Here is a 55508-nt window from a genome sequence, read left to right as displayed (position 1 = left end):
GTCGCAGGCGACCTTTGCCTCCAAGCTCGAAGTCGACGGCTCCGATTTCAAGGTGACGCGCGAAGTCGACGGCGGCCTGCAGACCCTGAAGCTGAAGGGGCCGGCCATCGTCACCACCGATCTCCGCCTCAACGAGCCGCGCTACGCCTCGCTGCCCAACATCATGAAGGCGAAGAAGAAGCCGATCGCCGACAAGAGCGCGGCCGACTACAGCGTCGATCTCACGCCGCATCTCGAAGTGCTGAAAACCACCGAACCGCCGGGCCGCAAGGGAGGCGTCAAGGTCAAGGACGTCGCCGAACTGATTTCGAAGCTCAAGACCGAAGCCGGGGTTCTCTGATGACCACGCTGTTGATTGCTGAACACGACCACGAGGCCCTCAAGGACTCCACCAACAAGGCGCTGACCGCGGCCACCCAGCTGGGTGCCGAGGTTCACGTGCTGGTCGCCGGTGGCGGCCAGGGCACCAAGGCTGCGGCCGAGGCGGCGGCGAAGCTGGCCGGCGTCACCAAGGTGCTGGTTGCCGAGGGCGACGCCTATGCCCACGACCTTGCAGAGCCGCTGGCCGCGCTGATCGTGGCGCTGGCGCCGTCCTATGACGCCTTCGTCGCGCCCGCGACTTCGCGCTTCAAGAACGTGATGCCGCGCGTCGCCGCCTTGCTCGACGTGATGCAGGTGTCCGAAATCATCAAGGTGGTGTCATCAGACACGTTCGAGCGGCCGATCTATGCCGGCAACGCGATCCAGACCGTGAAGTCCAAGGACGCCAAGAAGGTCATCACGGTGCGGACCTCGACCTTCGCCGCGGCAGGCGACGGCGGCAGTGCTGCGATTGAGAACGCCGCCTCCGCGGCCGATCCGGGCCTCTCCACCTTCGTCGGTGAGGAAGTCGCGAAAAGCGACCGCCCCGAACTGACCTCGGCAAAGATCATCGTCTCCGGCGGCCGCGCCATGCAGAGCCGCGAGAACTTTGCCAAATACATCGAGCCGCTCGCCGACAAGCTAGGCGCGGGCGTCGGCGCCTCGCGCGCCGCCGTCGATGCCGGCTATGCGCCGAACGACTGGCAGGTCGGGCAGACCGGCAAGGTGGTGGCGCCGGAGCTCTATGTCGCGATCGGCATTTCCGGCGCGATCCAGCATCTCGCCGGCATGAAGGATTCCAAGGTGATCGTTGCGATCAACAAGGATGAGGACGCGCCGATTTTCCAGGTCGCCGATTACGGCCTGGTTGCGGATTTGTACCAGGCGGTTCCGGAATTGACCGAGGCGCTCGGCAAGCTCGGAAAATAACGGCAGTCAAACAGCGGCCGGACGCGTAAGCTCCGGCCGGTGTTAATCTAGGGACAGCGTTTTCAAGCGAAGTGGCTACCGGGTTCGCTTGAAGAAAACGCGTCGAAAACAGGTTTTAGCCTTGGTTCGGGCCGGGGCCTAACGGGATGAACTGGCGCGATATGCGTGCCGTTCGGGTGGATGACAAGATGGCGGTGACAATCAAGAAGGTCGGCGTGATCGGCTCGGGCCAGATGGGCAATGGCATCGCCCATGTGGCGGCGCTGGCCGGCCTGGACGTGGTGCTCAACGACGTGTCCGCCGACCGGCTGAAATCGGCGATGGCGACCATCAACGGCAACCTGTCGCGCCAGGTCGTGAAAAAGATGATCACCGAGGACGACCGCAAGCAGGCGCTCGACCGCATCACCTCGACCGAGACCATCGATGGGCTTTCGGACTGCGACCTCGTGATCGAAACCGCGGTCGAAAAGGAAGAGGTCAAGCGCAAGATCTTCCACGACGTCTGCGCGGTGCTGAAGCCGGAAGCGATCGTCGCCACCAATTCCTCGTCGATTTCGATCACGCGGCTCGCCGCCTCGACCGACCGTCCCGAGAAATTCATCGGCATTCATTTCATGAATCCGGTGCCGGCGATGGAACTGGTCGAACTGATCCGCGGCATTGCCACCGACGACGAGACCTTCGATACCGCCAAGGCTTTTGTCACCAAGGTCGGCAAGCAGATCGCGGTGTCCGAGGATTTCCCGGCCTTCATCGTCAACCGCATCCTGCTGCCGATGATCAATGAGGCGATCTACACGCTGTATGAAGGCGTCGGCAACGTCGAGGCGATCGACGCGGCGATGAAGCTCGGCGCGCACCATCCGATGGGGCCGCTGGAACTGGCCGATTTCATCGGTCTCGACACCTGCCTGTCGATCATGCAGGTGCTGCATGAGGGGCTGGCGGATTCGAAATACCGGCCGTGCCCGCTGTTGGTGAAATACGTCGAAGCCGGCTGGCTCGGTCGCAAGACCCAGCGCGGTTTCTACGACTACCGCGGCGACAAGCCGGTTCCGACGCGGTAATTCCTCTCGTAAGTCAGGTCGAGCGCTGCCGACGCGTCATCGCAACGCGTCGCATGTGCGCTTCAGTCGCCTTCCGGCTTCCTCGATGACAGGTAGCGGATTGGCAAAGCTGACGCGGATATAGGGCGACAAACCGAAATCCTCGCCGGCAACGACCACCAGATCGGCGTGGTCGAGCAGGTAGGCCGCAAAATCGCGGTCGGTGGCGATCAGCTTGCCGTCCGGGCTACGTTTGCTGATCACCCCGGCGCAGGCGACCAGCAGGTAGAACGTGCCTTCCGGCGGCTCGCACGACAGGTCCACGCAATCATTCACTATCTCGGCAAAACGGTCCCGCCTGGCGCGCAGGATGGAAGCGCGTTCGGACAACAGATCCTGCGGTCCGTCGAGGGCTGCCACCGCGGCGGCCTGGCTGATCGATGAAGCGCTGTTGGTGGTCTGCGACTGGATCCTGGTCATCGCGCCGATCAGCGCGGCAGGTCCGGCGGCATAGCCGACCCGCCACCCCATCATGGCGTAGCTCTTGGCAACGCCACTGATGGTCAGCGTCCGTGGCCTCAGGCGAGGCTCGATTGCGGAGAGCGTCGGCGCGGGGATGCCGCCAAACACCATGTGCTCGTAGAGGCCGTCGGCGAGGATCCAGATGTCCGGATGCTGCAACAGCACCGCGGCGATGGCGGACAATTCGCCCGCCGAGTAAACGGCGCCGGAGGGATTGACGGGATTGTTGATGATGAGCCAGCGCGTGCGCGCCGCGATCGCGGTGCGCAGATCGTCGGCGCGGAGCTTAAAACCGTTGTTCTGCGAACAGGGCACGGTCACCGGCGTGCCGCCGCTCAGGCGGACCTGATCGAGATAGGGCGCCCAGTAGGGCGCAGGGATGATCACCTCGTCACCCAGCGCCAGCGTCGCCTGCAGGGCATTGAACAGTGCCTGCGTCGAGCCGTTGCAGACGATGATTTCGTCCTGCGCATAGCTGAGACGATGGTCACGCAGCAATGCGGCACGGACCGCGCGCTTCATATCCGGGGTGCCGTCGACGTCGGTATAACGGGTTTCGCCGCGCAGTGCCGCGGCGTGCGCGGCGGCGATCACATGGTCCGGCGTTGCAAAGTCGAGATTGCCCGAAGACAACTCGATGATGTCGCGGCCGGCCGCGAGCAGCTCGCGGGCGCGGCGGCGCAGGATCGATGCGGGGGAAGCGTGAATGCCGTGCATGCGCGGCGAAAGTGCTGGCATGGCGGTCATCGGACGTATTGCGCCTCGCCATGGCCGAACGACCAGTTTTCGGGAAGCACCTCGACGAGGTTGATGAAGATGTCCTCAGGCCGCAGGCCGGGGCTTTCGGCGAGAAGCTCGACGATGCGTCGATACAGTTTCTGCTTTTGCGCCACCGGCCGCGTGTTGCTGACGGTGAGCTGAATGATGACCAGATCGTCGCTGCGCTTGATGCCGAGATAGTCTGCGCCGTAGACGAAATCGCCTTCGTCATGTTCTGAAATCGTCATGAAGCGATCGCCTTCGGGCACATCGAAGGTCTCGCGCATGGCGCGGTAGAGGCCTTCAAGGATGGCCTTGCGGTAGGCGGCGGGCTTGCCCCGCCGCAATGAAACCCGGGTCAGCGGCATGGTGGATCTCCTGGTGTCGATCGGTTGGCGTCGACCAAACCTAGGCGCCTCTTGATCATTGTAAAACGGTATGGAATACTATTTCAGTGATTGCATTTTTAAATGGATGGCCATGAAGGCGCTCGACGTCGAGGCGGTCCAGGCCTTTGTGCTGGTGGCCGACCTGAACAGCTTCACCCGCGCCGCTGAGGCGATGGACACCACGCAATCCGCGGTCAGCCTGAAGATCAAGCGGCTGGAAGACGGGCTCGGCCGGCGGCTGCTGGAGCGAACGCCGCGCCTGGTTCGTCTGTCCGCGGAGGGCTCGGCCTTCCTCGGCGCGGCGCGCAACCTCGTTGCCGCGCACCAGTCGGCGGTCGGGGCCTTCGTCGTCGAACACCGCCGGCTGGTGGTCGGCATCAGCCACCACATCGTCGGAACAGAACTGCCCTCGTTGTTGAAGCGGATGAACGCCACCGATCCGGGTCTGGTGATGCAATTGCACGTCGATACGTCCCGCGCCGTGCTGGCGGCCTTCGACGACGGCACGCTCGATGCCGCGATCGTGCTGCGCCACGATGCCAAGCGCCGCGACGGCGACGTGTTGTTCGAAGAGCCATTCGGCTGGATGGCCTCGCCGGATTTTTATCGCCAGCCCGGCGCGCCGCTGCGGCTGGCGACCCAGGCCGAGCCTTGCAGCGTTCGCGCCATGGCGGTCGATGTTCTCGACGCCGCCGGCGTAGAATGGACCGAGGCCTTCGTCGGCGGTGGGCTTGCAACCATTGGGGCTGCGATATCAGCGGGACTTGCAGTGGCAGCGCTGGCGCGCCGGGTGGCGCCGTCGGATACCGTCGATCTCGGGCTGCGGCTCGGTCTGCCGCCATTGCCCTCCCGTGACGTCATCCTTTACTCGAAACCTTCCGATCCCCGCACGCGACGGACGCTGCGCACCCTCGGCGCGGCCTTCGCGGCAAGTGCGGCCTGAAAACCGATCATTAACCACCGCCGGCTAGGGTCTCCCCGCGTTTCGGGAGTCTTGCGTATGGACATGATGGCTATGGTTTCGAGCATGCTTGCGATGCAGGCGGGCGGTCTGCAGCAGCAGATTCAGACCTCGATCATCAAACAGAACAACGACGCAGAGAAATCCGCGGTCCAGACCCTGCTTGGCATCCCCTCGACCGCCAACCTCGCTGCGGGCGTCGGCGGCAATCTGAACGCGATCGCTTAACCCCGCCCCCGGAAGACCTCATGGTGAGGAGCGCGTCTTCGCGCGTCTCGAACCATGCGGCCACAGACGGGCCTGCATCCTTCGAGACGCCCGCAAGTGCGGGCCCCTCAGGATGAGGTCTGACAGGGTCTAAAACCCCGCCGTCACCGGCTTCACCGCGGCCTTGATCAGCGCAATCGCGTCGTCGCTGGCCCATTCGGCGGGACCGGCCAGATTGGCGATTTCGCAGCCCTGGCCGTCCACCAGGATCGAGGTCGGCATGCCGAGCGCCTTGCCTATGCCCTTAAGATCCTGAAAAACCTTGGCTTTTGCGTCGGTGAAATAGGCCAGTCTGGTCAGGTTGGCCTCTTTCAGGAAGTTTTTGGGCTTGTCGGGATCGCGGGTGTCGATGTTGATCGCGACCACCTCGAAATCCTTGCCGCCGAGCTTGGTCTGCAGGCTGTCGAGCGCCGGCATCTCCTTCCGGCAGGGCACACACCAGGTGGCCCACAGATTGACCAGCACGGTCTTGCCGCGCCAGTCCGAGAGTTTTCGGGGCTTGCCCTCGGCATCTTCGAACGCGAGGTCAGGCAGCCTGAGCGGGCTGGTGGCCATGGTCAGCGCGGCGACCTCGCCATGCGCCAAAGGCCCGATCTTGCGTGCCAGTTCGACCGCGCCCGCACAGGCGGCATCGCCGCCCGAACCGCGCTTGAGGCCGCCGAATCCGTAGACCCCGGCAAAGCCGATCGCCGTCCCAATCAGGACCGCGCCGACGGCGATGGGGATCCGGCGCGTGGCGGCCGGGCGAGGGGCAGGCGTTTCGGGCATATCGTTTGTCATCCTGTATCAGATACGGCTATGCAGTGCTGATGTTACGGCCGAAACCGGCACGGCGTTTCGCCGGTTTCGACGATAAATGCCAGACCTGAATAGCCAGCACCTGAATAAGAAGTCGTGAGCGAGAAGTCATGAGCAACAAGATGTGGGGCGGCCGCTTCACCGAGCGTCCCGATGCGATCATGGAGGAAATCAACGTCTCCATCGACGTCGATCGTCACATGTATTCCCAGGACATCGCCGCGTCCAAAGCCCACGCCGCGATGCTCGCTGCGCAGGGCATTATCACCGCCGGTGATGCGAAAAATATCGGCAAAGGTCTAGACACGATTCTGTCAGAAATCGAAAAAGGCGCTTTCGATTTCAAGCGCGCGCTCGAAGACATCCATATGAACGTCGAGAGCCGGTTGACCGATCTGATCGGGCCCGCCGCCGGCCGGCTGCATACCGCGCGTTCGCGCAACGACCAGGTCGCGACCGATTTTCGTCTCTACGTGCGCGACACCATCGATGAGACCGACGCGGCGCTGGCCGCGTTCCAATATGTCCTGGTGCAGCGGGCGCTGGAACATGCCGGCACCGTGATGCCCGGCTTCACCCATCTGCAGACCGCCCAGCCCGTGACGCTCGGGCATCATCTCCTGGCCTATGTCGAGATGGCCGCGCGCGACCGCGGCCGCTTTGCGGATGCGCGCAAGCGTCTGAACGAATCGCCGCTGGGTGCGGCCGCGCTCGCCGGCACCTCGTTTCCGATCGACCGTCACGCCACCGCCAAGGCCCTCGGTTTCGACCGGCCAATGGCCAATTCGCTCGACGCGGTATCGGATCGCGACTTCGTGCTCGAGACGCTGTCGGCAGCGTCGATCGCGGCGGTGCATATGTCGCGCTTCGCCGAGGAGATCGTGATCTGGACCTCGCCGCTGGTCGGCCTCATCAGGCTGAGCGACAAGTTCACCACGGGGTCCTCGATCATGCCGCAAAAGCGCAACCCCGATGCGGCCGAACTGGTGCGCGCCAAGACCGGACGGGTGATCGGTGCGCTGACGGCGCTTTTGATCGTGATGAAGGGGCTGCCGCTCGCCTATCAGAAGGACATGCAGGAGGACAAGCAGGGCGCGATGGAAGCGTTCGCCGCCCTCTCGCTGGCGATCCGGGCGATGACCGGCATGGTTGCCGACCTCGTGCCCGACGAGAACAGGATGAAGGCGGCCGCGGGCGAGGGCTATGCCACCGCCACCGATCTTGCCGACTGGCTGGTGCGGACGCTGAAAATGCCGTTCCGCGACGCCCATCACGTCACCGGGCGCATCGTCGGCCTCGCCTCGAAACAGGGCGTGGCGCTGCACGAACTGCCGCTGCAGGCGATGCAGGAGGTCGAGCCGAAGATTACGGCCGAGGCGCTGCGCGTGCTGTCGGTGGAAGCGTCGGTCAAGAGCCGCACCAGCTATGGCGGCACCGCACCGAAAAACGTGGCGGCCCAAGCCAAGTCCTGGCTTAAGCGGCTGGAAAAAGAGCGAAAATTGGGCTGAGGCCAAAAATTTCGCTGTAGTTTCTTGGGTTTTTCTTGGGTTTCATGGGGGCGTCAGGCCTCGCCATCGCAAGGCAATCTTTGTATGGTGCAGCGCGCATTGGGGATTTCGTCGTGACACGTAACTACCGGCCGACATCGTCGGGATGGGCCATCATCCTGCTGAGCGTGAGCGCGCTTGCGCTCGGCGGCTGCGGCCGCAAGGGCGGCCTTGATCTGCCGCCGAACGCCTCGAATGCGTCGGCGCAATCCGCGGCCACCGATTCGGAGGCCGAGCGCGCGGCCCAGCCGGGCGTATACAATCCGGGCTTCGGGTCCGACGCCCAGCCGGAAGCGGCCAGGGGCAAAAAGAAACCATTCATACTCGACCCGCTGCTGGGTAACTGAGCGCGCGCACCATGAATCACTTCGACTATCGCAACGGCGTGCTCCACGCCGAGGCGGTCAATCTTTCCGACCTCGCGGATGCCGTGGGAACGCCGTTCTATTGCTATTCGACCGCGACGCTGGAGCGCCACTACCGGGTGTTCACCGAGGCCTTCGCCGGCGAGAAGACGCTGGTCTGCTACGCCATGAAGGCCAATTCCAACCAGTCGGTGCTCCGCACGCTGGCGAAACTCGGCGCCGGCGCCGACGTGGTTTCCGGCGGCGAGTTGAAGCGCGCGCTGGCGGCGGGGATACCCGCAGACAAGATCCTGTTTTCCGGCGTCGGCAAGACCGAAACGGAACTTCGCGCGGCACTGGCGGCGGATATCCTCTGCATCAACGTCGAATCCGAGCCTGAACTGGAATTGTTGTCGCGGCTCGCGGTCGAAATGGGCCGGACCGCGCGGATTTCGGTGCGCGTCAATCCTGACGTCGATGCCGGCACCCACGCCAAGATCGCCACCGGGAAATCCGAGAACAAGTTCGGCGTGCCGATTGCGCGCGCCCGCGAAGTCTACGCCCGTGCCGCAAGGCTGCCCGGGATCGAGGTCACCGGCACCGATATGCATATCGGCAGCCAGATCACGGATCTGAGCCGGATGGAGACCGCGTTCCGGATTCTCTCCGACTTCGTGCGGACCTTGCGCGCCGACGGCCACAACATCTCGCATATCGATTTCGGTGGCGGGCTCGGCATTCCCTATCACATGGACCGCGAAGCGCCGCCGCTGCCGTCAGCCTATGCCGCGATGGTCAAGCGGGTGACGCATAATCTCGGCTGCACGCTGATGTTCGAGCCGGGCCGGATGATCGTCGGCAATGCCGGCATCCTCGTTGCGCGCGTGATCTATGTGAAGCCGGGCGACGCCAAGAATTTCGTCGTCATCGACGCGGCCATGAACGATTTGATCCGCCCCACGCTGTATGAAGCCCATCACGACATCCTGCCGGTGCGCGAAGCTGCGCTGGGCACGCCGACGATTACCGCCGATGTGGTCGGGCCGGTCTGCGAAACCGGCGATTATTTGGCGCTCGACCGCCAAATCCCCGAGCCCAAGGCCGGCGATCTCCTGGCGATCATGACCGCCGGCGCCTACGGCGCGGTGCAATCAGGCTTTTACAACACCCGCGCGCTGGTGCCGGAAGTGCTGGTCAAGGACGATCAGTTCGCGGTGGTGCGTCCGCGCATCGAGGTCGACGAACTGATCGCGATGGACCGGCAGGCGCCGTGGCTGTGACCCCTAGCATATTTGTCAGCGCACGCTGACACTGTGCCGATTACAAAGGAGATTCCGATGCGCATTCTGGCTTTGGCTGTCTTGACGATGGCGGCGGTTTCGGCGACGTCGCCGGCGCGCGCCCAGACCTATAATCCGAGGTATCCAGTCTGCATCAAGCAGATCCAGACTTTCGGTGGTGAACGCATTGAGTGCGCCTACACTTCGCTGGAGCAGTGCAACGCGACGGCACTGGGCCTTCCCGCGCAGTGCATCGAGAATCCGTATTACGGCGGGCGGCCGGAAGGCAGCGGCCGGCGTTACCGCCAGGGTTATTGAGCGGATCGGGCGCGTAGGTGGTGGAGCGCTTCGCTCCACCTATCCTGCGCGATGCCTCACTTCGCGGCGTGGCTGCCGCCCTTGGCGCCGCCGACGATCACACCCGCGGCCTTTTCGATCGGCTTGATCGCCTCGGTGAAATCCGACTCCGCGCCCTGGTCGCGGATCACGACTTCCCACAGCCGCCCGACCGCTTCGGCGACTTCCATCGACAGCCCCAGCGACTTCATCTCGTCCAGCGCGAGCCGCACGTCTTTCACCATCAGTCCGGTGGCGAAGCCGAAGTCGAACGTCCGCGGCAGCACCGCGCGCGGAAACTTGTCGCGGCTGGCGGTATTCATTCCCGAGCCGGCGTTGATCACGTCGACCATCACGGCGGGATCGAGCCCTGATTTGACGCCCATCACCACCGCTTCCGACGTCGCCACCATTGCGGTGGCTGACAGGAAATTATTGGCGAGCTTCATGGTTTGAGCGGAACCCGGTTTCTCGCCAATGAAGAACACCTTGCCGATGACGCCGAGCGCGGGCTTCAACATGTCGCAATCGGCACGCGGGCCCGACACCATCACGGCGAGCGTGCCCTTTTCGGCGCCGCCGACGCCGCCGCTGACGGGAGAGTCTATCTGCACGATGTACTTCGCGGCCAGGAGGCCGTGGATCCGCGTTGCCATTTGCGAGCCGACGGTGGAGAGGTCGACGAAGCGTTTTACACGTTTGCCTTCGATCACGCCGCCGGCGCCGGTTGCGACGTCGAGCGAGGCCTGCAACGACGGCAGGCTCGCCAGCACCGTTTCACAGCGATCGGCGATATCCTTTGGCGATGACGCCACTTGCGCGCCGAGCGCCGCAAGCTTGTCGGTGGCTTCCTTCCGCGTATCGAACACGGTGAGCTGGTGGCCTGCCTCGATCAGCCGGCGCGCCATCGGGAAGCCCATCTTGCCGAGGCCGATGAATCCGATTTCCATGGTGTTGTTTTCCTGAGTTTCTGAGGACGGTCCTCATCCTGAGGAGGCCGCATCGCGGCCGTCTCGAAGGACGTGTTGTCGATCAATCTTTCCGGGCCTCATGGTTCGAGACGGCGCAAGCGCGCCTCCTCACCATGAGGGGTGAGACTTCAGCCCTTGTCCATTTCCGCGAACACTTCGCGCGCGATGCGAAAGCTGTCGACGCCGGCGGGCGCGCCGGCATAGATCGCGACCTGCATGAAGATTTCGCGGATCTCGTCTTTGGTCACGCCGTTGGTCAGCGCGCCCTTGATGTGGGTGCGCAATTCATGCGGCCGGTTCAGGATCGAGATCATGGCGAGGTTGAGCATGCTGCGGGTCTTGCGCGGCAGTTCCTCGCGGCCCCACACCGCGCCCCAGCAATATTCGGTGAGCAGTTCCTGGAACGGCCGGTTGAAATCGTCGACGTTCTTCAGGGCGTTGTCGACATAGGCCTCGCCGAGCACGGCTTTGCGCACTTCCAGGCCCTTGTCGTAGGTCTTCTTGTCCATGACGTTTCCTTCGGTATTTTTACTGGTTCTGGCCGACGTTAGGGGGTTGCCGGCCCGCAGTCACGCCTTCGTGTTATGCGTATTTCCGGGTGTGGGTTGGCCCTGGAAACGGGTGCCTCATTGCCGCCGCTGTGCTAGGCTGATTTGTCGGCAACCCGGAGAGTTTATTGAACGGCGCCAACCCTGACCCCACGGAGCCAGCGCGCGAGCCGGATGCGGTGGCGCGGCTTCAACTGACGCAGGCCCTGCAGCGGGCCCAGTATGCGATCGCGTGGGAGCGCGGATGGCCGATTCTGGCCCGGCTGTTGACCGTCGTCGGACTGTTTCTGGTGGCGTCCTGGGCCGGATTATGGCTGGCGCTGCCGTTTGTCGCCCGTGTCGTCGGCATTGCCTTGTTCGCGGGCCTGGCGCTCGGCGCGTTGTACCCGATCTTGCGCTATCGCTGGCCGACCCGTGAAGAGAGCCTGAGCCGGCTCGACCGCGGCACCGGCATTCGCCATCGCCCGGCGACCGCGCTCACCGACACGCTGGCCAGCAAGGATCCGATCGCGCTCGCGCTCTGGAAGGAGCAGCGCGAGCGGACGCTGGCTTCGATCAAGCGGATCCGCGCCGGTCTGCCGTCGCCGCGGCTGCCGATCCACGATCCCTGGGCGCTGCGTGCGCTGGTCATGGTGATGGCGGTGGCGGCCTATTTTGCCGCCGGTGACGAACGCGCGATGCGCATCGCTGCCGCCTTCGACTGGAACGGCGTGCTGGCGCCGGCCAATGTCCGGGTCGATGCCTGGGTGACGCCACCGGTCTACACCAGCAAGCCGCCGATCATTCTTTCCGCCGCGAGCAAGGACGCTGGACCCAATAGCGGGCCGCTGGCGGTTCCGGCCGGCAGCACGCTTCTGGTGCGCTCCAGCGGTGGCTCGATCGATGTCGTGGTGGGTGGCGGCGTCACTGAAGTCGCGCCCAGCGAACAGGCGCCGAAGGGCACCAACGAGCGGCATTTCAAGATCGCCGGCGATGGCACCGCCCATGTCCGCGCACCGGCCGGTCAGCCGCAATGGCGGTTCGCCGCGACGCCCGACCGTGCCCCGACCATTTCGCTGGCGAAGGATCCCGAGCGTCAGGCTCGCGGCTCGCTGCAGATGTCCTACAAGCTCGAGGATGATTACGGCGTTACCGAAGCCCGTGCCTCGTTCGCGGCCCGGCCGGCCGATCCCGGCAAGGAAGCAGTCAGGGAAATCGGCAAGGAACCGGCAAAGGGCGCCAAAGGCGGAGACAAGGCCGCCGAGAAGACGGCCGAAAAAACCACCGAGGCGCGCCCGCTGTTCCCGGCGCCGCAATTTCCGCTGGCCCTGCCGAACGCGCGCACCCGCAATGGTGTCGGCCAGACCGTCAAGGATCTCAGCGAGGATCCCTATGCCGGCGCCGACGTCACGCTGACGCTGACGGCCAAGGACGAGGCCGGCAATGAAGGCCGCAGCGAGCCGTTCAACATGCGGCTGCCGGAGCGGCTGTTCACCAAGCCCTTGGCGCGTGCCCTGATCGAGCAGCGCCGTATCCTGGCGCTGGACGCCAACCAGAATGGCCAGGTCTATGCCGCGCTGGCCGCGCTGATGATCGCGCCGGAATTGTTTACGCCGGAAGCCGGCCACTATCTCGGCCTCTACAGCGTCTCGCGCCAGCTCGAGGCGGCGCGCACCGACGATGCCATGCGCGAGGTGGTGGCGAGCCTGTGGTCGCTCGCGGTCACGATCGAGGACGGCAACATCACCGATGTCGACAAGGCGTTGCGCGCCGCGCAGGAGGCGCTGAAGCAGGCGCTCGAGCGCGGCGCCAGCGACGAGGAGATCAAGAAGCTCACCGACAATCTGCGCGCCGCACTGGACAATTTCCTGCGCCAGCTCGCCGAACAGCTCAAGAACAATCCGCAGCAACTGGCGCGGCCGCTCGATCCCAATACCAAGATGCTGAGCCAGCAGGATCTCAAGAGCATGCTCGACCGGATGGAGCGGCTGTCACGCTCCGGCGACAAGGATGCGGCCAAGCAATTGCTGGAGCAGCTGCAGCAGATGCTGGAAAACCTGCAGATGGCGCAGCCCGGGCAGGGCGGCGACAACGACATGGAGCAGGCGCTGAACGAGCTCGGCGACATGATCCGCAAGCAGCAGCAATTGCGCGACAAGACCTACAAGCAGGGCCAGGATTCGCGGCGCGATCGTCAGCGCGGCAAGCAGGGCGAGCAGAGCATGGGCGACCTGCAGCAGGACCAGCAGGGCCTGCGCGACCGCTTGAAGAAATTGCAGGAAGAACTCGCCAAGCGCGGCATGGGTCCGAGCCAGCGCGGCGAGAAGGGCCAGCGCGGCGAAAAGGGTCAACAGGGTCAGCAAGGCCAGCCCGGCGGCGACCAGGGCGACGGCGAGGACGGGCTGGAGCAAGCCGATGGCGCAATGGGTGACGCCTCCGGCCGGCTCGGCGAAGGCAATGCCGACGGCGCGGTGGATTCGCAAGGCCGCGCGCTGGATGCGCTGCGCAAGGGCGCGCGGAGCCTCGCCGAAGCGATGCAGCAGGGCGACGGCGACCAGCCGGGAGACGGTCCGGGTAATCCGAACGGCCGGCAGCAGGGCGCGCAAAGGAATACCGATCCGCTCGGGCGGCCGATGCGCAACAACGAGTTCAGCGACGACTATTCGGTGAAGATCCCCGGCGAGATCGACGTGCAACGCGTGCGCCGCATTCTGGAAGAACTGCGCCGGCGCCTCGCCGATCCGGCCCGCCCCCAGATCGAACTCGACTACATCGAGCGGCTGCTGAAGGATTATTGAAGGCTTTCTCACCTCCTACGAGCACGCGCTGCGTAGGGTGGGCAAAGGCGCGTCGCGCCGTGCCCACCATTCTTGCGCTTGTCGAAGATGGTGGGCACGCTTCGCTTTGCCCACCCTACGGATTCTCGCTTCCGCCGAGACCGTTCCGCGCTACCCCTTCCGCGCCGCCAGCGCATCGGCGACTGCGGTGCGGATATCGGCTACCGAAAACGGCTTTGTGACCACGTCGTGCACGATCGCATTGAGGCCGGAGGCGCGTTCGCGCTGATCGGCAAAGCCGGTCATCAGCAGAATCTTCAGGTCGGGGAAATCGCGCGCTGCCGCCAACGCCAGCGCGATCCCGTCCATCACCGGCATCTGGATGTCGGTGAGCAGCAGGTCGAACGCACCCTTTTCGCGCGCCAGGATATCAAGCGCCTCGGCGCCGTCCTCGGCGGTTACGGTGTCGTGGCCGTCCATGGCGATGGCGCGCGCCACCAGGGAGCGCATCGAGTCTTCGTCGTCGGCAATCAATACACGCGGCATGGCAACAGCTCGTTTGCGAGCGGGACGTCCGGCCAATTTTACGCGCGGCCGGCGGCCAGATCCCGCTTGTTGAAGAAGCGTACATCGATATTGCGGCCTTCGGGCGGCGGCGACGCCAGCCGCGACTTGAAATAGGCGCGTTCGCCCGGCTTCAGTACCGGCTGCTCGAGCACCGCGTTCCAGGCATAGATTTCCGCGCCCTGTTCGTCGCGAACGCTAAAGCGCAGCCGCGGCAATTCGACCGGCTTCCTGGTCTCGCCGACGATCACGCCTTCGATGACCAGCACCGGCTTGCCGTCGACGGTCTCGTTGGTGATCTTGATGTCCTTGAACGAGAGCCCGCGCAAATTCACATCCAGCCCGACCATCTTGTAGAACGTCGCGGTCTGCGGCAGCAGCCGCACCACGTCGGTGCGCCAGAACATCAGCGCCACGACCAGTGCGCCCATCGCGGCGCAGGCGACGGGAGCGCTGATGGACGGCATCCGGATGGACGGAAATTTGGGCAGCCGGAACAGCTTGGCCAGCCGCGAGCGGTGGGTGGAAACCGCCTCCTGATGCGCCTCGGCATCGTGCTGGGCGACCGACGGCCAGTCGGCTTCATTTCCCCGGAAACCTTCGCCCTCGGCGGGCCAATCGGCCGAAATCGACGGGCTGTCGACCACGGGGGGCTCCTGGGCCTCTTCCTGGCGGGCCATGGCCTCCCACTCGGCGGCCGCGTCGGCCTCGGCATTTCCGGTTCCATGGCTGGCTTCGGCCATCGCCGGCACGGCAGGCGCGATCTCGACCGCGTCCTCGGGGCGCGCCAGCCAGGTTTGCTTGCAGCGGGAACAACGGACGGTCCGGCCGGCGGCACCCAAGGTGGCCAGCTTGATCGCGTAGGATGTTGTACAATGGGGGCAGACGATGTGCATGGAGCCCGTTTCCACAGTGTCTTTGGGCTGATGCTAGCTGGCGACCGTTAACGAATCGGAAACCATAACGGTCGCACAACCGTTTTGTCCGGCTCGCGCCCAAAACCTGGGGCTGCGAGCCCAAGCGTATTGGTAGGTACGGGTTTCCGGTCGAGGCCCAGGCAAACGTCGAGGCCGAGGCAGAAGCCGAGGCCCATCTCGAGCGGAGCTGAGCTTGGTTCGGTTCGAAAATGTTGGATTGCGCTACGGGCTCGGCCCGGAGATTTTGCGCGACCTGTCGTTCCTTATCCCGGCCCATTCCTTCCAGTTCCTCACCGGCCCGTCGGGCGCCGGCAAGACCTCGCTGCTGCGGCTGTTATTTCTGTCGATGCGGCCGACGCGCGGTCTGGTCAATCTGTTCGGCCACGACGTCTCGCTGCTCGGCAAGGACCAGATTGCGGATTTGCGCAAACGCATCGGCATCGTGCTGCAGGATTTCCGCCTGCTCGATCACATGACGACCTATGAGAACGTGGCGCTGCCGTTCCGCGTCATGGGGCGGGATGAATCCAGCTACCGGCGCGAAGTGATCGATCTGTTGAAATGGGTCGGGCTCGGCGAGCGCATGGATGCGCTGCCGCCGATCCTGTCCGGCGGTGAAAAACAACGCGCGGCGATCGCGCGCGCGGTGATCTCGCGGCCGCAATTATTGCTCGCGGACGAGCCGACCGGCAGCGTCGATCCGACGCTGGGCCGGCGGCTGTTGCGACTGTTCATCGAGCTCAACAAGTCGGGCACCGCCGTGATCATCGCGACCCACGACATCACGCTGATGGATCAGTACGAGGCGCGGCGTCTGGTGCTGCATCAGGGACGGCTGCACATCTATGAGTAGATCCGGTGACGAGCATGGTCCGCTGGTCGATCTCGGGCACGAACGCCCGCAGGTCCCGGCGCGGGCGCGCAACATGTCGCCGATCGTGCCGCGCGCCTCGATCTCCGGCCGCGCGCTGGTCGCGGTGGTCGCGATCATGACGTTCCTCGCCTCGATCACCACGGGCACCGTGCTGCTGGTGAGCGCGTCGGCGGCGGAGTGGCAATCGGAAGTCGCCAGCGAAATCACCATCCAGGTGCGCCCCTCGGCAGGCCGCGATCTCGACCGCGATGCGATCGCGGCCGTCGAGGCGATGCGGGCGCAGGCCGGCATCGTCGAGGTCCGGCCCTTCACCAAGGACGAGTCGGCCAGATTGCTGGAGCCGTGGCTCGGCACCGGGCTGTCGATCGAGCAGCTGCCGGTGCCGCGCGTCATCGTCGCAAGGGTGCAGCCCGGCACCACGCCCGATCTCGCCGCCTTGCGTGCGCGGGTGCTGCAGGTAGCCCCCTCCGCCAGTGTCGACGATCACCGCGCCTGGATCGAACGCATGCGCTCGATGACCGGGGCGACGGTATTCGCCGGCATCGGCATCCTGGCGCTGGTGATCGTGGCGACGATCATTTCGGTGTCGTTTGCGACGCGTGGCGCGATGGCGGCGAACCGCCCGATCGTCGAGGTGCTGCATTTCGTCGGCGCCGGCGACAGCTACATCGCCAACCGCTTCCTGCGGCATTTCCTCAGGCTCGGCCTCGAGGGCGGGTTGATCGGCGGCGGCGCTGCAATGCTGGGTTTTGGTTTCTCGGAATCGATCGCGAGCTGGTTCTCGGGCACGCCGGTCGGCGATCAATTTGCCGCGCTGCTGGGCACCTTCTCGCTGCGTCCGTCCGGCTATCTGGCGCTGGCGGCGCAGGCGGTGCTGATCGCGGCGATCACGGCCTGGGCCTCGCGGCGGACGCTGTTTGCCACGCTGGACGACATTGATTGAAGCGTTTTCGAGCGAAGCAATGGCCGGGGACCTGATCCGGGGGAGGGCGCCGGACCAGACTCCACTTCGCCCAAAAAACTTCTAGAATTGCGAGCGGAGAGGACAGCAAGAACTGCATGCGTGTGCAACCCGACGATACGTCGCGACAAGCGCCGGCCGTGCGGCCGCGAGGGTGGCTGCGTGCGACCATCGTCGCCACGCTGGCGCTCGGCTTCGTCGGCGCGGCGGTGGGCTTCATCGGCTTCCTGTCGCAATTGCGCGGCGTCGAAATCAAGCCGGCCCGCAATGCCGACGGCATCGTGGTGCTGACCGGCGGCTCGTCGCGGGTGTCCGATGCGATGGAATTGCTGGCCGGCGGCTATGGCAAGCGGCTCTTGATTTCGGGCGTGCACCCGACCAACGCCGCCAGCGACATTTCCCGCACGCTGCCCGACAACCATTCGCTGCTGCGCTGCTGCGTCGATCTCGACCGCTCGGCCGTCAACACGCGAAGCAACGCGGCGGAGACGCGGCGCTGGGTGAAGGACCGCGGTTTCAAGTCGCTGATCGTGGTGACTTCGAACTACCACATGCCGCGGGCGATCGTCGAATTGTCGCATGCGATGCCTGACATCGCGCTGATCCCGTTTGCGGTGGTCGGCGAAAAATGGCGCGACGAGCCATGGTGGACCTCAGGTACGACCTTCCGTCTGCTGCTGTCGGAATATGCGAAATATGTCGCGGCGGAGGTGCGGGTGCGGCTCGCCGATATCGGCATCGAGGTGTTGCCCGACGATCAGCCGGCCGGTTCGATAGCGCCGCGCCGGCCGGCCACCGCGCAAGCCAATTGACCGCGGGCGCTGCTACCCGCTCTGCTTAAGCAGCGCAGATCAGTTTCAACTCGGCTTCGAACCGGATGCTTCGCTTGCCCGCCAGCGCAGTGCCCTCGAGGGTGCCGCCCTCCGCATCGCATGTCCCGGAAAACCCGATTCCGATTTCATGCCCGCCAAAGACCGGGTCTTCACCCCGCGCCGGCGTGTGTTCCTGATTGACCATCTGGCCTTTCCAGCGGCCGCCGGCTGATGAGTACGACCCGAGGTAATAGAAGAAGGCATCGCCGCCGAGGATGCGGCCGTTGTTGAGCAGCATGACGCCGGTCAAGCCGCCGGGCATCCCGTCGAGGATCTTGAGGTGAATCGAGTAGAGCCCGTTTGAAATGCCGCCTTCGCCGATCGGGCCGGGAGCGGCGAGTTCGCTCTCGTCGAGCGGCGTCATCACGGATCGAAACGTCGCGTTGGGCATCTGCGGCGAGCCGCCCTCGAAGCAAAACGCGTTTCCGACCGCCCGTCCGGTGACCGCAATGGTCGAAACGTCGGAGCCGAGCAGCGATTGGTGAGCGGCACCGAAATTGTGCCGGCGGCTGGTCACCGCGACGGCGATCTCCTCGCCGTCGAAACGATAGGTGCCGATATGGGCGAACCCCGAATTGCCACCCAATAGCTTGCCGTCCCGGACGTAGCTGACGCTGCGTCCGACGGCTTCGTTGACCCTGAATTCGCTTTTGAAGAAGCCGTCGAAACGGCGTGATGTCGTGCCCATGCGGGACACCTAGCCCAGAACGCCATTTGCGTCACCCCGTTTTCCACCCCGTCAATGCAGGGGGGCGAAAATGCCGCAAACGCCTATTCCGCAGGCGGTTTCCGCTGCAAGACCGGATGCGAATCGTGCAGCATCAGCGCCAGCTGGTGCAATTGCGTATCGCGAAAACCTTCGGCCTCGATCGCCTTCACGGTCGCCAGCACATAGTCGCGGTTGACGCCGGACTGGCCGTGACCCTGCAGCACGTGACGCAACTGGTCCGCCAGCGACAGCCTTCCGGCGTACTGCACATGGCCGCGATCGACCACATAGGCCAGCGCGCTGACGCGCTGCCGCGCCTCGTTCTCCAGCCACAACGAGCGCTTCACCTCGCGGTAGACCGAGGTGACCTGTTCGCGCTCACGCAAGTAGGCGACGGTGGCGGCGCGGTTCTGTTCCGCGACCCGGAATGCGATGCCGCGGCAGGCACCGCCGCGATCGAGCCCGAGCACCAGGCCGGGCTTTTCCGGGGTGCCACGATGGACAAAGGAATAGACGCAGAGCGCGCGATGCTCGCCGATCAGCCGGGCCGGCACCCGTTCGAGGAATTCGAAGCCCGGCCGCCACATCAGCGAGCCATAGCCGAACACCCAGAGGTCGCCGCTGGAGAATTCCGAATCTTGCAGGGTCATTGCGGACATCGGCACAAGCGTTTTCGAGCGAAGTGGGGACCGGTTCGCGTAAAGAAAACGCGTCCAAACGAGGAACGGCTACCAGAAGGGGAGAAGCGAAGCAAATTCAGCGGCTTTTGCCGGGGGCGGTACTCGCTTACATTTGACAAAATCATGAGCCAAAGGTCGCCGCATGCCCGACATCACCCCTGCGCCGCGCCGGCGCCCGCTTTGGCGCCTTTTCATCTTGCCCGCACTGCTGGTGGTCGCAGCCATCGCCTGGAGCGGCTTCTGGTTCTATGCGGCGTCCGAGGTCGGCGTGCGCGCCGATGCGTGGCGCGCGCAGGAAGCGAAAGCCGGCCGGATCTATGATTGCGGCAAGCGCTCGGTCGCGGGCTATCCGTTCCGCCTCGAAGTCCGCTGCGAGGACGCCAGCGTGACGCTGGTCTCGCAGACGGCGGGCGCGGGCGCGCCGTTCACGGCGCGGCTCGGCGAGATCATGGTGATCGCCTCGATCTACCAGCCGAAACTCCTGATCGCCGAATTCAAGGCGCCGGCGACGATTGCCGATCGCGGCCAGCCGCCGTCGCTGAAGGTGAGCTGGAGCGTTGGCCGCAGCAGCGTGGCGGGGCTGCCGGCCGTTCCGGAGCGCGCCTCGATCGTGTTCGACAATCCCTCGATCGAGCGCGTCAACGGGCCGGTGCAGACGCCGCTGGCGCGCGCCAACCGTGTTGAACTGCACGGCAGGCTCGCGGAGGGATCATCGATCGCCGATCCGGTGATCCAGACCGCGCTGCAGATATCAGGGGGCAGCATTCAGGAATTGCATCCGTTGCTGGCGACGCCATTCGAATCCGATGTGCAGACCAAGCTCAGCGGCCTGAAGGATTTCTCGCCAAAGCCGTGGCCAGAGCGCTTCCGCGAAATGCAGGCCGCGGGCGGCAAGGTCGAGATCGTGCGTTCGCGGATTCAGCAGGGCGAACTGGTCGCCGTGGCCGCGGGGACGCTGGGCCTCAACGTGCAGGGGCAGATCGAGGGCGAGCTGCAGATGACGGTGACGGGTCTGGAGCGCGTCATCCCGGCGCTGGGTATCGACAAGATGCTGGAGCAGGGCGTGCCGCAGGCGACGCTCGATCGCGTGGCGCCCGGCGTCAAGAGCCAGGACCTCACCAATCTGTTCGGCGCGCTCGACAAGGCGATTCCGGGCCTTGGCAAGGTCGTCAAGCAGAACACCAATGTCGGCGTCGCCGTCGGCATCAATTCGCTCGGCACCGCAGCCGAACTCGAAGGCAAGAAGGCGCGCAGCTTCCCGCTGCGCTTCGTCGACGGTGCGGTGTTGCTGGGGCCTCTGAAGGTGGGGCAGATCCCGCCGCTGTTTTGATCGCTTTGCCCAACTCCGTCGTCATCCTCGCGTGATCACCAGCGTCCATCCGAGGTGCGCGTTTTTGCGCGCCCGATTTTCGATCGAATAGTTCCTCCTCTGGAACAACCTTCAGTCATCGCGGTGAGGTTCACGATGCGTGATTTCTGTCACGGCCGACTCCGAACCGTTCGGACATCCTGACGATGGTTGCGGGATGATCCCGCACCTCAACAGATGGATGGAGACCTGGAATGACGAACGTTACGAAAAACGATGCAGCCAATCATGAGCTTTCGATCGATGAACTCGACGCCGCGGCCGGCGGCTTCTGGAAGGAACTGGCCGTCGCGGTGGGTGCCGGCGGCGTGACCGGCGGCATGGGCGGCGCGGCGGTCGGCGGCATCGGCGCCATACCGGGTGCCATTGGCGGCGCGCTCCTCGGCGGCATCGGATATTGCATCAGCGCAATCTTTTGAGCTGACCGCGCAAGGCGAGACTGCCGGATCGTTTCGATTCAGCAGTCTCGCTTTGGCGATTGCCTTCGCGACGTCATGAGAGGGCGTCGCTTTTTTTATGACGCAGCCCCGGGTTGCATCGGCGTGACACATCGGTGCGCTCAGCCGTCGAGCTGGCAAAAAATGACCTCGCGGCATTAATCGCCTTGGATATATATCGTTCAAGTGATCTGCCCGGCGCAAACGGAGTACTCCGTGAAGGGAGTGCTTTACCCCCGAGGGAATGTTGCGCTTGGAAGCACTTTGGTGCTCGGCTAGGGGAGCTTCCGCAATCGAGTCCATGGAGAGGTTAGGCCCGTGATCGGCCGCCAAGCGGTTCTAGCAGCATCGCAGACTGCTAGTTCGGAACTCACCACAAGAGAGTGTTGGCCGCAGGAGGAGCAGATGACGCAGCGCCCCTCAGGTGCAATGGGAGCGGTAATAGGAGTCTTGCGCAATCAACGCCCACTAACAGACAGCTCGGTGAGAGCGTACGAATGGGAGCTGTCGCAGCTGAAATTTCAGCACCAGGCAGAAGGCGACGCGCTCTCAATGCCTGATCCCGGTCCAGCGGGTTTCGATTTTGTCCTGCCGGATGAAGACCCCGCGGCGGAAGCGCTGTGGGCTCTGGCTAGAGATTTCATGTGGCGGCGAGCTTTGATGAAAGATGGCTAGTGAACGACTGCTGATGGCCCTGCGATTCCACCGTGCCGTCGATAGTTTGGAAATCTGGAGTGCGAGCAGCGACGGCTTTTCGTTCGTGATCACCCACGAGAGCCGCGCCGGCCCCGGCTTTCACGGGCGGCCCGGCTACGTGGCGTCATGGCGTCCGCTTTATCAAGGCAGCGGAGCGATCAAGATCGGCGGATCGCCTTTTGCGACGTTCGAGGAGACCGAGGAAGCGTGCAACCTGATGCTGAAACATCTGACGAGTGAAAGCTGATGGAAGGCTTGGACAAATTACGAAGAGGCCGGTCGCTAAACCCGTTCCGGATCTCATGAGGCTTCCAAACAGGCAGGATGGTCAGAATTGACCAACCTCCGGGACGCGAATGTCGTTTGGTAATGTACGGGCGTTGCGCCAGGGCCGCCCCTGCGCCGCGCTCAAGACGGCCCCAGTGCTCTCCAGCCCCCGCGCTGGGGCCGTTCTTTTCCAGGCCGCCAACCCGGGCGCAAGCGGGCTCAGTCCTGAGCAGCGGACGTTACCCCACCGCATTTTCGCCTAACAATGATGGGCATGTGAACGCAGGGCAGGTGTTAAACAGCCGGAGCCCTGTCATGTTGAGACTGGTATTTGTTGCGTCTGTACTCGTTGCCTTTTCTTCATCCGCATCCGAAGCACGCCCGCCCCGCATCGTTGGTCAAGCGCCGGGATGCAACGTAACCATGCCGTGCGACTTTTCGAATTCCCCGACGCAACGCGTTAGCGTGAACGCTTACGGCCGGGAATCGCGGAGCACAGAACGGCCGGCAATTCTGCCGCGCAATGCAAGGGCCGAAGCGAATAGCGGGCGTGGTCAAATCGTCGGCGGGCGCCCGGCCGGTTGTCCCCGCTCCTTCTGTGGCTGCGGCGCATCCATGCGGGTGTTCGGCCGTATCGTGCCCGGACTAAATCTTGCCTCAAACTGGCTGCGGTTTCCCCGGACGGCGCCGGCGCCGGGAATGGTTGCCGCGCGACGCGGGCACGTGTTCGTCCTGGAGCAGCACGTCGGAGGGGATACATGGATGGCGTACGATGCCAATTCGGGTGGCCACGCAACGAGAATCCACGCGCGCTCGTTGCGCGGGTACACAGTCGTTAATCCGCGGGCGTAATCCAAAGACTCTTATGCCGGCACAATGACGTTTCGCGGGCGGTTGCCCGCGATGCTTCATTCAGAGATCCGTTCTGTCAAAGGCGGCAAGCGCATTCCGGGAAATTGAACACTCTCCGCAAGGCGCTTGCAGGAATCTCAACGGGTGATCTTGTGAACCAGCGACTCGATCGCAACGCGGAAAGCAATGGCGACCACGATGAGCGGCTGGTAGGGAGCGCCGCCCGAAGCCGCATCGAGTTCGTCTATCGTCAGGTCACGCTGTTCGGTGTTCAGCTTTTCCACGTTGGTCTCTCCGATTGTCGGTGGAGGGACCATCCCCGCCATCCGTCATGGCAGGTGTAAGCGGGGGCATGACCCGGTGGCTGTGACAACAGTCACAGCCGGACGTCTCCCACCCGCTATCAGGCATTTCCCTTACGGTCCGGTTGGCGCAGGTGGGGTTCCTGTTCAGGCGCATGGATTACGACCTTGACGATGCCTGCAAACGATAGGTCATACTTTTTCAAGTATCGTTCCAAAATATCGCTCAGATAGGAACGATCGCCGAGTTGAATGCGCAGCGTCATGAAAGGAGCGGCTTGGTCCATATCGCAGAACGAGCGGCGTCCTAACTTTTCGTCAATGACGGCAATCGCATCCGCTGCTCTAAGCATGTCAGCGAGCAACGTATCTGCATGGATGCCGGTACGGTGATCGTGGGCTGCAATGGCTTGCTGAGCGTCAGGGGGAATGCGGTCGCCAAGCCATTTAACCGTCAGCGGGCCATGCTGGCTCCAATCGTGGGATGTCTGAAAGAAGTCGAGATCATGACATAACCCAACGACTTCCCATAGATCAGCGGGTGCTGAGAACATCCCGGAAAGCTGCCGCATTATATAACCGACAAGGCGCGAATGGTTCGCTCGCGGAGTATCACCTAGGTGCCGAGTGACCAGAAGGTCGGCGTCGGCAGTGGTCAGCATCTCATTTCTCCCATTGCGGTCTGCGACGCCCGATTTGCCGCATGACGATCAAATTTCGTCAAGAGGTACGATATCCGTTTTGATGAGCCCAACCGTCGTTGTCGGCGTACACCTCAGCGGCTAACTGACAAACACCACCCGCGTCTCCAGCGAAACCCGGCGGTACAAATCCTCGACGTCGTCATTGACGAGCCGGATGCATCCGGAGGCGACGAGATGGCCGATGGTCTTGGGTGAGTTGGTGCCGTGAATCAGCAGCCCGGGCTTGTCCAATAGCAGCGCGCGGGCGCCGAGTGGACTGCCGGGACGGCCGGCGGAGGCGGCCAAGGCGTCGGCATCCCGGGCGTTTTGCGCGGACGAGCGCCAGTCTGGCCATTCGAGCTTGTTGGTGACGCGAAAGAAGCTGCCGCCCTTGAGGCATTCCTGTGCAATGCCGATGCCGTAGCGGCGCGCGGAATTGTTGGAATCGATCAGATAGAGAAAGCGGTTTTCCCGGTCGATCACGATCGAGCCGGGAACCACGGTGGTGCGGTAGAACACCACTTGCCGCTGCAGCGCGTAGGGCAGGCCGTCGCCGGTGGAGCCGCCGTCCTCGCCTGGCTTCAGGTCCGCCATCACGACGTCTTCGCGGGCGCGTGCCGCTTTCGGCGGTGGCGGCGCAGTCACAGTGGTGGCGATGTTGGCCGGGCCTTTGGTCGCGACATATCCGTACATGAAGGCCGCCAACGCGATGGCGAGTGCGAGCGCACCGGCGCCGAAGGCCCATGGCTTCCAGTTCGCGCCCTCCGACAACACTTCGTTGATTTGAGCGGCGTCGCGGCCTTCCTCGATGGCGACCTCATCCTCGATCCGCCGGATCGCGGCTTCGAGGGCGGCGACATTTGAGGCGGCGGCCTCGCGGGTGAGGTGGGACGACCTCGTAATGAGGTCATAGGCGTCCTTGTAGATCTTGTCGCGGCCGAGGGTGTCCTTGCCGGCAACCGCTTTGGTCAGCAATGCATAATAATCCACGGTCATGGCCTGACCCCTGAAGAACTATCTGACGGGAGGCGCGTACTGGATGCCGCCCTGGGTCCAGAGCGCATTCAGCCCGCGCGGGATGCTGAGTTTCGACTGCGTGCCGACGTTTCTCTCATAGATCTCGCCGTAATTGCCGACGGCACGCACGGCGCGCGCGGCCCAGTCGTTGGCAACGCCCAACTGCGTGCCGAATTCGCCCTCGGTGCCAACGAGGCGCCTGATATTGGGATTGGCCGATTTCACCGCATCGTCGATGCCGGCCTGTTTGACGCCAAGCTCCTCGGCATTGATCAATGAATAGAGTGTCCACTTGACCAGGTTGAACCATTGGTCGTCGCCTTGCCGCACCGCGGGTCCCAGCGGCTCCTTTGAAATCACTTCCGGCAGGATGATGTGGCTGTCCGGCGCAGAGAGTTTTAGGCGCTCGGCGTAGAGCTGCGAGACGTCGCTGGTCAGCACGTCGCATTTGCGATCGTCATAGGCCTTGAGGCTTTCCTCGGCGGTGGCGAGCGCCAGCACCTTGAGCGGCATGTCGTTGGCGCGGAAATAATCCGCCAGATTCAGCTCGGTCGTGGTGCCGGTCTGGGTACACACGGTCTTGCCGCCGAGTTGCAGGGCGGTGTCGATTTTAGCATCGCGGCGCAGCAGAAAGCCCTGACCGTCGTAATAGGCGACGCCGGCAAACATCAGGCCGAGCGAACTTTCCCGCGACATCGTCCAGGTCGAGTTGCGCGACAGCACGTCGATCGTCTTCGACTGCAGCGCGGAAAAGCGCGTGGCCGCATCGAGCGGCGTGAACGTCACTTTTGCAGGGTCGCCGAAGATCGCAGCGGCCACGGCGCGGCAGATATCGACGTCGAAGCCGCTCCAGATGCTTTTGTCATCCATGCTGGAAAAGCCGAGCAGTCCCTGGCCGACGCCGCAATTCAGCGTGCCGCGTTCCTTGACGGCGTTCAGGGTCTGGGCCCGCGCCGGATCGTCGCTCCCGAACAGCAGGGCCAGCAACGCGATGACGGGAAAGATGATGGGTCGGTTCTTGGAGCCGGACATTTTTTCCCCGCGGTCGGTGGCTGCAGCTTCTTTAAGTGGCGGCAAGTTCTTTGGCGGAAGTGATGTTGGCAAGCTAACACAAGTGGAAGCGTTACCAATGTGTTTCCGGAATGGGGGAACTGCGCCGGCGACCGTCATCGTTCCGTGACGCGTTCCGGATCAGGCGGATGTCCGCACCACGGGAATAACGCTGGCGACGATGGCGGTGCCGAGCCGGTTTGCGACTGCAAAATCTTCTCCGGCATCGATGCGCATGGCGTGGCCGGCCGAGATCTCGCGGGCCTTGTCGTTGATCGACAGTTCGCAGGAATCTGTCGCGGCATAGACGATGTGAATGCCGGCCGGGCAGGTGTGGGTTGCGCCGTCCAAAAGGCAGCAGAGGTCAATCGCCACGCGCGACCGGTCGCCGATCAGATTGACGACTTCGACGGGTCCGGCTTCGAGCCGGCTGACAATACTGGTTTCGCCGGTAAACCGGACCGGCCTGAACGGCTGCCGGACGTCGATCTCTCCAACAGGTGTCCCGAGCACGAGTCCCTCGCCGGAAACCAGCACCAGCTGGCGGTCATAGCCGCTCAAATCCGAGAATGCGCCCGGCGTCACGATAGCGGTCCGGCTGAAACGCCAGATGATTCCTTCCCAACTGCCGGGCGCGAATCCAGGGAGCATGGATGCGGCGATATCGATCGTGACCCCGCCGCCGTTCTTCCAGGGCATATGCCGGAAGCTGGCGGGATCGAGCGCTGTTAGCTGAATCCTGCCGGCAGAAGATGTCATTGGATTCGCCCGAACGGTTGCTCAGCTATCGATCCGGATCTGATAGCGCTGGGCGATATCGGACAATTGGCCCCAGGTCGTGTCATCGATTTCGATGCCCTTGGCGATCCGCGCGGCTCGCGCCAGCCGCTCGGGCTCTCCTGCGACCAGCACCGGCAGGTCCGATTCCGCGGGCTTGGCGGACTTTACCCACGAAAGCATGTCGTCAATCTCGGCCATCATGCTGTCGCGCGTCGACAATCGCGCCGGGTCGATCACGATGCTCAGCATGCCGTTGATGATGCCGCGTTCGGGCGGCGTCGACGTGGTGACGCTGGGCGAGCCGACAATGGCGCCGGCCAATAGTTCGCACACCAGCGCCAGGCCGGAGCCCTTGTGCTCGCCGAACGGCAGCACCACGCCGCGCGGGTCGGTGTACATGACGGAAGGGTCGGTGGTGGGCTGGCCCGCATGGTCGAGCAAGGCACCGTCCAGCATCGGCTTGCCGGCATTGTGCGCCACCCGCACTTTTCCCAGCGCCACGCGGCTGGTGGCGAAATCGAGCAGGATCGGCTCGTTGTTGTCGGTGCCGGGGATCGCGATGCAGACCGGGTTGGTTAGGAATCTTCCTTCGCGGCCGCGGAACGGCGCGACGCCGGGTGAACCCGAAGCGACATTCACAAAATGCAGCGCCACCATGCCGGCGCGCGCGGCGATCTCGCCATAGGTGCCGACGCGGCCGATGTGGTGCGCGTTGCGCAAGCCGTTGACGGCCACGCCATGTTTCTTCGCCGCCTCGATCGCCCACTCCACCGCCTGGCGCGCGACCACCTGGCCGTAGCCGGCGCGGGCATCCCACACCGAGATGGTTCCGGTGTCCGAGACGATCTCGGGCGCCTGATTGATCTTCAGCGTGCCGGCGTCGAGGTCGCGCACATAGGCGACCAGCATCCCGACGCCATGGCTGTCATGGCCGCGCAGATTGGCCTCGACCAGATGCTCGGCAACGATGGCGGCTTCCGTCGGCGAACTGCCGCCGGCGGTGACGATGCGGTTTGTTAGCCCAAGCAGCTTCGAATGGTCGATGATCATGCTTCACTCCGTCGTGAGCCGGTCTACTCCGGCTTCTTGGTTAAATTCGCGTGCGGGCGGCCGAAGTCGGGCGCCGCCGAATCCTGGCCAATTTCGACGATGCCGCGGCGGATGGCGCGGGTGCGGGTAAAATGCTCGAACAGCGCCTCGCCGTCGTTGCGGCGGATCGCCCGTGTGAGTTTCGACAGGTCCTCGTTGAAGGTGCCGAGCATTTCCAGCACCGCTTCCTTGTTGGCCAGAAACACGTCGCGCCACATCGTGGGATCGGAGGCCGCGATGCGCGTGAAATCGCGAAAACCGCCGGCGGAGAATTTGATCACTTCCGACGACGTCACCTGCGCCAGTTCGTCGGCGGTGCCGACGATGGTGTAGGCGATCAGATGCGGCAGATGGCTGGTGATCGCGAGCACCAGGTCGTGATGATCCGGCGTCATGATCTCGACCTTGGCGCCGAGGCCGGCCCAGAACTCGCGCAGCTTTTCCACCGCGGCGGGATCGGTCCCTTCCGGCGGCGTGAGAATGCACCAGCGGTTGATGAAGAGTTCGGCGAAGCCGGAATCGGGACCGGAGTGCTCGGTGCCGGCGACGGGATGGGCGGGAACGAAGTGGACGCTAGGGGGAATATGCGGGCTCATGTCCCGCGCGATGGCGCCCTTGACCGAGCCGACGTCGGAGACGATGGCGCCCGCCTCGAGGAACGGCGCGATCTCCTCGGCGACCGGTCCGCAGGCGCCGACGGGGATGCAGAGGATCACGAGGTCGGCGCCCTTGACCGCTTCCGCGTTGGTTTCGAGCACGCGATCGACCACGCGCAATTCTTCCACCCGCGCGCGGGTCTTGGCCGAGCGCGCTGACGTGACGATCTCGCCGGCGAGACCCTGCGCGCGAGCGGCGCGGGCGATCGAGCCGCCGATCAGGCCGAAGCCGATCAGCGCGACGCGTTTGAAGAGAGGTTCAGTGCTCACTTGATGCTCACTTGCCCGCCATAAAGTCTTTGAGGCCATCGACGACGAGGCGGTTGGCCTCTTCGGTGCCGATGGTCATGCGCAGCGCATGCGGCAGGCCGTAATTGTTCAGCGCCCGCAGCACCAGGCCGCGTTTTGTTAAGTAAGCGTCGGCGTCCGCCGAGGTCCTGCCCTTTTCCTGCGGGAAATGGATCAGCACGAAATTCGCCACGCTCGGCGTCACTTTGAGGCCGAGCTTGCTGATCTCTTCCGTCAGCCAGTTGCGCCATTGCTCCGTGAATGTCTTCGACATCTGGACATGCGCGGTGTCCTCGATCGCCGCCACCGCCGCCAGCATCGCCGGCGTCGAGACGTTGAAGGGGCCGCGAATGCGGTTGACGGCATCGACGATGTTCGCCGGGCCGAACATCCAGCCGATCCGCAGGGATGCCAGCCCGTGAATCTTGGAGAACGTATGCGTCACCACGGTGTTTTCCGTGGTCGCCACCAGCTCGATGCCGAGCTCGTAATCGTTGCGCGACACATAGTCGGCATAGGCGGCGTCGAGCACCAGCAGCACATGATCAGGCAGTCCGGCGCGGAGCCGCTTGACCTCGTCGAACGGAATGTAGGTTCCGGTCGGGTTGTTCGGATTGGCGAGCCACACCATCTTGGTGCGCGGCGTGACCAGCTTCAGGATCGCATCGACATCGGCGGTGAAATTTGTTTCGGGCGCGACGACATTTTTGGCGCCGTTGGCCATGGTCGCGATCGGGTACACCAGGAAGCCGTGGCTGGTCGAGATCGCCTCGTCGCCATGCTTCAGATAGGTGTGTGCCAGCAAGTTGAGGATTTCGTCCGAGCCGGCGCCGCAGATGATGCGGTTCGGATCGAGCCCGAAGGCGCGGCCAATCGCCTCGCGCAGCACCCGCGAGGTGCCTTCCGGATAGTCCTCCAGATGACCAGCCGCTTCCTTGTAGACCGCCATCGCCTTCGGCGACGGGCCGAACGGCGTCTCGTTGGCGGAGAGCTTGAACACCTTGCGGCCCGGCTCGGCCACCGGGCTTTTGCCGGGGGTGTAGGGCGCAATATCGAGAATGCCGGGGTTCGGCACGGGGCGGGACATCTTCTGGCTCCGGATCGTAGGGCGTCTGTTCAGGATTTGGCCGCCCCGTTCGGGGGCACCGTATAGCGTGTTGCGTGGCTGCCGACGAGGGCTGCGGAGCGCACCGACGCGCCGGCCTCGATCAGGGCGGTCTTGATCTTCTCCAGCCCGGTGCCTGATATCGACACCAAGAGCGCGGCGCCGTCGAAGGCGGTATCGGGGACAGCGACGATCTCGGCGAGCGGCGCCAGCGCGCGGGCGGTCTCGGCGTTCCAGCCGGAGACACGCACGCTCCAGGTCTCGACCTCAATCACCATGGCGTTGTCGGCGACGCGCGAGACCAAGAACACCGGCAACGCCGCCGGATGGTCGGCGCGTTCGAGGAACGGCACCCGCGCGATGATCTTTGGCGCGCCATCGGCTTCGAGCTCGATCCACCAGGGCGTCCGGCTCGACGTCGCCGACACCAGCGCCAGATCGCCCTTCGATTTGGAGACCGCTTCGACCGCGGCCTGCGCGCTGAAATGCGCCACGTATGGCACCACGAATCCGAAATGAAACCGCGCCGAATCCCGCATCGCGGATTCGCCGACCGAGACGTCCGCATGCACCGAGAACGGCGCCTGGACGTAGGTGAAGGTCGAGATGATGACGCGCCAGATGCTCTCGATGGTGTCGATCGGCAGGATGCCGCGATGGCGCTCCACCAACCGCCGCATCATGTCGGCTTCGCGCGCCGGACGGAACGCGGAGCCGACCTCCTGGGTCTCTTTCACCTGGATCAGCCGATCGATGATGTCGCCGCGCGCCATCAACAAACGGTGAACCTGCTCGTCGATGCTGTCGATCTCTTTGCGCAGCACCGCGAGGGAGGGCGGGGCGGGGGGTGCCTTCGAGGGTCCCTTGGACATGTTCTAGCCTTTAGCGCCGGGGGCCGAAATCACCGGCAAATACAAGGGCATTGATTAGGAAAGACGGCCGCCGAAAGCAAAGAGAAACATCGGCAATGATGGCGCGCCGGGCCGGTTAACCATGGCCCGCCTTGACGAAAAGCTCCCTTCGGACTAGCTTTAGCCCATTCCGTGGTCATTTGAGCCGGCCGGCTTGCAGCCACGTTAAACAACTCGCTAAACAGGCCGGGGACAGAAGTGATCCCGGTCGAACCTTTGTTCAGGCCGGGTTTTTTTATGGCCTGATTTCTGTCCGGGAGGGCCTCCCTTTGGGAGGTCGGTGGCCGAAATGACAAACGTTCAGTCGATAGCCAGCCCCTCGGTGCATACCGAGGAGCGCGCGCACGAGGCGGACCATCCGAGTTCGCTGGTGGCGGCGTTCGGCGCCGATCAACCGTTGCGGCTTGATTGCGGCATCGATCTGGCGCCCTTCCAGATCGCCTACCAGACCTATGGCAAGCTCAATGCAGGGCGATCCAACGCCATCATGATCTGCCATGCGCTGACGCTTGATCAGCATGTCGCCAATGTGCATCCGCTGACCGGCAAGCCGGGCTGGTGGGAAATCATGGTCGGTCCTGGCCGTCCTCTCGACACTGACAAGTATTTCATCATCTGCTCCAACGTGATCGGCGGCTGCATGGGTTCGAGCGGTCCGGCCTCGACCAACCCCGCGACAGGCAAGGTGTGGGGACTGGATTTTCCGGTCGTCACGATACCGGACATGGTGCGGGCGCAGGCCATGCTGCTCGACCGCCTCGGCATCGACACGCTGCTCTGTGTTGTCGGGGGCTCGATGGGCGGCATGCAGGTGCTGCAATGGACCGCGGCCTATCCGAAGCGCGTGTTCTCCGCGCTCCCGACCGCGTGCAGCACGCGCCATTCGGCGCAGAATATCGCGTTCCACGAGCTCGGCCGGCAGGCGGTAATGGCCGATCCGGATTGGCATGGTGGACGCTATGTCGATCAGGGGACGCATCCGCATCGTGGCCTCGCGGTGGCGCGGATGGCCGGGCATATCACCTATTTGTCGGACGCCGCGCTGCATCGCAAGTTCGGACGGCGGATGCAGGACCGGGATCTGCCGACATTTTCGTTCGACGCCGATTTCCAGGTCGAAAGCTATCTGCGTTATCAGGGCTCGTCGTTCGTCGAGCGCTTCGATGCCAACTCCTATCTCTATCTGACGCGGGCGATGGATTATTTCGACATCGCCGCCGATCATGACGGCGTGCTGGCGAAGGCGTTCTCCGGCATTCAGACGCGGTTCTGCGTGGTGTCTTTCACGTCAGATTGGCTGTTCCCGACCTCGGAATCGCGGGCATTGGTGCATGCGCTCAACGCATCGAGCGCGCGGGTGTCGTTCGCCGAAATCGAAACCGATCGCGGTCACGACGCCTTCCTGCTCGACGTGCCCGAATTCTTCGACATCTCCCGTGCCTTCCTGGAGTCCGCTGGCAAGGCGCGTGGCCTCGAAAATGATGGCGCTGCGTCATGAGTATCCAACAGACGTTGCCACTCACGGGCGTCACACCCGGCCGCACCGGGAACTATCGCAGCGATCATTTGCTGGTCGCCGAAATGGTGCAGAGCGGCTCCAAAGTGCTCGACGTCGGCTGCGGCGACGGCGAATTGCTGCAGCTCTTGGAAAGCCGCGGCATCGACGGCCGCGGCATCGAACTGTCGCGCGAGGGCGTCAACCGCTGCGTCGCCAAGGGCCTTGCGGTGGTGCAGGGCGACGCGGACACCGACCTCGTCAATTATCCCGACGACGCTTTTGATTACGTGATCCTGTCGCAGACGCTGCAGGCGACCCGGCAGCCGAAAGTGGTGCTGGAAAACCTGCTGCGGATCGGCCATCGCGCCATCGTCTCGTTCCCGAATTTCGGGTTCTGGCGGATGCGGCTGCAATTACTGGTCGGCGGCCACATGCCGCGCACCGAAAACCTGCCGGCGACCTGGTACGACACGCCGAACATCCATTTCTGCACCATCAAGGATTTCGTGCAGCTCTGCGCCGAGATCAACGTCAAGATGGAGCGCGCGGTCGCGCTCGATCTCTACGGCCGCCCGCTGCGGCTGAATTTGCCGTGGTGGTTCTGGAACATGTTCGGCGAGCAGGGCGTGTTCCTGCTGACAAGGGGCTCAAAGTAACCCCGTCGTCATTCCCCGATGCGCAATTGCGCATCGGGGAGTCCGCAAAGGTCGAACTTTTGATCCGGCAGCCACTTCAATTCGTCGTGGTCTTGAAGCCGCGCATGGACACGAGCTTTTCCTCACGAAATCGGAGAATGAGCCAAGCGGTCTCATCGAAACCGTTTGCGAGCTTTCCCGCGTGAGAATACACGATCTGAGCAGCTTCCGACTTCGACGGCGGTCCCAGCGCCTTGATTACCTCCTGACGCGACATACCCAAATGCAGCTTGCCGTCGAAGACGACGGGCGAGAACTTTTCCGGGATGATGGCGCAATCGGTCGAGGTCTCGGTGTCTTTCTCGGTGAGCTCTTCAACGATCTCTGTGACGCGATGGTCCGGGCCGCCCATCTCTCCGTGGGACACGACCCATAATCGATGCTGCGCGCGCCTATAGCACAGCCAATAGATGCTACCTCCAGCGTGGCCCTGGTGTTTAATGGTCCCTTCGCCCACGGCTTTGCGGACCGCGCCGAGCGGCGTCTCCTCGAAGCGGCCGGCGAATGCGCCTAGCGAAAAGCGGGTCGCCAATCTCTTCACCACCGTCGGCGGCACGCGCTCGAACGCACGTTCGTCGACTGGCGGCGGCGGTGTCTGCGCGGAGCAATCGCCCGCGGGGATCGCGAAAAGGAGAAGCAGCAAGAAGAGCGTCTTTCGACCATCAACTCCGAATTGCCTTACATTGGAGATTGAGCACTTTCCTCGCCTCAGCAGGTCGCGCCCAGCCGTCGAGAGTGCGGGTGTGTGTTTCTGGGTATCGGACACGTCAGTCTATCTCCTGCGATGAACAAAGGCGCAATATTTCAGAGCTGGCGTGTGCCTTCGTTCAACTCGCGTCAATCAGGCTGTGGCTGCGCCTTAATGAGTCCGCGTCCTAGCCCATCGAACGCGGATCGCGCACCGGCCACCTTTCGGCCTCGACCAGCGCGATGAACCGCTCGACCATTTCGTTGAACAGCGCCGGCTCCTCCAGATTGAGCACGTGGCCTGATTTAGGGAAGAACGTCAGCCCCGCCGCAGGCATATGTCGCTTCAGGAACAGGCTAGGTTCGATGCAATTGTCATCCTCGTCGCCGCAGATGATCAGCGCCGGTGTCGGCACGTTGCGGATCGCGTCCGTCAGGGTGTAGATCGAGGGCCGCCCGCCCTGAAAACTGCGCATAGTGTTGGCCGAGCCTTTGGCGTCATGGCGCGACAATGCGGCATAGAAATCGGCGTGGCCGCGCGGGTCTTTCACCAGGAACGGAATCCGGCTCGGCGCCTCGCGCGTCACCTTGGCGACCTCCACCGAGCCGATTTTTTCGTACTGCTCGGCATTGGCCACGCATTGCTTGCGGAAGGCTTCGAGATTTTCGATTGCAGAGCCGGAGCCAACCCCGGCCATCGTCATCGACAGCGCGCGCTCGGGGGCGTTGAGGCCGACCTGCAGCGACGAATAGGCGCCCATCGACAGGCCGATCAAATGTGCCTTGGCGATCCCGAGATGATCGAGCACGGCGAGCGCGTCGGTGTAGAAATGCTTGTAGGTGTAGACGTCTGATGTCGGTGGCACGTCGGAAGGCGTATAGCCCCGCGCCGAATAGGCGATGCAGCGATGGCCGCGCGAGAAGTAGCGCATCTGCGGCTCCCAATTGGTGTGGTCGGCTGCGAATTCATGCAGGAAGATGATCGGCGTTCCCGTGCCCGCTTCTTCGAAATACAGGCGGACATTATCGCTGGTGGCGGCATAGGGCATTGAAGGTTCCTCTTGGTTTTGGCGCGTTCTCCGGCCCCGAAAATTGCAGTTAATGCTCTGGGCCGCAATGCGGCAGGCCGGTTTGTTTTGGCCACAAAATGTTCGCGGAATCACCCCGGAATCGTTGCCGCACCGCCGCATGAAATCTTCCTCTCGCCACAGCCAAAAATTCAAACCGGCCGCCGCGTTCGTTTGTCTACGAACGTTGCGGGATTTTGGGTCTGTCATCGAGGATCAAAGATGCTTCAGTTGTTTGCGTTCCGCCGGTCGCTTCGTGTCCTTGCGCTGGCGTTGTGTTCGGTCTCCATCGCCGTCATGGCCGCGCCGGCCTCCGCCCGGCCCCACCATGGCGCAGGGCGGCACGTCCGCGGCTACCACGCCGGTCACCATGCACGGCATTACGCCCGCCACCATCACCGGAAGATCGCGCGCCTGTCGCGCTGGGAACGCGGCGTCGCGAAAATGCAGGCCGGCGGCTTTGCCGATGCCAACGCCAACGCCGATACCAGCGCAACCTTCACCGACCACAATTCAACCCTGACGCCGCCCGGCGGCGTGATGGCGCCGGTGAGCTTTGGTTCCTCCAACGTCGTCACCGAGGCGCGCCGGTATCTTGGCGGTAACCCGACCGGGCGCGGCAGCCTGTGGTGCGCCCGCTTCATGAACATGGTGCTGCAGCATTCCGGCTATCGTGGCACCGGCTCGGACATGGCGAAATCGTTCGCCAGCTACGGCCAGCGCGTTTCCGGCCCGCAGGTCGGCGCCATCGCTGTGATGACGAGGGGCCGCGGCGGCGGCCATGTCGGAATCATCACCGGCATCGACGCCAAGGGCAACCCGATCATGATCTCCGGCAACAACGGCAACCGCGTCCGGGAAGCGCCGGTCTCGCGCGGCCGGATCTACGCCTACGTGATGCCGACGAGCTGAAATCGTCACTGCAAAGGAACCGCAAGGTGGGCTCAGGCGCGTCGGCGCCGTGCCCATCATGCAAGCCGGGGGCCGCCTCCGCCCTCGCTGAGCAGCCCGTCGGGCCTGGCCCGCTTGCCGCCGCCGGGCGCGCGGGTATATTGGCCCGATGGCTGTCAGCTCCCCAGATCTGAAAGCGTTCCTGCTCGCCACGCCTTTCTTCGGTGGCCTCTCGGACGCAAGCCTCGATCTGCTGATCTCAATGCTGGCCGAGCGCCGCTTCGACGCCGGCGCCACGGTCGTCGCGGAAGGCGAGGCGGGTCGCTCGATGTTCATCGTTCACGCCGGCCAGCTGGTGGTGAGCAAGCTGCTGGAGTCCGGGCGCGTCCTTCGCATGACGGGTCTCGAGCCCGGCGACTTTTTCGGCGAGATGACGCTGATCGAAATGCAGAACCGCTCAGCCACCGTCGTCGCGGAGAGCCCGACCGTGCTGTACGAACTCACGGCCCGGCAACTCTATGCGTGCTACAAGGCCGACATCCACGCCTATGTGATCGTGATGCAGAATATCAACCGCGAGCTTTGCCGGCGGCTCCGCCGCGCCGACAAACGCATTGCGGAGTTGCAGATGCTTCGCACCAGTGAATGACACGGCCGGGTGTGCATCATGTGGGCTGAGCCGGCTACAGGACGCAACATCTGGCTCCGCCGGGCAATCAGATCCTTCCACTTGATCCCGATGGCAAATCGGAACCTTTGGCCGCGCATTGCAGCCGCATTGGTTTCACTGAATGGCCACATCGGAATCAGATCCCAACCAAACTTTTTGGATAGGTGTCCTGCCAGTCAAACTGAAAAGGAGTGAGCATGCGCATCGTTACGGCATCCGTCATCATTGCCGCCCTCTCTCTGGGCGCGCCAGCTTTCGTGCAGGCACAGGGAACCCCCTCGCAATCTCAACCAGCCCCCTCGCAATCCGAGGCGCAGCCTTCGCAGTCCAGCACCGTCATCCGGAGCATCCAGGTCGTCGACGTCAAGGATTTGCAGCCGGCGGTGCGTTCGAAGGTCGATGAACTCGTGGCCCAAACCCGCGAGGAAGACATTCAGTCGCTTCGCAAGTCCATCGACGCGACGCCGGAAGCGGCATCCGTGCTCAAGGCCAAGGGCCTGACTTCGTCACAAGTCGTGGCCATCAACATCGCCGACGGCGTTCTCACGATGTTTGCGAAGACGGCCTGAACGGTTGCGAAAAAAACGGCCGGGACATCGGAACGATCCTTCTCCGGCCACGTTGATTGTTCGAGTGATACAACGAAGGAGAAATCCACCGGAAATATCATCTCAAAAGCCCCGTCAGCTACACCTGTAGCTGGCGGGGTTTTGGTTAGGAGGCCCCGATGTATGCGCTATTTGAAGGCGACAAGCAGATCGGAAGTGCCTTCCCTACCGAGAAAGAGGTCTGGGAAGCGGCCCTGATAGAGGGGCTAGTTATGGACGTTCCGGTTGCGGATGAGGAAGGCGGCCAGGTGATTCCCAGCGGTTATCACGTCGCCAGGGTCGAAGAGCCCTGCGACCCGCGGCCCGATTGGAAACTTCCGCGCGAGATTTCCTGACGCCGGCGCTATGCGAAATCCATTAGAGCGTTTTCCAGCGAAGTGGACACCGGTTCGCGTAAAGAAAACGCGTCAAAACAAGAATCTAGAGCCCGTTCCGATTCCATCGGAACGGAAAGGGCTCTAGGTTCTACGCAATCCAGTAGATTGCCATTCCGATAGCCACGAGCGCCATAACTCCAGCGGTCAGCATCCCGTAGTTCCGCTCGACCTCTGTCGGCAGCGCTTCTCTCGCCGCGTCCTCATGAATCAGGTCGTGTTTCATAACGCACCTCCAGGCATTCAAACCGAAGGGACGAGTTCGTTTCGGCCCTCGCAGCGGGCTGACCAGAAACTCCAACCCGCCCGATGGCCCAGGCGGTTCACGTCGTCAAGTCGACGAACAGTTTGAGGATCGCCACGATCAGCCCGGCTGAAGCAATCGCCGTGCTGAGGTCGACAACCTCGATGAGAGCCTGTCGCTGTTCGTCGTCCAACAGTGAGAAGACTTTGCGCATGGTGTCCTCCACCCCATGCAAACACTCGGAGCGGCCGCCGGTTCCATCTGGGAGGCCCTATGCCCGCGGACGGGCACAGCAGGCGCGACAAAACGACCCGACGGGCAAATCAATTCTGATTTGCGGAAATCGTGTCAAGTAGAAAATTTCTGTAAATCAAAAATATTTCTGTTGTCGGCCGACCCAAATCAGTGCGCATCTATCGCCATCCCGTCCTACTCAGAGGGCGTCGGCCGTCGTCACGGACGTTGGACGGGGTGCGGTGGACGCTGGTTTGCGCCTCGACGACGGCGTGGACTAGGCGTACGGCAAAACCGTGTGGTCCTGGCGCCCGTTGCAGGCGTCAAGCTGTCGGGTAGGCGAGAGCCGAACGGCAGCGACGGAGTCAACCAAGAACTCGTCTCCGGGGAGAGCACGGCATAAGCCGTAAAGCCATTGCGCCGGGAAGGCCGGGTGTTCACCGCTGCCCTGTATGCTCGTGTGCAGCCTTTTAGTGCAAACCGCACACGAGACCGCGGGTGCAGCGCGCACCCGGTCTTCCCTGCGCCCTCTTACGAGAGGGCGGGAAGTTTCTGGCAAAGCTCGGGCGCCATGCGCCGCGAGATCGTGGACACATATTCAGCTGTCATCGCCCGGCTTGACCGGGCGACCCAGTATTCCAGAGACGCCAATGATTGAACCGAGTGACCGCGGCGTACTGGGTCCCCCGCTTTCGCGGAGGACGACAGTCAAAATCGCCGCTTCATCCCGGGCTACCTCACAACAATTCCGGCTGTTCCGCCATGATCGCGTCGCCGACGGCGATGCTGCCGCCCGCCGTCACCTCGGCATAGATGCCGCAATCGCCGTGACCGAGCCTGCGCTGCAGCGCCTGCGGGATGGCGAGGTCGCGCTCCGCGGTATCAGGGTCGACGTTGACGGCGGCGCAGCGGACGATCCGCTTCACCACCTTGAGCCTGACGTCGCCGATCGCGAGCGTGCGGTCGAGCAGGTCGAACTCGTGCCAGGCCGGCCAGCCCTCGACATAGAGGTTGGCGCGGAAGCGCAGGGGATGGACGGGGTGGTCGACCATGTTCTCGATGGCGCGCAGGCTCGCCAGGTTGATGATCGAGACCACCTTGCGGGCGACGTCGGAGAAACTGTGGCCCGGGCTGGTCAGGATTTTGGGCGGCCCCTTGATCTGGCCGGCATAGCTGGTGGCGAAGAACTGCTCGATGGCGGCTCGGCCCTCGGCGGTTTCGAGGTTACCCTGAGCCGCAATCGCACCGTTGTGGCGGATGGTCAGCACGTGGCTGGCATCGTCGAAATGGGTCTGCAGCGCCGCCAGCCAGCCGTCCCGCTGCAGCATAAGGAAATGCGGTTTTGGCAGCCATTTCGGCTCGGCCGGATCGAAGCCGGAGGGGCCGTTTTCGATGGCGTAACGGCGGTCGGCCAGAAGGGTCTCGCCAGGGGTCAGGACCGCACGCGGCAGCGGCTCCGGAGTCAGGCCCTTGACGGGATAGCGGTAGATACCGGTGATCTCAGGGGGTTCTGACGAGGTCATCCGGCCTTTTAAGAGATTCTTTTGCAGCCTGCCACTACGCTGAAATTGCAAAATCGGCCTCTTCCGTTTTTGGCCTGACATGCCCACATTTGCGTCAAGCCTGAAATAACGGCGACGACCACCGGCTGGTTGAGGAAAGTCAGCGCGGCCGCGTGGAAACCCAATGAAGATGCCGCGCTTATGCCTTCGGGGTAGGGGTGGCAGGCCGAGGGAAGTGAAGAATGAATATTGAGAAATACACCGAGCGTGCGCGCGGTTTCATCCAGTCTGCGCAGTCGCTGGCCGTGCGCGACGGCCATCAGCAATTCTCCCCGCTGCACGTGCTCAAGGTGCTGCTGGACGACAGCGAAGGCCTTGCCGGCGGTCTGATCGACCGCGCCGGCGGCAATTCCCGCGCGATCCTCAAGGCCACCGAGGACGCGCTGGGCAAACTCCCGAAAGTATCCGGCAGTGGCGCGGGGCAGGTCTATCTCGCCCCCGAACTGGCGCGCGCCTTCGATGCGTCCGAAAAGGCCGCCGAAAAGGCCGGCGACAGCTTTGTCACCGTCGAGCGGTTGCTGCTGGGCCTCACGCTCGAGAAGGGCAGCGAGGCCGCGACCATCCTGAGCAAGGGCGGCGTCACCCCGCAGAACCTCAATGCTGCGATCGAAAGCCTGCGCAAGGGCCGCACCGCTGACTCGGCGACCGCCGAGAACGCCTATGACGCATTGAAAAAGTATGCCCGCGACCTCACCCAGGCCGCGCGCGACGGCAAGCTCGATCCGGTCATCGGCCGCGACGAGGAAATCCGCCGTACGATTCAAGTGCTCTCACGGCGCACCAAGAACAACCCCGTGCTGATCGGCGAACCCGGCGTCGGCAAGACCGCGATCGTCGAGGGTCTGGCGCTGCGGATTCTCAACGGCGACGTTCCGGAAAGCCTGAAAGACAAGAAACTGCTGGTGCTGGACCTCGGCTCGCTGATTGCGGGCGCCAAATACCGCGGCGAGTTCGAGGAGCGGCTGAAGGCCGTGCTGGCCGAAGTCACCTCGGCCGAAGGCAGCATCATCCTGTTCATCGACGAGATGCACACGCTGATCGGCGCCGGCAAGGCCGACGGCGCGATGGACGCGTCCAACCTCTTGAAGCCCGCACTGGCGCGCGGCGAACTGCATTGCATCGGCGCCACCACGCTCGACGAATACCGCAAGCATGTCGAAAAGGACGCCGCATTGGCGCGCCGGTTCCAGCCGATCTTCGTTTCCGAGCCGACGGTCGAGGACACGATTTCGATTCTGCGCGGCCTGAAGGACAAATACGAACAGCACCACGGCGTGCGCATCACGGATTCGGCGCTGGTAGCCGCCACCACGCTGTCGAACCGCTACATCACCGACCGCTTCCTGCCCGACAAGGCCATCGACCTGATGGACGAGGCCTCGGCGCGGCTCAAGATGCAGGTCGATTCCAAGCCGGAAGAACTCGATACGATGGATCGGGAGATCATCCGCCTGAAGATCGAGCAGGAGGCGCTCCGGAAGGAAAGCGATGCCGGCTCCAAGAGCCGCCTGCAGACGCTGGAAAAGGAACTCGCCGAGCTCGAGGAGAAGTCGGCGGCGCTGACGGCGCGCTGGAGCGCGGAGAAGAACAAGCTCTCCGACGCCCAGAAGCTGAAGAGCGAACTCGATGCCTTGCGCATCGAGCTTGCCAACGCGCAGCGCCGCGGCGAATTCCAGCGCGCGGGGGAACTGGCCTATGGCCGGATTCCCGAGCTGGAGAAGAAGCTTGCCGATATCGAAGCGAAGGAGAACCCCGGCGAGATGATGGAGGAGGCGGTTACCGCCGACCACATCGCTCAGGTGGTGTCGCGCTGGACCGGTGTGCCCGTCGACAAGATGCTGGAGGGCGAAAAGGACAAGCTGCTGAAGATGGAGGGCAGCCTCGGCCAGCGGGTCGTCGGCCAGGCCGAAGCCGTGCGTGCGGTCGCGACCGCCGTGCGCCGTTCGCGCGCCGGCCTGCAGGACCCCAATCGCCCGATGGGCTCGTTCATGTTCCTGGGCCCCACCGGCGTCGGCAAGACCGAGCTGACCAAGGCGCTGGCGGAATATCTGTTCAACGACGAGACCGCGATGGTCCGCCTCGACATGTCCGAGTACATGGAAAAGCACTCGGTCTCGCGGCTGATCGGTGCGCCTCCGGGCTATGTCGGCTATGACGAGGGCGGCGCGCTGACCGAAGCGGTGCGGCGGCGGCCCTATCAGGTGGTGCTGTTCGACGAGATCGAAAAGGCGCATCCGGATGTCTTCAACGTGCTGCTGCAGGTGCTCGACGACGGCCGGCTGACCGACGGTCAGGGCCGCACCGTCGACTTCCGCAACACGCTGATCATCATGACATCGAACCTCGGTTCGGAATTCCTGGTGAACCAGCCGGAAGGCGAGGACACGTCTGAAGTGCGCGAGCAGGTGATGGGGATGGTGCGGGCGCATTTCCGCCCCGAATTCCTCAACCGGATCGACGAGATCATCCTGTTCCACCGCTTGCAGAAGAGCGAGATGGGCCGGATCGTCGAGATCCAGTTCGCGCGGCTGCAGAAGCTGCTGGAGGAGCGCAAGATCACGCTGACACTCGATGCCGCGGCGCGCGACTGGCTCGCCGCCAAGGGCTGGGATCCCGCCTATGGCGCCCGTCCGCTGAAGCGGGTGATCCAGCGCAATTTGCAGGATCCGCTGGCCGAGATGATCCTCGAAGGCTCGGTCGCCGACGGCGATCGTGTAGTGATCTCCAGCGAAGGCAACGTGCTGACCTTCAACGGCAAGGCACCGCAGACCGCCGAGATCGCGACCTTCGAGGCGCCGATCCCGAAGCGCAAGCTGAACTGAGTTGGTCCGCGATAACTCAACGATGTCGTCATGCCCGGGCTTGTCCCGGGCATCTACGTCCTGGCCGCAAATGAAAGAAGACGTGAATGGCCGGGTCAAGCCCGGCCATGACGGCGTCGATGCCGGCGAGCCGTGCCGCTACTTCTTCACCACCTTGTAAATCGCATTCTCCAGATCCGACGAGAAGTAGATCACCCCGGATGCGCCGACGCCGACGCCGGTCGGGATGTTGGACGGCAATCCGCCGGGGGCAGGGGCGAGGCCGATCGGCAGGTTGGCGGCGATCTCGGTGACGGTCCCGTCTTTCGGATTGATCCCGACAATGCGCCTGGCGCCGACTTCGGCGACGACCAGCATGCCGTCGGGCCCGAGCGCAATGCCCTCGGGCATTTTCAGGTCCTTGGCGACGATTGTCTTCTCGCCGTTCGTTCCGATCTTCGAGACGCGGCCGGCGAAGGCTTCCGTGACATAGACCGCATCGCCCGATGCGGTGGCGGCCATGCCGACCGGTCCCTCGAGGTCCCCGATCAGAACCTTACGGTCCTTGCCGTGCTCGCCGCTGGCGCGGACCAGCGATTTGCTGCCGAGTTCGTTGACGAGAATGGAGCCGTCACTGAGCTTGACGGCGTCGTGCGGCGCCTTGAAGTCGTGAAGCATCTCCCTGGTCTTGCCGGTCTTGCGGTCGATCAACTGCACGGTGCCGGTGAACCAGCTCGACAGGATCACGTCGTCGCCCCGCGCGGTGGCGCTCATCGGATATTCCAGCGTCACGCCGTCGGCATGCATGCGGGCAGGCTCGGAGACCTCGCCGGTGGCGCCGTCGACGGTGCGGTAAGCGAACACGTCGGCGACATAGAGGGTGTCTTTGCCGCCGTCCGAGACGACGCCGATGCCGCCGGGCAGCGCCAGTTTGCCGATGATCACTTGCTTGGCAGCGCCGGTTTCCGGATCGACCTCCTGAATGCCGTTATCCGCCATGTTGGAAACGAAGATCCGGTCCTTGTCGTCGATCGCGAGGTTGTCGAGCGAGGGCTTGAGCTGCGCCACCATCTTCTTGGCGCCGGACTTCGGATCGACCCGCACCAATTGGCCGAGCGCGGTGTCCACGACCCAGAGATTACCCTTGGAATCGAAATTGACCGCCGCCGGAATCTTGAAACCGTCGGCGACCACAGTCAGTTCGGCCTTGTCGACGTCGACCCTGGCGACCTGGCCCTTGAACCACAGCGGGCCGTAGAGTTTGTCGTCCGGCCCAAACTCGAAGCCATTGAGGCCGCCCATCTTCTCCATGATCTTGCGCGGCGGCTTGGCGCCCTCGACATCGATCTCATAGAGCGCGTCGCCGAGGAACACCTGCGTCGCGTACAGCCGTCCGTCCTTGCGGAACGCGAGCGAGTTGATGCCGGGCAGGCCGGAGGCCAGCTTCTTGACCGGGCCGTCGCCCTTTCGCGAGTAGAGGTCGCCGGTCAGGAATGCGGTCCACGCCATGGTGCCGTCGGGGGCAAAGGCGATGTCGTCGGCCATGCCTTCCGGCGAGGCAACCGCGATCTTGGCCGTGCCGCTCGGGCGATCGACTTCGTAGAGCGCCGCACCCGCGACGCTGCCGGCAAACAGCCGCCCGGCCTTGTCGATGCCGAGCCCATGGACGCCGTGAAACGCCGAGCCTGGTACGAGTTTGGTAACTTCATATGTCTGCGCCGAGGCGCCGGTGGCAAGAAACACTGCCGCAGCCACAGTCGCACCGAATGCAAGCCTGCTCGTCATGACGCTACCTCCCGTTTTTTATTATGGAGGTGAGTATTCGTTCGCTCGTGTGGTTTGGCAAATAAAACTTGTAGGTGCGGCGCGGCCTGGCCGCCACAAAAATGACAATGCGCTGCGAACTGGACTCTTAAGAATCTTGCGAGAGTTCAGCCTGCATGGAGATGACAGGCGACCGCGCGTCCCGGACCGAGCTCGCGGAGCGGAGGCTGATCGGTCTTGCACACCGCCATGGCACGCGGGCAACGGGTGTGGAAGCTGCATCCGGGCGGCGGCCGCAGCGCGCTCGGCACTTCACCTGAAATCACCGCACGCGGCCGCCGCGCCTCCACCTCGGGATCTGCGACGGGCACCGCCGCCATCAGGGCTTCGGTGTAGGGATGCAGCGGGTTGCGATAGAGGTCGTCGCGGTCGGCGATTTCGACGAGGCGGCCGAGATACATCACCGCGATGCGCGTCGAGATGTGGCGGACCACAGCCAGATCATGCGCGATGAACAGATAGGTCAGCCCCAGCCGCTCCTGCAGGTCCATGAACAGGTTGATGACCTGGGCCTGGATCGAGACGTCGAGCGCGGACACCGGCTCGTCGGCGATCAAGAGGCTCGGCTCCAGCGCCAGCGCGCGGGCGATGCCGATGCGCTGGCGCTGGCCGCCGGAGAATTCATGCGGATAGCGATCGGCCATGTCGGGCAACAGGCCGACGGAAGCGATCAGGGACGCGATCTTGTCGCGGGTGGCCGCCTTGTCGCCATCGAGGCCATGAACGGCCAGCGGCTCGCCGACGATGTTGCGGATCGTCATGCGCGGATTGAGCGAGCCATAAGGGTCCTGATAGACCATCTGCATCCGGCGCCGCACACCCAATAGTTCGGCGCCGCGGTGCGGGGCGATGTCCTGTCCCTCGAACACGATCCGCCCGGCGGTCGGCGTCAGCATCCGCAGCACCGCAAGTCCCGTGGTCGATTTGCCGGAGCCGCTTTCGCCAACGAGGCCCAGCGTCTCGCCGCGCCGGATCGTGAACGAGACGCCGTCGACCGCTTTGACGGTCGCGACCTGGCGCTGCAGGATGATGCCCTTGGTGACCGGGAAATGAACCTTCAGATCCTCGACCCGGAGGATGGTATCGACGGATGGCTCGGGCAGCGCGTCAGACATGGGCGAAACACGCTTTGGCGTGACGGTCGGCGACCTGAAGCAGTTCAGGCTTCGCGGTTCGGCATTGTTCCAGGATCGCGCGGCAGCGCGGCGCGAAAGAGCAGCCGGGCGGCAGGCTGGCCAGATCAGGCGGCTGGCCCTCGATTGGCATCAGGCGACGGCCGCCGCCGCCATCGAGGCGGGGAACGGAAGCCATCAGGCCTGATGTGTAGGGGTGCTGCGGCCGGGCGTAGAGCTCGCGCGCCGGGGCGACCTCGACGATGCGGCCGCCATACATGACCGCGACGCGGTCGGCGTAGCGGGCGACGACGCCGAGATCATGGGTGATCAGGATCAGCGAGGAGCCGGTCTCGCGCGTAACTTCCTTCAAGAGGTCCAGGATCTGCGCCTGCACGGTAACGTCGAGCGCTGTGGTCGGCTCATCGGCGATGATCAGGCGCGGCGCGCAGGCCAGCGCCATTGCGATCATGACGCGCTGGCGCATGCCGCCGGAATATTGGTGTGGATAGGAGCCGAGCCGGCTCGCGGCATCGCCGATGCGGACGCGGCCAATCAGTTCGGTCGCGGCCTCATAGGCTTTGTCCCACGGAGTGCCCCGATGCACGTTGATCGGCTCGGCGACCTGGAGGCCGACGGTCAGCGCCGGATTGAGCGAAGACATCGGTTCCTGGAAGATCATCGCGATCTTGTTGCCGCGAACCGCGCGGATGCCGGGATCGTCGAGCTTCAACAGATCGGTGCCGTCGAACAGGATTTCGCCGCTCTCGATCCGGCCGGGCGGATTCGGGATCAGGCGCAACACCGAGAGCGCCGTCACGCTCTTGCCGGACCCGGACTCGCCGACGATCGCGAGCGTCTCGCCGGGATCGACATGAAACGACACGCCATCGACCGCGGTCACGGTTCCGCGCTCGGTGCGGAACCGCGTCGTCAGGTTCTTGACTTCCAGCAGTGGGCGCGTCATCGCCGCGGTCCCGGTCAATGGCCCATCTTCTTCTTGAGGTCCTGATCGACCCAGATCCGGGCGTAGATCGGTCCCGGACGAACCGCACCGGCGCGAAGTTCGCCGGCATAGTTCTTCACCCAGGGCCACCAGGCCGTGAAGATGTAGGGGGTGGGAAGCCACACATAGGGGGCCTTATCCAGAATCTCGCGCGTCATTTCCTTCAGCATGGCCTGGCGCTTGGTCTCGTCTGGCTCAAGATACACCGCGTCCATCTTCTTGTCGTATTCGGGATCGGACCATTGCGACGGGTTCCAGACCTGGCCCCTGACGAAGCTCTTGCGAATGGTCGTCGTCGGATTGGTGTGCCCGTTGTTCATGAGATAGCCCGGTGCATTGGTCTTGGTGGTCATGGCCGAAAGGAACGCACCGTATTCCATGGTTTGAATGTCCAGCTTGACGCCGACCTGTTCATAATAGGCCGCCAGCAGCGGTATCAGGTCGATATGGTCGGGATTGCACGCGCATACCTGAACCTTGAGGGTAAACCCCTTCGGAACGCCGGCCTCGGCGAGCAGCTTCTTCGCTTTCTCCGGGTTGTAGGTGAAGAGTTCCTTGATCGAGTCCGGCATCGCATCGAGCGGCTCGAAATAGCCGAGATAGTCGGGGTGCTGCGGGTAGGCGAACAGCTCGGCGTTGCCGCCGTAATATTCCTTGACGATTTCCTGCTTGTTAACGGCGAGATTGAGGGCGCGTCGGACGCGAACATCGTCGAACGGCTTGGTATCGACGCGCATGGCGAGGAACTGGCCGCTCATCGAGAGCCACTTCGACCACTTTAGCTGCGGCGCGCTCTTCTTGAGCTCATCGACCGCGGACCATCGGATGTTTTCGAGAATGTCGAGTTTGCCGGTTCGCAATGCCGTGAGGAAGGTCGCCTCGTCCTTGATCGTGCGGTAGACGACCTTGTCGACCAGCGGGAGCTTGGTCTCGACGCCGTCGATCTTCTCCGTGCCCCAGTAGTTCGGATTCTTGACATAGGTGTTCGAGTTGCCTTGCACGAACTCGGCAAGCTGGAACGGGCCGGTCCCGTTGACGTTCTTCCAGTTGCCGGCGCCTGCGTCGGCGACTTCCTTCGGGATGATGCCGGAATAGTAACCCCAGCCGAAGCGATAGTCCCATTCCGCGTTGTAGTTCTTGAAGGTGAAAAGCACGGTGTGCTTGTCGGTGGCTTCGACCTTGTCGATGTGATCGAAATAACCGGCGATTTTCTTGGGGCTCTTGTCGCGGTGGTTGAAGGAGAACACCACGTCATCGGCGACCAGTTCGCGCGCCGCCATCACCCCGGGCTTGTCGGGAAACATCACGCCCTTGCGCAGGTTGATCTCGAGGCGGAGCGGATTTTGCTTCCACTCCCATTTTTCGGCAAGTTCACCGCGGATCGCATCCGACGGAATCCAGGCGTCGGCGTAGAACGAATGCTTGCCGCCAAGCCGTTTGGACTTGGAGAGGTCCGCGGCGAACAGTTGCTCGTAGACCTGGCCGGTATCGTGGTTCTGCTTCCAGTTCCAGTCGGCCAGATCCCAGGAGAGCGCCGAGAGCGTGACATAAACTGTCCCGATCTCCAGCGTGCCGCCGGGCTTTGGCGGCGTTTCGGATTGCGAGAATGCAGGGGTTGCAAGCGAAAGCGCCACGGCGACCGACGCGGCGGCGAGACCTGATGCGGCGCGTAAATAGGACATGACTTCCTCCTGGATCTTATTTTCTGGTTATCTTGATCCGCGCATGCGTGGATCGAGCAGATCCCGCAAGGCGTCTCCGAATACGTTGGTGGAATAAACGACGATCGTCAGACAAAGACCCGGCGCCAGCGCCAGCCACGGTCCCTGGAACATGAAGGTGCGGCCCGAGCCCGACAGCATGCCGCCCCAGGTCGGCGTCGGCGGCGGCACGCCAAGGCCGAGAAACGACAGGCCCGACTCGGCGAGGATCACGGTGCCGACGCGCGTCGTGAACAGCACGATGATCGGCGGCATGATGTTGGGCAGGATATGCCGCCACAGGATGCGGCCGGTCGAGGCGCCGATCGATTGGGCGGCGTGCACATACATGTTCTCGCGCACCGACACCACGGCGGAGCGGATGATGCGCGAGCCGGCGATGCCGAGCAGCAGGCCGAGCGTGCCGATGATCTGCGGCAGGCCGGGGCCGAGAACCGAAACCACGACCAGGAGGATGATGAGATCGGGAAAGCTCATCCAGGCGTCGACGAAACGCTGCGTGATGAGATCGATCTTGCCGCCGAGATAACCGGTGAGAATGCCGATCGCGATCGAGATGATGGTGGCCAGCGACGCGGCGGTAAAGGCGATGATCACCGAAATCTGGGCGCCATAGAGACAGCGCGAGAGCATGTCGCGGCCGAGATTGTCGGTTCCGAACGGATAGGCCCATGACGGCGCCATCAGACGGTTGCGCGGGCTGATCTGGTTCATGCCATAGGGCGCCAGAACATCGGCGAAGATCCCGCACAGCAGGAACAGGATGAAGATGACGCCGCCGGCGGCGCCGAGCGGCTTCTCGCGGAACAGGCGAATCACGAAGCGGAGGACGCCGTTGCGCTCGCTCTTGCCGCCCGTGGCCGGGATATCGATTGCCAGCGTCATCAGCGGTATCTCACCTTGGGATCGAGCAGGCCGTAGCTCAGGTCGACGGCGAGATTGATCAGCATCACGCAAAGACCGATCACGAGGCTGACGCCGGTAATGATCGGGTAGTCGCGCTGGCTGATGGCGTCGAGCAGCAACAGGCCCATGCCGGGAATGACGAAGATCTGCTCGACGATGACGGCGCCGCCGATCAGGATCGGCGCCTGCAGGCCGATCAGCGTGACCACCGGGATCAGCGCGTTGCGCAGTGCATGCCGGATGACGACCAGTTGTTCCGACAGGCCCTTTGCCCAGGCGGTGCGGATGTAGTCCTGGCGCAGCACCTCCAGCATCATGGTGCGGGTCAGGCGCATGGTGATGGCCGACAGCGCGGTGCCCAGAATGATCGCCGGCAGAATCATCTGCTTGAGGTTTTGCAGGGGATTGTCAGTGAACGCGACGAAGTTCACCTGCGGCGACCAGCCCCACCAGATCGACGGGAATACCATCACCATGGTGCCCATCCAGAAGCTTGGCACCGCCAGCATCAGGATCGAGAACGAACGGGTGAGATAGTCACCGGCGGTATCCTGCCGGATCGCAGAATAGATGCCGATCGGCAGCGCGATGATCAGCGCGATGATCAGCGCCATGAAGCCGAGCTGGAACGTGACCGGCAGCCGTGCGCCGAGCAGTTCGCGCACCGGCGTATTCTGCCAGAGCGATCGGCCGAAATCGCCGTGGAAAAGAATGCCGCCGATCCAGTGAAAATATTGCAGCCACATCGGGCGATCGAGACCGAGCGTTGCGATCAGCTGGTCACGCGAGAGCTTGTCCGCGCCGACGTCGTTCTGGGCGAGCATCATGTCGATGACGTTGCCCGGCACCAGCCGTACGATGACGAAGACAATCAGGCTGGCAAAGAACAGCGCCGGGACAAGCGCCAACAATCGCCGTGCCAGATATGCCTGCATCCTTCGCTGCCCCCCATCGTCTTCTTGCAACAAGAGTGGACCGCGTCCGAAATGCTCGCAAGCATTATCGCGACGCGCGCGATGCGATTTTGTCGCGGAGGAACTTGAGTGAAGTACGTGTGCACGCAAAACATTCCGCGTCGCGGAACAGTAACGCGTGCAACTTCACGCTAACGAACATACGAGGTGAAAAGCCGGGAAGTTAAACGCTCAGCGGCTGACTTGCCGCGTCGATGGCGAAGCGGTGCTGCCGGCGGCATCGGAGACACGCGCGGCGCCGCGATTGTTCATCTGGAGATCGAGCCGATCGCGTTCCTTCTCGAAGCCCGCCATCACCGGGCCTTCGAGCGAGCGGCCACGCGGCAGCTTCACGCGCATCGGATCGACGAATCGGCCGTTGACCAGGATTTCGTAGTGCACGTGGGCGCCGGTCGACATGCCCGTCGATCCGACGAAGCCGATCACCTGGCCCTGTCGCACCCGCTTGCCGGGCTCCATGCCCTTGGCGAACGCCGACATGTGGCCGTAGGCGGTCTCGTAACCGTTGTTGTGCTTGAGCTTGACGTATTTGCCGTAGCCACCTTCCCAGCCGACTTTCTCGACGACGCCGTTGCCGGAAGCGAAGATCGGCGTGCCGTAAGGCGTGGCCCAGTCGACGCCGGTGTGCATCTTGGTGTAGCCGAGGATCGGATGGCGGCGTCCGCCGAAGCCCGAACGCATGATCGCGTTGTTGACGGGTTTGCGCACCAGGAACTTCTTCGCGCTCTTGCCGGTCTCGTCGTAGTAGTCGACGACCGAGTCGTCGGGGGTCTGGAAGCGGTAATATTTCTTGGTTTCGCCGCCGACCGTGAGCGATGCGAACAGCACCTCGGTCTTTTCGGTGATGGTCGCGCCGTCGTCTTCGCCGGCGAAGAACACGTCGAAGGAATCGCCGGGCTGTACCTTGCGCTGGAAGTCGACGTCGTAGGAATAGATCTTGACCATGTCCTCGATGACGGTGGCCGGCACCTTGTTGCGCAAGGCGGTCTCGTAAATGCTCTGGTAGAGCCGGACGCCGGTGCCGTCATCCTCATCATCGTCGTCGTCTTTGCCGGCGGCCGCCTCGGCGACCGTATTCATGCTCTGCACGTCGACCGCGACGTATTTGCCGACGTCGGACAGCGCGGCAACGGCCTCGATGGTGGTTTCGTTGGCGACGACCACCCGGTAGGGCTGCAGCCGCACGCCCGGACCGGGGGCAGCAGGGGCCATCAGGATGCGGAGTTTCTGGCCTTCCTTCAGGCCGCCGTCGCGGCCGCGGGCGCCCAGCGTTGCGGCGATCGCCTTGGCTTCGTCCGGCGTCGCGCCCTGATCGCGCAGGATCGAGGTGACCGAATCACCCTTCTTCACGACGTGAATGCGCTCGTTGGAAGGGTTGCCGCCGGTGATCTGGTCTTTGGTCTTCGGCAGCAGCGTGACGTTTTCCGGCACTACGCGGGTTTCAAAGCCAGCATAGGGGTCGGAGACGGTGCCCTCGGTGGCGTAGGCCAGCTTCATGTCGGACTGGACGCCGCTGGCGTCGGCGGTGGCGTTCGCCAGCGCCGTATAGCGTACGCCGCCGGTGTTGCCGCGCCAGTTGGCGGCGTCCCGCACCCGCATCAGGACTTCGTCGAGCGCGACCACGGCGGCGAGTTTCGCCTTCGGCAGCACGGAAGCGAGGTCCTTGGTGACGAAGGAGACCTCGGCATCGGGTTCGACGGCATCGGGGTTGTTCGGATCGTCAGCGGCGGCGGGGGTGGGGGCGCCGACATCGGTCAGCATGCGCTGGGCGTTGAATGGCGGGATTTTTGCGGAAAGGTCGCTCGTCGTCATCGACAAATTGCCGGAGATCCGGATGAACGGCCGAACCCGCATCACATCGCGGTTGCCGACCCGGGTGACGGTCGAGACCCGCAGCACGTTGCGGGCGGCTGTCGATTCGCCTGGCGGCGGCAGGCGGTCGCTCTTGTGCAGGCTGGCGGTACGATCGTTGGCGCCGAAAGCGCCGCGCAACGCGCCTTCGACGCGCTCCGGCACCTTGGCAAAGGTCATTTCGCCGTCGAGCGACGCGAAAACGGCGCCGCCGATGAGAGCTGCGCCGCACAGACCAGTCAGGATAGTGCCGCTAAACCATTGTACGGAGACACGGCGGCGGTCGATCACCGCGGCCTCGGTGCCATCGACGGAAAGCGGCGGCTCGTGACCGAGATCAATGATCCCGGTCTCGCGTCCATAGCCGCTTCCGCGTGACGCCTTCTGATTCAACCCTGTGTCCCCCCAAATTCCATCAACATTCGACTAGACCTTCGCTCGATCAGATCCGGTTTCCGTCCCTCTATACGGAGGATCCCGGTGCATCGCGCGCCGCACGAATCGATATTCGGGAATCAGAGGCCAGCAGACCGGCCGGAATCTCGAACGTCAATGATGTGCAGGTCTCTCGATGTTTCTCGGCCGCGTGGGGAAAGGCGACGGGTTCATTGAAATCGCCGATCCCTGGTAGATGAACACCGGCAGCCCCCACTGGCATCCGGCGGTTCAATGCATACGTTATAGTCAGAACGTCGCAGGATTGTGGCTCAAGTACGGCGTAAAGGCCCCAAATATATAGACTTCTTGGGGTCCAAAATTTCTTCCACATCGTGCGACAATTTGTTGACGAAGGCCGTTGACAGGTCCGATCGGGTGGGCCTATAACCCGACCACTGAGCGCGGCGCTGCTTTGGCCCTGAGGCCAAGGCAAGTTGTCGCGCCCGTGAAGCTCCTCATTATGATGAGTGAATCAACAGCCGATACCAATCGGTTGTTATTTGCCGTCCGGTGAAGTTGCTTCCGGAACTCCCAGTAGTGGGAAGCTCCCAATCAATGGGAGATGGGTCCTTCGGGTCCCGGGCTGTTTGACAAGTGAAGATGAAGAAAGAGAAACGTGGACGGCGGAGTCCTTGCGGGCCTCGATTACTGAAATACGCAAGTATTGAAGTGTTGGGGCCGGACGAAAGACTTCGGCGGTACACGTTTACATAGGTTACACCATCGTTGCCCACGATGTGAATCGTAGGCAGCTTGTCAGCTTCGGCTGGCAAAAAATGGTGGGACCTCGTCAAACGTTGTGATCAGCCGGTTTGAAGTTTCAAGTCCAACTTGAGAGTTTGATCCTGGCTCAGAGCGAACGCTGGCGGCAGGCTTAACACATGCAAGTCGAGCGGGCGTAGCAATACGTCAGCGGCAGACGGGTGAGTAACGCGTGGGAACATACCTTTTGGTTCGGAACAACACAGGGAAACTTGTGCTAATACCGGATAAGCCCTTACGGGGAAAGATTTATCGCCGAAAGATTGGCCCGCGTCTGATTAGCTAGTTGGTGAGGTAACGGCTCACCAAGGCGACGATCAGTAGCTGGTCTGAGAGGATGATCAGCCACATTGGGACTGAGACACGGCCCAAACTCCTACGGGAGGCAGCAGTGGGGAATATTGGACAATGGGCGCAAGCCTGATCCAGCCATGCCGCGTGAGTGATGAAGGCCCTAGGGTTGTAAAGCTCTTTTGTGCGGGAAGATAATGACGGTACCGCAAGAATAAGCCCCGGCTAACTTCGTGCCAGCAGCCGCGGTAATACGAAGGGGGCTAGCGTTGCTCGGAATCACTGGGCGTAAAGGGTGCGTAGGCGGGTCTTTAAGTCAGGGGTGAAATCCTGGAGCTCAACTCCAGAACTGCCTTTGATACTGAAGATCTTGAGTTCGGGAGAGGTGAGTGGAACTGCGAGTGTAGAGGTGAAATTCGTAGATATTCGCAAGAACACCAGTGGCGAAGGCGGCTCACTGGCCCGATACTGACGCTGAGGCACGAAAGCGTGGGGAGCAAACAGGATTAGATACCCTGGTAGTCCACGCCGTAAACGATGAATGCCAGCCGTTAGTGGGTTTACTCACTAGTGGCGCAGCTAACGCTTTAAGCATTCCGCCTGGGGAGTACGGTCGCAAGATTAAAACTCAAAGGAATTGACGGGGGCCCGCACAAGCGGTGGAGCATGTGGTTTAATTCGACGCAACGCGCAGAACCTTACCAGCCCTTGACATCCCGGTCGCGGACTCCAGAGACGGAGTTCTTCAGTTCGGCTGGACCGGAGACAGGTGCTGCATGGCTGTCGTCAGCTCGTGTCGTGAGATGTTGGGTTAAGTCCCGCAACGAGCGCAACCCCCGTCCTTAGTTGCTACCATTTAGTTGAGCACTCTAAGGAGACTGCCGGTGATAAGCCGCGAGGAAGGTGGGGATGACGTCAAGTCCTCATGGCCCTTACGGGCTGGGCTACACACGTGCTACAATGGCGGTGACAATGGGACGCTAAGGGGCAACCCTTCGCAAATCTCAAAAAGCCGTCTCAGTTCGGATTGGGCTCTGCAACTCGAGCCCATGAAGTTGGAATCGCTAGTAATCGTGGATCAGCACGCCACGGTGAATACGTTCCCGGGCCTTGTACACACCGCCCGTCACACCATGGGAGTTGGTTTTACCTGAAGACGGTGCGCTAACCCGCAAGGGAGGCAGCCGGCCACGGTAGGGTCAGCGACTGGGGTGAAGTCGTAACAAGGTAGCCGTAGGGGAACCTGCGGCTGGATCACCTCCTTTCTAAGGATGGTTCTTCAGAAGCTTGCTTCTATCGAACCGTTTTAGAAACATCAGTGGCCAACGATCGTCAGGATCGTTGAGCTGCATTGGCGGGATTTCGCCGTCTACGTTTCTCTTTCTTCGCGGACGAACACGCGCCAGGGGCTTAGCGCTTGTGCGATGCATCTGGCGTCAAGCCGGTGCGCGCCACTGCGGCCTCTCGTGTTAGGGGCTTGTAGCTCAGTTGGTTAGAGCGCGCGCTTGATAAGCGTGAGGTCGGAAGTTCAAGTCTTCCCAGGCCCACCACTTTGATCGAGCGCATCACGTCTCATGACCGACGTAAGCATTCGTCTTCTGGTACGGGGCCATAGCTCAGCTGGGAGAGCGCGTGCTTTGCAAGCATGAGGTCGTCGGTTCGATCCCGTCTGGCTCCACCAGATGGAATTGAAGATCGACAAAGTGGCCTGCTAACAAAGCGCAATTCAAATCGTCCGCGAAACATCACTTCGCATGTCGTGTCCTACGGGATACGCGTGCGTGATTTCTGACATCGTAAAGAGGAGATTGATCCGAGTTTTGGGTCTGCAAAGCAGTTTGCGGAGCTCAATTCATAATCTCCAGATCATTTCGGCGCTCGCGCATCGAAACCCATCGCAAGATGAGTGAGGTGAGTGAGTTGTAAATGATCTTTTTAGCGAAGCTTGACCGCCTCGCTATCGGGTTGATCTTACGAAGCAAGCTGGTCTTTCTAATCATTGTCCGGCCGTGCATAGCATTCATCGAGGGTGCGCGTTTTGGGGTTTCGACCTCAAGGCAATTGTACGGACTACATTCTGCCGAGTGTGTGGACATTGATAATGAGAGCAATCAAGTGCCTTAAGGGTGTTCGGTGGATGCCTTGGCGCTGAGAGGCGATGAAGGACGTGCTACGCTGCGATAAGCCATGGGGAGCTGCGAAGAAGCTTTGATCCATGGATTTCCGAATGGGGAAACCCACCTTCGATAGCTGGAACTCCAAGATCTCGTATCTTGGGGTTTGAACAGCAATGTTTGAGACCAAGCCGTGAGGTTTTGGATTTCCAGTTATCAAGTGAAGGTATGAAATCTCTGAATACATAGGAGGTTTTAAGCGAACCCGGGGAACTGAAACAT

General features: G+C 63.1%; 55 protein-coding genes, 2 tRNA genes, 2 rRNA genes and 1 riboswitch (2 of these 60 only partly in view). Of the genes, 29 read left to right on the top strand and 30 right to left on the bottom strand.

Annotated features, from left to right (window positions below):
* The 3 genes from ABIE49_RS16580 to ABIE49_RS16570 form a co-directional block, all read left to right on the top strand.
* Positions 1 to 340, top strand: partial view of an electron transfer flavoprotein subunit beta/FixA family protein gene (locus ABIE49_RS16580; protein WP_192738320.1) — the 3' end only. Its footprint begins 410 nt before the window's first position; only the last 340 of its 750 coding nucleotides appear in the window; the start codon falls outside the window, past its left edge; the stop codon is at positions 338 to 340.
* Positions 340 to 1290: an electron transfer flavoprotein subunit alpha/FixB family protein gene (locus ABIE49_RS16575; RefSeq protein ID WP_192738319.1), complete on the top strand. Its 951-nt coding sequence runs from the start codon at positions 340 to 342 to the stop codon at positions 1288 to 1290. Before ABIE49_RS16580 ends, ABIE49_RS16575 begins: the two co-directional genes overlap by 1 nt.
* A 188-nt stretch (positions 1291 to 1478) precedes the next feature.
* Positions 1479 to 2360 carry a 3-hydroxybutyryl-CoA dehydrogenase gene (locus ABIE49_RS16570; protein WP_192738318.1) on the top strand — a complete coding sequence of 294 codons (882 nt, stop codon included), beginning with the start codon at positions 1479 to 1481 and terminating at the stop codon, positions 2358 to 2360.
* 36 nt (positions 2361 to 2396) lie between these two features.
* On the opposite strand, the gene ABIE49_RS16565 is transcribed toward ABIE49_RS16570, so the two are convergent.
* Both ABIE49_RS16565 and ABIE49_RS16560 read right to left on the bottom strand, forming a co-directional pair.
* Positions 2397 to 3599 (bottom strand): aminotransferase class I/II-fold pyridoxal phosphate-dependent enzyme, encoded by a 1203-nt coding sequence (locus ABIE49_RS16565; RefSeq protein ID WP_192738317.1) that lies wholly within the window; start codon positions 3597 to 3599, stop codon positions 2397 to 2399.
* A gap of 5 nt (positions 3600 to 3604) precedes the next feature.
* Entirely contained in the window at positions 3605 to 3988 is a 384-nt protein-coding gene (locus ABIE49_RS16560; RefSeq protein ID WP_192738316.1) for a tautomerase family protein, read from the bottom strand.
* A 106-nt stretch (positions 3989 to 4094) separates the two neighbouring features.
* Here ABIE49_RS16560 and ABIE49_RS16555 point away from each other — a divergent pair, with 106 nt between their 5' ends.
* Both ABIE49_RS16555 and ABIE49_RS16550 read left to right on the top strand, forming a co-directional pair.
* Positions 4095 to 4952, top strand: a complete 858-nt coding sequence (locus tag ABIE49_RS16555; RefSeq protein ID WP_210337428.1) for a LysR family transcriptional regulator — start codon at positions 4095 to 4097, stop codon at positions 4950 to 4952.
* Positions 4953 to 5009: 57 nt separating this feature from the next.
* Positions 5010 to 5198 carry a hypothetical protein gene (locus ABIE49_RS16550; protein WP_192738314.1) on the top strand — a complete coding sequence of 63 codons (189 nt, stop codon included), beginning with the start codon at positions 5010 to 5012 and terminating at the stop codon, positions 5196 to 5198.
* A 129-nt stretch (positions 5199 to 5327) separates the two neighbouring features.
* Here the strand turns inward: ABIE49_RS16550 and tlpA are convergent, their stop codons facing one another.
* Positions 5328 to 6005 carry a thiol:disulfide interchange protein TlpA gene (gene tlpA / locus ABIE49_RS16545; protein WP_192738313.1) on the bottom strand — a complete coding sequence of 226 codons (678 nt, stop codon included), beginning with the start codon at positions 6003 to 6005 and terminating at the stop codon, positions 5328 to 5330.
* A gap of 140 nt (positions 6006 to 6145) precedes the next feature.
* Here tlpA and argH point away from each other — a divergent pair, with 140 nt between their 5' ends.
* From argH to ABIE49_RS16525, 4 genes are all read left to right on the top strand, one after another.
* Positions 6146 to 7543 carry an argininosuccinate lyase gene (argH, locus tag ABIE49_RS16540; RefSeq protein WP_192738312.1) on the top strand — a complete coding sequence of 466 codons (1398 nt, stop codon included), beginning with the start codon at positions 6146 to 6148 and terminating at the stop codon, positions 7541 to 7543.
* Positions 7544 to 7656: 113 nt separating this feature from the next.
* Positions 7657 to 7929, top strand: a complete 273-nt coding sequence (gene lptM, locus ABIE49_RS16535) for an LPS translocon maturation chaperone LptM (protein ID WP_192738311.1) — start codon at positions 7657 to 7659, stop codon at positions 7927 to 7929.
* A gap of 11 nt (positions 7930 to 7940) precedes the next feature.
* Positions 7941 to 9206, top strand: coding sequence for a diaminopimelate decarboxylase (gene lysA, locus ABIE49_RS16530; RefSeq protein ID WP_192738310.1), 1266 nt, complete (start codon positions 7941 to 7943; stop codon positions 9204 to 9206).
* Positions 9207 to 9263: 57 nt separating this feature from the next.
* Complete coding sequence (locus tag ABIE49_RS16525; RefSeq protein ID WP_192738309.1) at positions 9264 to 9524, top strand: DUF3551 domain-containing protein; 261 nt, start codon at positions 9264 to 9266, stop codon at positions 9522 to 9524.
* A gap of 56 nt (positions 9525 to 9580) precedes the next feature.
* Here the strand turns inward: ABIE49_RS16525 and ABIE49_RS16520 are convergent, their stop codons facing one another.
* Together ABIE49_RS16520 and ABIE49_RS16515 are read right to left on the bottom strand one after the other, a co-directional pair.
* Positions 9581 to 10492, bottom strand: a complete 912-nt coding sequence (locus ABIE49_RS16520; protein WP_192738308.1) for an NAD(P)-dependent oxidoreductase — start codon at positions 10490 to 10492, stop codon at positions 9581 to 9583.
* Positions 10493 to 10641: 149 nt separating this feature from the next.
* Positions 10642 to 11022, bottom strand: coding sequence for a carboxymuconolactone decarboxylase family protein (locus ABIE49_RS16515; protein ID WP_192738307.1), 381 nt, complete (start codon positions 11020 to 11022; stop codon positions 10642 to 10644).
* A gap of 167 nt (positions 11023 to 11189) precedes the next feature.
* Between ABIE49_RS16515 and ABIE49_RS16510 the strand changes: the two genes are divergently transcribed.
* On the top strand, positions 11190 to 13838 hold the full coding sequence (locus ABIE49_RS16510) for a TIGR02302 family protein (protein WP_192738306.1): 2649 nt from the start codon (positions 11190 to 11192) through the stop codon (positions 13836 to 13838).
* Between the two features lie 150 nt (positions 13839 to 13988).
* Here ABIE49_RS16510 and ABIE49_RS16505 read toward each other — a convergent pair whose 3' ends face one another.
* Together ABIE49_RS16505 and ABIE49_RS16500 are read right to left on the bottom strand one after the other, a co-directional pair.
* Positions 13989 to 14363, bottom strand: coding sequence for a response regulator (locus ABIE49_RS16505; RefSeq protein ID WP_192738305.1), 375 nt, complete (start codon positions 14361 to 14363; stop codon positions 13989 to 13991).
* A 38-nt stretch (positions 14364 to 14401) separates the two neighbouring features.
* Entirely contained in the window at positions 14402 to 15277 is an 876-nt protein-coding gene (locus ABIE49_RS16500) for an MJ0042-type zinc finger domain-containing protein (protein WP_192738304.1), read from the bottom strand.
* 214 nt (positions 15278 to 15491) lie between these two features.
* On the opposite strand from ABIE49_RS16500, the gene ftsE reads away from it, so the two are divergent.
* From ftsE to ABIE49_RS16485, 3 genes are all read left to right on the top strand, one after another.
* Entirely contained in the window at positions 15492 to 16151 is a 660-nt protein-coding gene (ftsE, locus tag ABIE49_RS16495) for a cell division ATP-binding protein FtsE (RefSeq protein ID WP_192738303.1), read from the top strand.
* Positions 16144 to 17115: a cell division protein FtsX gene (locus ABIE49_RS16490; protein ID WP_192738302.1), complete on the top strand. Its 972-nt coding sequence runs from the start codon at positions 16144 to 16146 to the stop codon at positions 17113 to 17115. The genes ftsE and ABIE49_RS16490 overlap by 8 nt, the downstream gene beginning before the upstream one ends.
* 116 nt (positions 17116 to 17231) lie before the next feature.
* A complete protein-coding gene (locus ABIE49_RS16485) occupies positions 17232 to 17945 on the top strand; it encodes a YdcF family protein (RefSeq protein WP_192738301.1) in 714 nt (237 codons plus the stop codon).
* A 25-nt stretch (positions 17946 to 17970) separates the two neighbouring features.
* Here ABIE49_RS16485 and ABIE49_RS16480 read toward each other — a convergent pair whose 3' ends face one another.
* Together ABIE49_RS16480 and ABIE49_RS16475 are read right to left on the bottom strand one after the other, a co-directional pair.
* Positions 17971 to 18693 carry a hypothetical protein gene (locus ABIE49_RS16480; protein ID WP_192738300.1) on the bottom strand — a complete coding sequence of 241 codons (723 nt, stop codon included), beginning with the start codon at positions 18691 to 18693 and terminating at the stop codon, positions 17971 to 17973.
* Between the two features lie 83 nt (positions 18694 to 18776).
* Positions 18777 to 19373, bottom strand: coding sequence for a gamma-glutamylcyclotransferase (locus ABIE49_RS16475; RefSeq protein ID WP_192738299.1), 597 nt, complete (start codon positions 19371 to 19373; stop codon positions 18777 to 18779).
* A 163-nt stretch (positions 19374 to 19536) separates the two neighbouring features.
* Between ABIE49_RS16475 and ABIE49_RS16470 the strand changes: the two genes are divergently transcribed.
* The 5 genes from ABIE49_RS16470 to ABIE49_RS40065 all read left to right on the top strand — a co-directional run bounded on the left by ABIE49_RS16470 (position 19537) and on the right by ABIE49_RS40065 (position 23015).
* Positions 19537 to 20724: a DUF2125 domain-containing protein gene (locus tag ABIE49_RS16470; protein ID WP_192738298.1), complete on the top strand. Its 1188-nt coding sequence runs from the start codon at positions 19537 to 19539 to the stop codon at positions 20722 to 20724.
* Between the two features lie 233 nt (positions 20725 to 20957).
* The gene (locus ABIE49_RS16465; RefSeq protein WP_192738297.1) at positions 20958 to 21182 is read left to right on the top strand and encodes a hypothetical protein; all 225 of its coding nucleotides are present in this window, start codon (positions 20958 to 20960) and stop codon (positions 21180 to 21182) included.
* A gap of 423 nt (positions 21183 to 21605) precedes the next feature.
* Complete coding sequence (locus ABIE49_RS16460) at positions 21606 to 21875, top strand: hypothetical protein (protein ID WP_192738296.1); 270 nt, start codon at positions 21606 to 21608, stop codon at positions 21873 to 21875.
* Positions 21876 to 21888: 13 nt separating this feature from the next.
* Complete coding sequence (locus ABIE49_RS16455) at positions 21889 to 22143, top strand: hypothetical protein (protein WP_192738295.1); 255 nt, start codon at positions 21889 to 21891, stop codon at positions 22141 to 22143.
* Between the two features lie 335 nt (positions 22144 to 22478).
* On the top strand, positions 22479 to 23015 hold the full coding sequence (locus ABIE49_RS40065; protein WP_502915908.1) for a hypothetical protein: 537 nt from the start codon (positions 22479 to 22481) through the stop codon (positions 23013 to 23015).
* Positions 23016 to 23152: 137 nt separating this feature from the next.
* On the opposite strand, the gene ABIE49_RS16450 is transcribed toward ABIE49_RS40065, so the two are convergent.
* From ABIE49_RS16450 to ABIE49_RS16410, 9 genes are all read right to left on the bottom strand, one after another.
* The gene (locus ABIE49_RS16450; protein WP_192738294.1) at positions 23153 to 23299 is read right to left on the bottom strand and encodes a hypothetical protein; all 147 of its coding nucleotides are present in this window, start codon (positions 23297 to 23299) and stop codon (positions 23153 to 23155) included.
* 119 nt (positions 23300 to 23418) lie between these two features.
* Positions 23419 to 23979 (bottom strand): HD domain-containing protein, encoded by a 561-nt coding sequence (locus ABIE49_RS16445; RefSeq protein ID WP_192738293.1) that lies wholly within the window; start codon positions 23977 to 23979, stop codon positions 23419 to 23421.
* A gap of 120 nt (positions 23980 to 24099) precedes the next feature.
* Positions 24100 to 24996 (bottom strand): L,D-transpeptidase, encoded by an 897-nt coding sequence (locus tag ABIE49_RS16440; RefSeq protein ID WP_192738292.1) that lies wholly within the window; start codon positions 24994 to 24996, stop codon positions 24100 to 24102.
* Between the two features lie 18 nt (positions 24997 to 25014).
* Positions 25015 to 26049: an amino acid ABC transporter substrate-binding protein gene (locus tag ABIE49_RS16435; RefSeq protein WP_192738291.1), complete on the bottom strand. Its 1035-nt coding sequence runs from the start codon at positions 26047 to 26049 to the stop codon at positions 25015 to 25017.
* Between the two features lie 159 nt (positions 26050 to 26208).
* A complete protein-coding gene (locus tag ABIE49_RS16430) occupies positions 26209 to 26826 on the bottom strand; it encodes a HutD/Ves family protein (protein WP_192738290.1) in 618 nt (205 codons plus the stop codon).
* 21 nt (positions 26827 to 26847) lie between these two features.
* A complete protein-coding gene (locus ABIE49_RS16425; protein WP_192738289.1) occupies positions 26848 to 27897 on the bottom strand; it encodes a malate/lactate/ureidoglycolate dehydrogenase in 1050 nt (349 codons plus the stop codon).
* Positions 27898 to 27920: 23 nt separating this feature from the next.
* Positions 27921 to 28862: a prephenate/arogenate dehydrogenase family protein gene (locus tag ABIE49_RS16420; protein ID WP_192738288.1), complete on the bottom strand. Its 942-nt coding sequence runs from the start codon at positions 28860 to 28862 to the stop codon at positions 27921 to 27923.
* A 7-nt stretch (positions 28863 to 28869) separates the two neighbouring features.
* The gene (hisC, locus tag ABIE49_RS16415) at positions 28870 to 29967 is read right to left on the bottom strand and encodes a histidinol-phosphate transaminase (protein ID WP_192738287.1); all 1098 of its coding nucleotides are present in this window, start codon (positions 29965 to 29967) and stop codon (positions 28870 to 28872) included.
* A gap of 29 nt (positions 29968 to 29996) precedes the next feature.
* Positions 29997 to 30857, bottom strand: coding sequence for a chorismate mutase (locus tag ABIE49_RS16410; RefSeq protein WP_192738286.1), 861 nt, complete (start codon positions 30855 to 30857; stop codon positions 29997 to 29999).
* 161 nt (positions 30858 to 31018) lie between these two features.
* Positions 31019 to 31098: riboswitch (SAM riboswitch) on the top strand.
* A gap of 87 nt (positions 31099 to 31185) precedes the next feature.
* Here ABIE49_RS16410 and metX point away from each other — a divergent pair.
* Entirely contained in the window at positions 31186 to 32394 is a 1209-nt protein-coding gene (gene metX / locus ABIE49_RS16405; protein WP_192738285.1) for a homoserine O-acetyltransferase MetX, read from the top strand.
* Positions 32391 to 33050 carry a methionine biosynthesis protein MetW gene (metW, locus tag ABIE49_RS16400; protein WP_192738284.1) on the top strand — a complete coding sequence of 220 codons (660 nt, stop codon included), beginning with the start codon at positions 32391 to 32393 and terminating at the stop codon, positions 33048 to 33050. Before metX ends, metW begins: the two co-directional genes overlap by 4 nt.
* A gap of 76 nt (positions 33051 to 33126) precedes the next feature.
* Here the strand turns inward: metW and ABIE49_RS16395 are convergent, their stop codons facing one another.
* Both ABIE49_RS16395 and ABIE49_RS16390 read right to left on the bottom strand, forming a co-directional pair.
* Complete coding sequence (locus tag ABIE49_RS16395; protein WP_192738283.1) at positions 33127 to 33855, bottom strand: hypothetical protein; 729 nt, start codon at positions 33853 to 33855, stop codon at positions 33127 to 33129.
* 109 nt (positions 33856 to 33964) lie between these two features.
* Entirely contained in the window at positions 33965 to 34825 is an 861-nt protein-coding gene (locus ABIE49_RS16390; RefSeq protein WP_192738282.1) for an alpha/beta fold hydrolase, read from the bottom strand.
* A gap of 240 nt (positions 34826 to 35065) precedes the next feature.
* Here ABIE49_RS16390 and ABIE49_RS16385 point away from each other — a divergent pair, with 240 nt between their 5' ends.
* The 4 genes from ABIE49_RS16385 (at position 35066) to ABIE49_RS16370 (ending at position 37347) form a co-directional block, all read left to right on the top strand.
* Positions 35066 to 35755: a TIGR02594 family protein gene (locus ABIE49_RS16385; RefSeq protein WP_192738281.1), complete on the top strand. Its 690-nt coding sequence runs from the start codon at positions 35066 to 35068 to the stop codon at positions 35753 to 35755.
* A 148-nt stretch (positions 35756 to 35903) separates the two neighbouring features.
* Positions 35904 to 36383 carry a Crp/Fnr family transcriptional regulator gene (locus ABIE49_RS16380; protein WP_192738280.1) on the top strand — a complete coding sequence of 160 codons (480 nt, stop codon included), beginning with the start codon at positions 35904 to 35906 and terminating at the stop codon, positions 36381 to 36383.
* A 218-nt stretch (positions 36384 to 36601) separates the two neighbouring features.
* On the top strand, positions 36602 to 36973 hold the full coding sequence (locus ABIE49_RS16375; RefSeq protein WP_192738279.1) for a hypothetical protein: 372 nt from the start codon (positions 36602 to 36604) through the stop codon (positions 36971 to 36973).
* A 158-nt stretch (positions 36974 to 37131) separates the two neighbouring features.
* Positions 37132 to 37347 (top strand): hypothetical protein, encoded by a 216-nt coding sequence (locus ABIE49_RS16370; protein WP_192738278.1) that lies wholly within the window; start codon positions 37132 to 37134, stop codon positions 37345 to 37347.
* A 130-nt stretch (positions 37348 to 37477) separates the two neighbouring features.
* Here ABIE49_RS16370 and ABIE49_RS16365 read toward each other — a convergent pair whose 3' ends face one another.
* The 3 genes from ABIE49_RS16365 to ABIE49_RS16355 form a co-directional block, all read right to left on the bottom strand.
* A complete protein-coding gene (locus tag ABIE49_RS16365) occupies positions 37478 to 37612 on the bottom strand; it encodes a hypothetical protein (protein WP_354066849.1) in 135 nt (44 codons plus the stop codon).
* A 97-nt stretch (positions 37613 to 37709) separates the two neighbouring features.
* Positions 37710 to 37844, bottom strand: a complete 135-nt coding sequence (locus tag ABIE49_RS16360) for a hypothetical protein (protein ID WP_354066848.1) — start codon at positions 37842 to 37844, stop codon at positions 37710 to 37712.
* 757 nt (positions 37845 to 38601) lie between these two features.
* The gene (locus tag ABIE49_RS16355) at positions 38602 to 39387 is read right to left on the bottom strand and encodes an MOSC domain-containing protein (protein ID WP_192738277.1); all 786 of its coding nucleotides are present in this window, start codon (positions 39385 to 39387) and stop codon (positions 38602 to 38604) included.
* A gap of 221 nt (positions 39388 to 39608) precedes the next feature.
* On the opposite strand from ABIE49_RS16355, the gene clpB reads away from it, so the two are divergent.
* The gene (clpB, locus tag ABIE49_RS16350; protein WP_192738276.1) at positions 39609 to 42248 is read left to right on the top strand and encodes an ATP-dependent chaperone ClpB; all 2640 of its coding nucleotides are present in this window, start codon (positions 39609 to 39611) and stop codon (positions 42246 to 42248) included.
* A 138-nt stretch (positions 42249 to 42386) separates the two neighbouring features.
* Here clpB and ABIE49_RS16345 read toward each other — a convergent pair whose 3' ends face one another.
* From ABIE49_RS16345 to ABIE49_RS16315, 7 genes are all read right to left on the bottom strand, one after another.
* Positions 42387 to 44012 carry a Vgb family protein gene (locus ABIE49_RS16345; RefSeq protein WP_192738275.1) on the bottom strand — a complete coding sequence of 542 codons (1626 nt, stop codon included), beginning with the start codon at positions 44010 to 44012 and terminating at the stop codon, positions 42387 to 42389.
* Positions 44013 to 44158: 146 nt separating this feature from the next.
* Positions 44159 to 45166 carry an ABC transporter ATP-binding protein gene (locus ABIE49_RS16340; RefSeq protein WP_210337426.1) on the bottom strand — a complete coding sequence of 336 codons (1008 nt, stop codon included), beginning with the start codon at positions 45164 to 45166 and terminating at the stop codon, positions 44159 to 44161.
* A complete protein-coding gene (locus ABIE49_RS16335; RefSeq protein WP_192738274.1) occupies positions 45159 to 46130 on the bottom strand; it encodes an ABC transporter ATP-binding protein in 972 nt (323 codons plus the stop codon). The genes ABIE49_RS16340 and ABIE49_RS16335 overlap by 8 nt, the downstream gene beginning before the upstream one ends.
* Before the next feature lie 14 nt (positions 46131 to 46144).
* Positions 46145 to 47851: an ABC transporter substrate-binding protein gene (locus ABIE49_RS16330; protein ID WP_192738273.1), complete on the bottom strand. Its 1707-nt coding sequence runs from the start codon at positions 47849 to 47851 to the stop codon at positions 46145 to 46147.
* 27 nt (positions 47852 to 47878) lie between these two features.
* On the bottom strand, positions 47879 to 48775 hold the full coding sequence (locus ABIE49_RS16325) for an ABC transporter permease (protein WP_192738272.1): 897 nt from the start codon (positions 48773 to 48775) through the stop codon (positions 47879 to 47881).
* The gene (locus tag ABIE49_RS16320; RefSeq protein ID WP_192738271.1) at positions 48775 to 49731 is read right to left on the bottom strand and encodes an ABC transporter permease; all 957 of its coding nucleotides are present in this window, start codon (positions 49729 to 49731) and stop codon (positions 48775 to 48777) included. The genes ABIE49_RS16325 and ABIE49_RS16320 overlap by 1 nt, the downstream gene beginning before the upstream one ends.
* Positions 49732 to 49941: 210 nt before the next feature.
* Positions 49942 to 52014: a peptidoglycan DD-metalloendopeptidase family protein gene (locus tag ABIE49_RS16315; protein ID WP_192738270.1), complete on the bottom strand. Its 2073-nt coding sequence runs from the start codon at positions 52012 to 52014 to the stop codon at positions 49942 to 49944.
* Between the two features lie 872 nt (positions 52015 to 52886).
* Here ABIE49_RS16315 and ABIE49_RS16310 point away from each other — a divergent pair.
* The 4 genes from ABIE49_RS16310 to ABIE49_RS16295 form a co-directional block, all read left to right on the top strand.
* Positions 52887 to 54377: ribosomal RNA gene (locus ABIE49_RS16310) — 16S ribosomal RNA — on the top strand.
* A gap of 208 nt (positions 54378 to 54585) precedes the next feature.
* A tRNA-Ile gene (locus tag ABIE49_RS16305) sits at positions 54586 to 54662 on the top strand.
* 55 nt (positions 54663 to 54717) lie between these two features.
* A tRNA-Ala gene (locus ABIE49_RS16300) sits at positions 54718 to 54793 on the top strand.
* A gap of 428 nt (positions 54794 to 55221) precedes the next feature.
* Positions 55222 to 55508 (top strand): 23S ribosomal RNA (locus ABIE49_RS16295) (it continues 2558 nt past the right edge of the window).
* Together the 16S and 23S rRNA genes with 2 tRNA genes alongside form the textbook arrangement of a ribosomal RNA operon.

The sequence above is a fragment of the Bradyrhizobium sp. OAE829 genome (assembly GCF_040546575.1).
Lineage (GTDB): Bacteria > Pseudomonadota > Alphaproteobacteria > Rhizobiales > Xanthobacteraceae > Bradyrhizobium.
The sequence above is the reverse complement of the archived record's forward strand: the minus strand, read 5'-3'. Positions and strand labels throughout refer to the sequence as shown.

Coding starts and splice junctions, on each gene's coding strand:
- ABIE49_RS16500 (WP_192738304.1), bottom strand. CDS start 15,277: ATGCACATCGTCTGCCCCCATTGTACAACATCCTACGCGATCAAGCTG.
- ABIE49_RS16325 (WP_192738272.1), bottom strand. CDS start 48,775: ATGACGCTGGCAATCGATATCCCGGCCACGGGCGGCAAGAGCGAGCGC.
- ABIE49_RS16470 (WP_192738298.1), top strand. CDS start 19,537: ATGCCCGACATCACCCCTGCGCCGCGCCGGCGCCCGCTTTGGCGCCTT.
- ABIE49_RS16320 (WP_192738271.1), bottom strand. CDS start 49,731: ATGCAGGCATATCTGGCACGGCGATTGTTGGCGCTTGTCCCGGCGCTG.
- ABIE49_RS16340 (WP_210337426.1), bottom strand. CDS start 45,166: ATGTCTGACGCGCTGCCCGAGCCATCCGTCGATACCATCCTCCGGGTC.
- ABIE49_RS16480 (WP_192738300.1), bottom strand. CDS start 18,693: ATGGGCACGACATCACGCCGTTTCGACGGCTTCTTCAAAAGCGAATTC.
- ABIE49_RS16335 (WP_192738274.1), bottom strand. CDS start 46,130: ATGACGCGCCCACTGCTGGAAGTCAAGAACCTGACGACGCGGTTCCGC.
- ABIE49_RS16560 (WP_192738316.1), bottom strand. CDS start 3,988: ATGCCGCTGACCCGGGTTTCATTGCGGCGGGGCAAGCCCGCCGCCTAC.
- ABIE49_RS16330 (WP_192738273.1), bottom strand. CDS start 47,851: ATGTCCTATTTACGCGCCGCATCAGGTCTCGCCGCCGCGTCGGTCGCC.
- ABIE49_RS16475 (WP_192738299.1), bottom strand. CDS start 19,373: ATGTCCGCAATGACCCTGCAAGATTCGGAATTCTCCAGCGGCGACCTC.
- ABIE49_RS16380 (WP_192738280.1), top strand. CDS start 35,904: ATGGCTGTCAGCTCCCCAGATCTGAAAGCGTTCCTGCTCGCCACGCCT.
- ABIE49_RS16485 (WP_192738301.1), top strand. CDS start 17,232: ATGCGTGTGCAACCCGACGATACGTCGCGACAAGCGCCGGCCGTGCGG.
- ABIE49_RS16370 (WP_192738278.1), top strand. CDS start 37,132: ATGTATGCGCTATTTGAAGGCGACAAGCAGATCGGAAGTGCCTTCCCT.
- ABIE49_RS16465 (WP_192738297.1), top strand. CDS start 20,958: ATGACGAACGTTACGAAAAACGATGCAGCCAATCATGAGCTTTCGATC.
- ABIE49_RS16490 (WP_192738302.1), top strand. CDS start 16,144: ATGAGTAGATCCGGTGACGAGCATGGTCCGCTGGTCGATCTCGGGCAC.
- ABIE49_RS16550 (WP_192738314.1), top strand. CDS start 5,010: ATGGACATGATGGCTATGGTTTCGAGCATGCTTGCGATGCAGGCGGGC.
- ABIE49_RS16505 (WP_192738305.1), bottom strand. CDS start 14,363: ATGCCGCGTGTATTGATTGCCGACGACGAAGACTCGATGCGCTCCCTG.
- ABIE49_RS16390 (WP_192738282.1), bottom strand. CDS start 34,825: ATGCCCTATGCCGCCACCAGCGATAATGTCCGCCTGTATTTCGAAGAA.
- lysA (WP_192738310.1), top strand. CDS start 7,941: ATGAATCACTTCGACTATCGCAACGGCGTGCTCCACGCCGAGGCGGTC.
- metW (WP_192738284.1), top strand. CDS start 32,391: ATGAGTATCCAACAGACGTTGCCACTCACGGGCGTCACACCCGGCCGC.
- ABIE49_RS16430 (WP_192738290.1), bottom strand. CDS start 26,826: ATGACATCTTCTGCCGGCAGGATTCAGCTAACAGCGCTCGATCCCGCC.
- hisC (WP_192738287.1), bottom strand. CDS start 29,967: ATGTCCCGCCCCGTGCCGAACCCCGGCATTCTCGATATTGCGCCCTAC.
- ABIE49_RS16570 (WP_192738318.1), top strand. CDS start 1,479: ATGGCGGTGACAATCAAGAAGGTCGGCGTGATCGGCTCGGGCCAGATG.
- ABIE49_RS16410 (WP_192738286.1), bottom strand. CDS start 30,857: ATGTCCAAGGGACCCTCGAAGGCACCCCCCGCCCCGCCCTCCCTCGCG.
- ABIE49_RS16575 (WP_192738319.1), top strand. CDS start 340: ATGACCACGCTGTTGATTGCTGAACACGACCACGAGGCCCTCAAGGAC.
- ABIE49_RS16440 (WP_192738292.1), bottom strand. CDS start 24,996: ATGACCGTGGATTATTATGCATTGCTGACCAAAGCGGTTGCCGGCAAG.
- ABIE49_RS16460 (WP_192738296.1), top strand. CDS start 21,606: ATGACGCAGCGCCCCTCAGGTGCAATGGGAGCGGTAATAGGAGTCTTG.
- argH (WP_192738312.1), top strand. CDS start 6,146: ATGAGCAACAAGATGTGGGGCGGCCGCTTCACCGAGCGTCCCGATGCG.
- ABIE49_RS16565 (WP_192738317.1), bottom strand. CDS start 3,599: ATGCCAGCACTTTCGCCGCGCATGCACGGCATTCACGCTTCCCCCGCA.
- tlpA (WP_192738313.1), bottom strand. CDS start 6,005: ATGCCCGAAACGCCTGCCCCTCGCCCGGCCGCCACGCGCCGGATCCCC.
- ABIE49_RS16555 (WP_210337428.1), top strand. CDS start 4,095: ATGGCCATGAAGGCGCTCGACGTCGAGGCGGTCCAGGCCTTTGTGCTG.
- ABIE49_RS16375 (WP_192738279.1), top strand. CDS start 36,602: ATGCGCATCGTTACGGCATCCGTCATCATTGCCGCCCTCTCTCTGGGC.
- ABIE49_RS16365 (WP_354066849.1), bottom strand. CDS start 37,612: ATGAAACACGACCTGATTCATGAGGACGCGGCGAGAGAAGCGCTGCCG.
- clpB (WP_192738276.1), top strand. CDS start 39,609: ATGAATATTGAGAAATACACCGAGCGTGCGCGCGGTTTCATCCAGTCT.
- ABIE49_RS16355 (WP_192738277.1), bottom strand. CDS start 39,387: ATGACCTCGTCAGAACCCCCTGAGATCACCGGTATCTACCGCTATCCC.
- ABIE49_RS16360 (WP_354066848.1), bottom strand. CDS start 37,844: ATGCGCAAAGTCTTCTCACTGTTGGACGACGAACAGCGACAGGCTCTC.
- ABIE49_RS16425 (WP_192738289.1), bottom strand. CDS start 27,897: ATGATCATCGACCATTCGAAGCTGCTTGGGCTAACAAACCGCATCGTC.
- ABIE49_RS16435 (WP_192738291.1), bottom strand. CDS start 26,049: ATGTCCGGCTCCAAGAACCGACCCATCATCTTTCCCGTCATCGCGTTG.
- ABIE49_RS16385 (WP_192738281.1), top strand. CDS start 35,066: ATGCTTCAGTTGTTTGCGTTCCGCCGGTCGCTTCGTGTCCTTGCGCTG.
- ABIE49_RS16515 (WP_192738307.1), bottom strand. CDS start 11,022: ATGGACAAGAAGACCTACGACAAGGGCCTGGAAGTGCGCAAAGCCGTG.
- ABIE49_RS16455 (WP_192738295.1), top strand. CDS start 21,889: ATGGCCCTGCGATTCCACCGTGCCGTCGATAGTTTGGAAATCTGGAGT.
- ABIE49_RS16525 (WP_192738309.1), top strand. CDS start 9,264: ATGCGCATTCTGGCTTTGGCTGTCTTGACGATGGCGGCGGTTTCGGCG.
- metX (WP_192738285.1), top strand. CDS start 31,186: ATGACAAACGTTCAGTCGATAGCCAGCCCCTCGGTGCATACCGAGGAG.
- ABIE49_RS16345 (WP_192738275.1), bottom strand. CDS start 44,012: ATGACGAGCAGGCTTGCATTCGGTGCGACTGTGGCTGCGGCAGTGTTT.
- ABIE49_RS40065 (WP_502915908.1), top strand. CDS start 22,479: ATGTTGAGACTGGTATTTGTTGCGTCTGTACTCGTTGCCTTTTCTTCA.
- ABIE49_RS16445 (WP_192738293.1), bottom strand. CDS start 23,979: ATGCTGACCACTGCCGACGCCGACCTTCTGGTCACTCGGCACCTAGGT.
- ABIE49_RS16520 (WP_192738308.1), bottom strand. CDS start 10,492: ATGGAAATCGGATTCATCGGCCTCGGCAAGATGGGCTTCCCGATGGCG.